The sequence below is a fragment of the Streptomyces sp. NBC_01116 genome, assembly GCF_041435495.1.
GTDB lineage: Bacteria > Actinomycetota > Actinomycetes > Streptomycetales > Streptomycetaceae > Streptomyces.
This window is the reverse complement of record NZ_CP108644.1, coordinates 4,298,970-4,356,123: the sequence shown is the minus strand read 5'-3', so window position 1 is coordinate 4,356,123 and position 57,154 is coordinate 4,298,970. Positions and strand designations below refer to the sequence as shown.

The following is a 57,154-nucleotide window of genomic DNA, read 5'->3' as shown; positions in this document are numbered from 1 at the left end:
ATCTGCGCCGCCGGTCCGCACGCCACCACCCTGCACTGGGTCCGCAACGACGGCGACGTCCGCGCCGGCGAGCTGCTGCTCCTGGACGCCGGCGTGGAGACCAACGACCTCTACACCGCCGACGTGACGCGCACCCTGCCGATCAACGGCACGTTCTCGCCGCTCCAGCGCAAGATCTACGACGCGGTGTACGAGGCCCAGGAGGCGGGCATCGCCGCCGTGAAGCCCGGCGCCACCTTCCGCGACTTCCACGACGCCTCGCAGCGCGTGCTCGCCGAGAAGCTCGTCGCGTGGGGCCTGCTCGGCGACCTGGACGTGGAGAAGGTCCTGGAGCTCGGCCTCCAGCGCCGCTGGACCCTCCACGGCACGGGCCACATGCTCGGCATGGACGTCCACGACTGCGCCGTCGCGCGCACCGAGGCCTACGTCGACGGCGTCCTGGAACCGGGCGTCTGCCTGACCGTGGAGCCGGGGCTGTACTTCCAGGCCGACGACCTGACCGTGCCGGAGGAGTACCGGGGCATCGGCGTCCGGATCGAGGACGACATCCTCGTCACCGAGGGCGGCAACCGGAACCTCTCCGACACGCTGCCCCGCCGGGCGGACGAGGTCGAGGCCTGGATGGCGCGGCTGAAGGGCTGACCCACCGCCGTACCTCTCGCGAGGGCGCGCCGCTCACTACGCCGTGAGCAGCGCGCCCTCGCGCCATTTCAGGACCTTGTCGAAGCGCACCACCGCGCCGTGGCCCGGCCGGTTGCCGAACTGGACGTGGTCCGAGAGCTGCTGGATGAGGTCCAGGCCCCGGCCGCTCTCGGCTTCGGTGTCCCGCGGGGGGAGTGCCTGCTGCGGGCTCTGCGACTGCTGTGGGTGCTGTGGGTGTTGTGACTGCTGTGGTTGCTGTGGTTGCTGTACTGCATGCGCGGCTGGGCGAAGCGCGCGGCGGGCGGGGAAGCCCGGCCCCGAGTCGCTGACCTCGATACGGCATTTCTCGCCGTCCAGATAAGCCGTGACCCGGTACTGCCCGGAGTCCGCGGCAGGGTGTCCGTACCCGGAATCCCCCGACTCCCCGAGAGCCTTCCGGTCGCCGCCGTGTTCGACGGCGTTCGCACAGGCCTCGCTGAGCGCGACCGACAGGTCGAAGGAGATGTCCGGATCCACCCCTGCGGTTTCCATGGTGCCGAGCAGAAAACGGCGCGCGAGCGGGACGCTCGCGGCTTCGCGCCGCAAATGGAGAGACCACCAGATGCTCATCTTTCAGCCTCCTGGCTGCGGCTCGACGTATCGATACGTATTGCCGCCCTCGGCACTTCGTAAGCACGGATCGGGTGCGGGAGCCCTCATTCGGCGGATGTGGATATTCGGCCGCCCGGTGTATGGACCCGCCCGACACCAGGTCACCGGGCGTCCGTCCGGTGACCTGAGGTGCTCGCCCCTGTTCCGTACATCCCCCGCGAACGGGCGCAACAAGCGCGGTTGCGGACGGAGTCTGATCTTCCGGACCTGCCGTACGGCACAGGGGTGTGCAGTGCGATGATGTTCCGGCCATGTCCACGCCTCTCGCACACGCAGGAGCCGGTCTGCGGCTCATGAGGGCCGCGGTGTTCACCGCGGTCTGCGTCGTGCTGTCCGCGGCCGGACACACGCTCGCCGCCGGAGCGCCCGTCCCCGCGTGGACACTGCTCGCCGGATTCCTCGGCGTCCTCGCCGTCGCCACGGTCCTCGCCGGACGGGAACGTTCCCTTCCGTCGATCGTGGGCGCGCTGGCCGGCGGGCAGATCCTCCTGCACGTGCTCTTCGCGTACGGCAGCCACGCCGACACCCCGGCCGCCGCCGCGCCCACCGGCGCCGACAACCCGGTCATCCGGTTCGCCGCCGGACTCGTCTGCGGTGCCGGGCCGGAGCAGCTGAACGCGACCGACGCCCACCGCATCGTCTCCTCCGCCGGCATCGACCCGTCGACGCTCGCGGGGGCCCACGGCCATCTCGCGGACGGCGGGGCCACAGCGGTCGCGAGCGCCGCGTCGGCCGGCCCGGACGGCGCCTCCGGCATCGCGCAGCTCTGCGCCGCGGTCTCCGCGCTGCTGCCGAGCCTGCCGATGTTCCTGGCCCACGTCCTCGTCGCGGTCGCCACCGGCTGGCTGCTGCGGCGCGGCGAGATCGCCCTGTTCGGACTGGCCCGGCTCTCCGCCCACAGCGCCCAGGCGCTGGCGGCCGGCGCCCGGCTGCGGGCCCTGCGGGCCGCGCTCGCCCTCGTCCGCGCGCTGCGGGCCGGGGCGCGCGAACAGCTCACGGCCGGACCGCGCGTTCCGCGCCCCTCCGACGAGGTGCCGGCACCGGCCGCCGGGGATCCGCTGCAGCACCTGGTGATCAGGCGCGGGCCTCCGGCCCCGTACGCCCTCGCAGCCTGACACGACGCCTCCGACGGCCCCGCGGATCCCGTCCGCGCACGTTCCCGTGCGCGCACACCCACGGAACCGGACCACGAGGTGTCGTGATGCCGCCGCGCACCCGCGCGACGGACCACCGTGTTCCGTTTCCCCAGTGGAGATTCCTGCCATGAAGCTTTCCCGTATCGCCCTCGCCGGCGGCGTCGCCGCGTCCACCGTCCTGCTGATCGCCGGCCCGGCCGCCGCCCACGTCAGCGTCCAGCCGGTCGGCGAAGCCGCCAAGGGCGGATACGCCACGCTCAACTTCAAGGTCCCCAACGAGCGCGACCAGGCCTCGACCGTGAAGCTCGAAGTCAACTTCCCGGCCGACCACCCGCTGTCGTCCGTCACCCCGCAGGCCGTCCCCGGCTGGAAGATCGACATCTCCAAGAGCAAGCTCGACAAGCCTCTTGAGGTGCACGGCAAGAAGATCACCGAGGCCGTCTCCAAGGTGACCTGGACCGCCGACGAGGGCGAGATCGCCCCCGGCTACTTCCAGCAGTTCCCGGTCTCCGTCGGCGCGCTCCCCGAGGACGCCGACCAGCTCGTCTTCAAGGCGATCCAGACGTACGACAACAAGGAAGTCGTCCGCTGGATCGAGGAGCCCACGGCCGGCGGCGAGGAGCCCGACAGCCCCGCCCCCGTCCTGAAGCTGACCGCCGCCGCCGAGGACGGCCACGGCGCCGCCGACGACACCAAGAAGACCGACGACCACAAGGCCGCCGACACCGAGGCATCGGCCAAGGAGAGCAGCACTGCCGCGTCCTCCTCCTCCAGCGACACCACCGCCCGCACGCTGGGCATCATCGGCATCGTCATCGGCATCGCCGGCATCGCGTTCGGCGTGCTCGCCGGGCGTCGCCGCTCGGCCTGACCGGCCGGTTCCCTCACCCGCACCACGTTCAGGACACCTCATCCCATGCGCAACAAAACAGCAGTGACGGCCGTGGCGTTCGCCGCCGCGGCCGCACTGGCCCTCTCCGCCTGCGGCACCGGTGACGACAAGGCGGGCTCATCGGCCGTCGCCGACGTCAGCGCCGCGCCGAAGGACAAGGCCGCGACCGTCCTCGACCAGCCGTTCACCAAGCCGAACCTCGTCCTCACCGACACCCACGGCAAGGAGTACGACCTCCGCGAGGCGACCAAGGGCAAGCCGACGCTCATCTACTTCGGCTACACCAACTGCCCCGACGTCTGCCCGCTGACCATGAGCAACATCTCGCTCGCCAAGCGGGAACTGCCCAAGGCCGACCAGGAGAAGCTCCAGGTCGTCTTCGTCACCACCGACCCCGAGCGCGACACCCCCGCCTCGCTCGGCAAGTGGCTCTCCGCCCAGGACCCCTCCTTCACCGGCCTCACCGGCGACTTCCCGACCATCCAGGCCGGGGCGCGGCAGATCGGCATCGGCATCGACGCGCCGAAGAAGGAGAAGGACGGGACCGTCGTCTCGATGCACGGCGCCCAGGTCATCGCCTTCTCCCCGAAGACGGACGAGGGCTATGTGCTCTACGGCGAGGACACCTCCGCCGAGGAGTACGCGAAGGACCTCCCCGAGCTGATCAAGGGGGAGACGCCGTGAACCGCCGCCGCACGGCTCTCGCCGGCGTCCTCGCCCTCACCGCGGGGGCGGCGCTGGCCGGGTGCTCGTCGGACGGCGCGCCCGATCTGAAGGTCGTCGGCGCCTATCTGCCGCAGCCCGTCAGCGACATGGCCGCCGGGTTCCTCGTCGTCCAGAACAGCGGCGATGCCGGGGACCGGCTCACCTCGGTGACCAGTCCGCTCTCCGACGACGTCACGATCCACGAGACGAAGAACCAGAAGATGCGCGAGGTCTCCTCGTTCGAGGTGCCCGCGAACGGCGAGCTCGACCTCGAACGCGGTGGCAACCACATCATGTTCATGAAGCTCAAGCAGAAGCTCAAACAGGGCGAGAAGGTCTCCGTCGAGCTGCACTTCGAGAAGGCCGGCCTCATCACGGTCGACCTGCCGGTGAAGGAAACCACCCACAACCCGAAGAAGCAGTGAGGGACTGACCCGATGTCTGCCACCGCCCCGTACGCCGGACCGTCCCCGATACGACGGCCCGTCGCCGCCGCCGCGCTCCTCGCCGCGCTGGTCAGCCTGGTCTTCGGGCTGCTGCTGGCCGGCGCGGGCCCGGCGTCCGCGCACGCCGCCCTCACCGGGAGCGATCCGCAGGACGGGGCGGTGGTGGACACCGCGCCCAAGGAGGTCACCCTCAGCTTCTCCGAGGCGATCGCCGTGGGCGACGACTCCATCCGCGTCCTCGACCCCAGCGGCAAACGCGCCGACACCGAGGCCGAACCGCGCGACCTCTCCGAGGGCGGCACCGTCCGCTACGGCGTCGCGCTCCACTCCGGTCTGCCGGACGGCACCTACACGGTGGCCTGGCAGGCGATCTCCGCCGACAGCCATCCGATCTCCGGGGCGTTCACGTTCTCCATCGGCGCCCCGTCCGAGACCACGGTGGCCCTGTCCTCCCAGGAGGCGGGCGGCGGCCCGGTCGGCGTCGTCTACGACATCGCGCGCTACGCCGCCTACGGCGGATTCGTGCTGCTCGTCGGCGGCAGCGCGTTCGTCCTGGTCTGCTGGCGGGGCGGCGCCTCGGCCCTGCCGATGCAGCGGCTCGTGGTCCGCGGCTGGCTCACCCTGACCGCGGCGACCCTGGTCATGCTGCTGCTGCGCAACCCGTACACCGGGAGCGGGAAGTTCGCCGACGCCTTCGACCTCGTCGGGCTCCAGTCCGTCCTGGACACCAAGCCCGGAGCCGCCCTCGTCTCCCGGCTGCTGCTGCTCGGGGCCGCCGCCCTGTTCATCGCCGTACTCTTCGGCACGTACGCCCGGCGCGAGGACGAGCAGGAGAAGAAGGACCTCACCTTCGGCCTCGCTGTCGGGGGCGGGGTGGTCGCGGCGGGCATCGCCGCCACCTGGGCGATGTCCGAGCACGCCTCGACGGGCATCCAGGCGTCCATCGCCATGCCGGTGGACGTGGCGCACCTGCTCGCCGTCGCCGCGTGGCTCGGCGGGCTCGCCTCGCTCCTGGTGGCGCTGTACCGGACGCCGGACATCGGGAGCGCCGCGGTCCGGCGCTTCTCCGCGGTCGCGTTCGGCAGTGTCGTGGTCCTGGCGGCGACCGGGATCTACCAGTCCTGGCGGCAGGTCGGCTCCTGGTCGGCGCTGACCGGGACGCGTTACGGGCAGCTGCTGATCCTCAAGGTGGCGCTGATCGCCGTCCTGCTCGCGGTCGCCTGGTTCTCCCGGCGCTGGACGGGACGGCTGACGGACAGCGCCGTCGCCCCGTCGGCGGAGGCATCCAAGACGTCCGAGGCGCCCGAGGCGCCCAAGACGTCGAAGACATCCACGGCTTCCGGGGCTTCCGGGGCTTCCGACGACGTCGCCCCCGAGCGCGCCGCGCAACTGGCCCGTCAGCGGGCCGTCCTGACCGCGACGAAGAAGAAGCGGATACGGGACGCCGATCCGGAGCGCTCCGGACTGCGACGCTCGGTCCTGGCCGAAGCCGCCGTCGCCGTCGTCCTGCTGGCCGTCACCACCATGCTGACGGCCACCGAACCGGGCCGGACGGAGGAGGAGGCTGCCGCGAGCGGCGCCACCGCGGCCACCGCCCCCGCCGCCGGCGGCCCGGTCAACCTGAGCATGCCGTTCGACACCGGCGGCGAGAACGGCAAGGGCACCGTCCGCATCGACATCGACCCCGGCCGCACCGGATCCAACGATCTGCATGTGTGGATCGACGGCAGCGACGGCGAGCCGATGGACGTTCCCGAGCTGAAGCTCGCCCTCACCCTGGAGTCGAAGGACATCGGCCCGCTGCCGGTCGTCCCCGACCGGCTGGCCGAGGGGCACTGGACGGCGAGCGGCGTACAGATCCCGATGGCCGGGGACTGGAAGGTCGACGTGACGGTACGGACCTCCGACATCGACCAGGTCACCATCGACAAGAACGCGAAGATCGGCTGAGCACGGTGAGCAAGACCAAGAAGCAGACCCCGGACGAGACCGCCGCCACCGGCTCCCCGGGCGCCGACAACGCCGGTGCTACCGGCGTATCGCGGCGGCGGCTGCTGGGCACGGCCGGTGCGGCGGGCGCCACGGGGCTGGTGCTGGGAGCCGGGGGCGGGGCCGCCGGGTACGCCGCCACCCGCCCCGAGGAGACGGCCGCGCTGACGACCGTCGGGGCGACCGAGGCGATGTTTCACGGGAAACATCAACCGGGGATCACCACTCCGCTTCAGGCCCGGGGCCATCTCGTCGCCTTCGACCTGGCGGCGGGAGCCGGGCGGAAGGAGGCGGCGGCCCTGCTGCGGCGCTGGTCCGCGGTGGCGAAGGAACTGATGGCGGGCCGCCCCGCCGCGGGCGGGCCGGACGGCCCCGGGCACGACACCGGGATCGCCCTGGACGCGGGACCGTCGTCCCTGACCGTCACCTTCGGCTTCGGCCGTACGTTCTTCGCGCGCACCGGTCTGACGGCTCGCCTGCCCGCCGCGCTCGACCCGCTGCCCGCGTTCTCCGCCGACGCCCTCGACGCAGAGCGTTCGAACGGCGACCTGTGGGTGCAGATCGGCGCGGACGACGCGCTGGTCGCCTTCCACGCGCTGCGGGCGCTCCAGAAGGAGGCCGCGGGCACGGCACGGGTGCGGTGGCAGATGAACGGCTTCAACCGCACCCCCGGCGCGACCGCCCGGCCGATGACCGCCCGCAATCTGATGGGCCAGATCGACGGGACCGGCAACCCGAAGCCGGCCGACGAGGACTTCGGCCGGCGCGTCTTCGTCCCCGCGTCCCCCGGCACGCCGCAGGAGTGGATGGAGGGCGGTTCGTACGCCGTCGTCCGCCGGATCAGGATGCTCCTGGACGACTGGGAGAAGCTCCCGGTGGAGCGCCAGGAGCGGGTCATCGGGCGGCGCAAGGCGGACGGGGCGCCCCTGAGCGGGGGAACCGAGACCACGGAGATGGACCTCGACAAGGCGGGCCCGGACGGCAGGCTCGTCATCCCCGACAACGCCCACGCCCGGATCTCCTCGCCCGAGAAGAACGGCGGGGCCGCCATGCTGCGCCGCCCGTTCTCGTACCACGACGGCATCGCGGAGGACGGCACTCCGGACGCGGGGCTCCTCTTCGTCTGCTGGCAGGCGGACCCGTTCCGCGGTTTCGTGCCGGTGCAGCGCAAGCTCGACCGGGGAGACGCGCTGTCGCCGTTCCTCCGGCACGAGGCGAGCGGGGTGTTCGCGGTCCCGGGCGGGGCGGCGGAGACCGAGTACGTGGGACAGCGGCTCCTGGAGTCGTAGAGGGTGCGCCCGCCGGACCCTTTCCCGCTCTCCCCCGCCCTTCCGACCGCATTCTGAGACAGCCCGGCGGGCCTCGCGGGGCGCATTAGGGTGACCGTATGTCAGCCACGCGCTACGCCTATCTCGGTCCCGAGGGCACCTTCACCGAGGTCGCCCTCCGCACGCTCCCGGAAGCCGCCACCCGGGAACTCGTCCCGATGGTGTCCGTGCCGGCCGCCCTGGACGCCGTGCGCAACGGCGAGGCGGCGGCGGCGCTCGTGCCGATCGAGAACTCCGTCGAGGGCGGCATCACCGCGACGCTGGACGAGCTGGCCGGCGGGGAACCGCTGATGATCTACCGCGAGGTGCTGCTCTCCATCACCTTCGCGCTGCTGGTAAGGCCCGGGACCAAGCTGTCGGACATCAAGACGGTCACCGCCCACCCGGCCGCCCAGCCGCAGGTGCGCAACTGGATGGCGACCCACCTCCCGGGTGCCCTGTGGGAGTCGGCGGCGTCCAACGCGGACGGGGCCAGGCTGGTCCAGGAGGGACGGTACGACGCCGCGTTCGCCGGGGAGTTCGCCGCCGCGACCTACGGCCTGGAGCCGCTGGTGACGGAGATCCACGACGCGGAGAACGCCCAGACCCGCTTCGTCCTGGTGGGCCGCCCCGCCCGGCCCTCCGCACCGACCGGCGCGGACAAGACCTCCGTGGTGATCTGGCTGGGCGACGACCATCCGGGCGCCCTGCTGGAGCTGCTCCAGGAGTTCGCGGTGCGCGGCGTCAACCTGATGCTGATCCAGTCCCGCCCGACCGGCGAGGGCATCGGCAACTACTGCTTCGCCGTGGACGCCGAGGGACACATCGCGGACCGGCGGGTCGGAGAGGCCCTGATGGGGCTCAAGCGGATCAGCCCGAAGGTGCGGTTCCTCGGCTCGTACCCGCGGGCGGGCGTCTCCCCGGACGAGGTGCGGCCGCTGCGGGCGGGCACGTCGGACACGGCGTTCATGGAAGCCTCCGACTGGCTGGCCCGTAGCCAGGACGGCCGGATCTGACGGAAGGCAGGAGCAGCTCCGGTGCGCAGGCCGCCCGGGGCTGCCTTCTTCGCGCGCTCCGCAACGATCCGATCTACAGATAGTCACGCACTCCGGAGAGTTATCCACAGGGAGGCTCTCGACCTGGGGACAAGTCGACACGCCAATGCGACATCGTCGACAAATCAACCCAGCAGCCCCGGAGCCGTCCACAGAGCCACGAGGCGCCACGAGCCGCCCATGCGCCGCCAATTCCCTTGATCAAACTCTATAGTGCGGCGAATTCCCACCCGATCGAGCACGCGGAACGGGTTTGAATGAGGATTCCGCAGGGCTTCGTCCGAGTTCCGGAACAACATCCTCCGGCATCCACAGAACTTCCACACAGCCTGTGGATAACTATTTCGACCCGAAGCCCCCTGTGGACAACGACAGCCCCCACACCCCTCAACTCCCGCCCCGCTCAAGGCGGGTACGTCAAGGCGGACCGCACCTTGTGCCCTGTTCAGGGGAGTTAACCACCGTTATTGACACCCCTCCCCACTCCGGCGCGACGCCGGCACCGACGCCCCAGGGGCCGGCGCGCCACCGATTTCCGCACCACCCAGGATTCCCCTTCAGGAATATCAATTCCGGCAATTCGGTCAAAGTGACACGCTCGGCAATATCGGTTCGAGTGCGAGAACCGCGCACCGGTAGCCTGGAGAGGTGATTGACCTTCGCCTGCTCCGTGAGGACCCCGACCGTGTTCGCGCCTCCCAGCGCGCCCGTGGAGAGGACGTCGACCTCGTCGACGCCCTGCTCTCCGCCGACGAGCTGCGCAGGTCGTCCGGCGTCCGCTTCGACGAACTCCGTGCCGAACAGAAGGCCCTCGGCAAGCTGATCCCCAAGGCCACCCCCGAGGAGCGCACCGAGCTGCTCAAGAAGGCCGAACAGCTCAAGGCCGGAGTCAAGGCGGCCGACGCCGCCCAGGACGAGGCCGACGCGGACGCCAAGCGGCTGCTGCTCCAGCTCGGCAACATCGTCCACGAGGACGTGCCGGTCGGCGGCGAGGAGGACTTCGTCGTCCTGGAGACCCACGGCACCATCCGGGACTTCGGCGCCGAGGGCTTCGAGCCCAAGGACCACCTGGAGATCGGCGAGGCGCTCGGCGCCATCGACATGGAGCGCGGGGCCAAGGTCTCCGGCTCGCGGTTCTACTACCTCACGGGCGTCGGCGCGCTCCTGGAGCTCGCCCTCGTCAACGCGGCGATCGCGCAGGCCACCGAGGCCGGCTTCGTCCCGATGCTCACTCCGGCGCTGGTCCGCCCCCGCGCCATGGAGGGCACCGGCTTCCTCGGCCAGGCCTCGGAGAACGTGTACCACCTGGAGAAGGACGACTACTACCTGGTCGGCACCTCCGAGGTCCCCCTCGCCGCGTACCACATGGACGAGATCATCGACGCCGACAAGCTGCCCCTGCGGTACGCCGGGTTCTCCCCGTGCTTCCGCCGCGAGGCCGGCACCTACGGCAAGGACACCCGCGGCATCTTCCGCGTCCACCAGTTCGACAAGGTGGAGATGTTCTCGTACGTCGACCCGGCGGACGCCGAGGCCGAGCACCGCAGGCTCCTGGACTGGGAGAAGCAGTGGCTCACCGCCCTCGAACTGCCCTTCCAGGTGATCGACGTCGCCACCGGCGACCTCGGCGCCTCCGCCTCGCGGAAGTTCGACTGCGAGGCGTGGATCCCGACCCAGGGCAAGTACCGCGAGCTCACCTCCGCGTCGAACTGTGACGGCTTCCAGGCCCGTCGCCTGTCGGTCCGGATGCGCGAGGGCAAGAAGGTCCAGCCGCTGGCCACGCTGAACGGCACCCTCTGCGCCGTACCGCGCACGATCGTGGCGATCCTGGAGAACCACCAGCTTCCCGACGGTTCGGTCCGGGTGCCCGAGGTGCTCCGTCCGTACCTGGGCGGGCGCGAGGTCCTGGAACCGGTCGCCAAGTGACCTTCCCCTACAAGCTCGTCGCGACCGACCTCGACGGCACACTGCTGCGCGGGGACGACACGGTCTCCGAGCGCACCCGCGAGGCTCTGGCCGCCGCCACGGCGACCGGCGCCGCGCACATCATCGTCACCGGACGTGCCGTCCCCTGGACCCGGCACATCCTGGACGACCTCGGTTACGAGGGGCTCGCGGTCTGCGGTCAGGGCGCGCAGGTCTACCACGCGGGCGAGCACAAGCTGCTGACCTCGCTGACCCTGGACCGGCAGCTCGCCGGTCTCGCGCTGTCCAAGATCGAGGCGGAGGTCGGGCCGCTGCACCTGGCGGCCAGCCGCGACGGTCTGGACGGCGAGGTGCTGGTGGGCCCGGGCTACCAGGTGCAGGAGGGGCCGCTTCCGTACCTCTTCGTGGACGACGCCACCGAGATGTGGACCGCCCCCCTCAACAAGGTCTACATACAGCATCCGGAGCTGGACGACGACGCGCTGGCCTTCGCCGCGCGGGCGGCGGTCGGCAGCCTGGTCGACGTGGTCATGGCCGGGGCCGGCGTGGTCGAGATCCTGCCGCTGGGCCTCAGCAAGGCCACCGGCCTCTCGCTGGCCGCCCGCCGGCTCGGCGTGAAGGCGGCCGACACGATCGCGTTCGGCGACATGCCGAACGACATCCCGATGTTCGGCTGGGCCCACCACGGCGTGGCCATGGCCAACGCCCACGACGACCTGAAGGCCGTCGCCCACGAGATCACGGCGTCCAACGAGGACGACGGCATCGCGGTGGTGCTGGAGGAACTGCTCCGCTCGGCGCCCGTGCGGTAGGGCGCCCACCTGCACCCACCGGACAGCGCGACAGCGGCCCGGCACCGTTTCCCACGGTGCCGGGCCGCCGGTCTCAGCGCTGCCCGCGCTGCCCGTTACGGCGACGCAGATCCTTCAGCTGCCGGGCGATGGAGTCCAGTCGCCCGTCCACGCGGACGACGTCCTGCTGCACATCCGTCAGCCGCAGGCTCATCGCCCCGATCACCTGGTGCGTCACCTCCACCTTGCGGTCCAGACTGTCGAGCCGCTCCGACATCCGCACCAGCACCGGCCCGAGCTCCTGCAGCGCGCTGCCGACGCCGGTGAGGCAGCTCTCGATCCGGGTGACCCGCTGATCGAGAAGGGCGTACCGGGTGCGCAGCGACTCCTCGGCGTCGAGGAGATACGTACGCACGCATCGGGCGATGTCGCTGTCGCGAAGAAGCATGGCGACATTGAGGACGGTGCGGCGGGTGTAGAGCCGCAGCTGCGTGGCCGCCTGTGGATAACTTCCCACCCCTTCGCGGGTCCATAGCGACATCATGTCGCTATGGAAGGACTGCAGGTCAGCGCCGCGCAGCACGCGGAGCCCGCTCTCGGCCAACTCCTCCTGGTGCCGATCGGTCAGCCTTTTGACGGCACCTGTGGATACTTCGAAGTAACGAGCCACATCCTCTGTGCGAACGTGAATTCCGTCCGGGAGCATGACCAGGCTCCTCACCTTGTCGAGGACGTCGACGCGCCCCATCTGCTCCACGCGCAGCGCGCGTGATTCGAGCAGGGCGACTTCCGTGGGCATGGGTGTGCCTTTCGTGCGAGGGAATGACGAGGACGGCCCACACCCCGGGCTTCAGGGGTGGAGGACGCTCACGGTTGCCACTCACTCGATGACCGGTCCGGTGGGCTGGGCCTCACCCGGTGCCGGCATTCCCCGATTTCACGATCGCTACGACGCCACGGATTCCAGTTGCCTCCACGCACCCTGCCCAACGACCCGATAAACGTACGGTTACGCGCACATCTGTCCGCTCATACGACGACCCCCGCCCAGGTCCGAACGGGCGGGGGTCGTCGAAGCGCACGAGGGCTCAGGCCAGAGCCCTCACTCCTCGCCCGCCAGCTTCAGCGTCCGCAGCTTCTGGCCCGCGTACCAGGTGGCGGCGGCCGTGACCGCGACCAGCAGGACCGTGGCGAGCGGCAGGCCGACGTCCGAGGTCACCGCGCCGTCGCCCGCGACCTTCTGGGCGACCGCCAGGGACCACTGCTGGACGCTGAGCGTCCGCGCGCCGGGCACCAGGCTGCCGAACAGGGCCTCCCAGACCAACGCGTAGACCAGGCCGAGGACGACCGCGTGCCGGCTGACCGTGCCGAGCAGCAGGAACAGGGCGCTGTACGCGATCGAGGCGACCAGCGCCGCGATCGTGTAGGCGACGGCGATCTGCTGGCCGTTGCCGTTGAGGATCAGGCCCGCCAGAAGCGTCGGCAGGGCGGAGAACACCATGGTCACCGCGATGGCCACGATCAGCTTGGTGAAGATGATCGTGGGCCGCTTCACGGGCTTGGCGAGCAGGTAGACGATCGAGCCGTCGTCGATCTCGGGGCCGATCGCCCCGGTGCCCGCGATCACGCCGATCAGCGGCACCATCGTGGCGATGGCGAACCCGCCGAGGACATCCGACGCGATCTGGTCATCGGCTCCGGCGAACATGCGCACGGCCGCGGCGATGACCAGCAGCAGAGCGGGCAGGACGAACAGGATGGCGGCCCGGCGCCGGCCGAGCAGGGCCCGGTAGGTGAGCCGGGCGACTGTGGGGTCGTACATGACGGTGCACAGCTCCTTTCAGGCCACTACTCAGGCCGCTACGAGGTAGGAAAAGACCGATTCGAGGGACTCGTCGGACGGCGAGACGGTGAGCAGCCGGATGCCCTGCTCACGGGCCACCCGCGGCAGCAGCTCGGTGAACCGCCCGAAGTCGACGGCCTGGACGCGCAGCGCCTTCTCGGTCACGTCGACCTCGATGCCCGCCGTGGACGGGTCGGCGATGAGCGCGGCCGCGAGGGCCCGGTCGTCGCTGGAGCGCACCAGGTAGCGGTGCGGCCGGTCCGTCATCAGCCGGCGGATCTTCCGGAAGTCGCCGGACGCGGCGTGCCGGCCCGCCACGATCACCTCGATGTGCGAGGCCAACTGCTCGACCTCTTCGAGGATGTGGGAGGAGAACAGGACCGTGCGGCCCTCGTCCCCCATCCGCCGCAGCAGCTCCATCAGCTGCATCCGCTGGCGCGGGTCCATCCCGTTGAACGGCTCGTCCAGCAGCAGCACCGAGGGCTCGTGGACCAGCGCGGACGCCATCTTCACGCGCTGGCGCATGCCCTTGCTGTACGTGGAGATCTTGCGGTCCTGCGCGTACTCCATCTGGACCGTGGCGAGCGCCTTCTGCGCCTCGGCCCCTCCCAGGCCCTGGAGTTCGGCGTTGGCGACGACGAATTCCTTGCCGGTGAGGAAGTCGTACATCCCCTCCCGCTCCGGGACGATGCCGATCTTCTTGTAGACGGCCTCGTTGCGCCAGATCGGTCGGCCGTCGAGCGTGACCTTCCCCGTCGAGGGGGCGAGGAATCCGCCCATCATGTTGATGAGGGTGGACTTTCCGGCGCCGTTCGGGCCGAGGAGTCCGGTGACGCCGGGCCCCACCGTCATGGAGACGTCGTTGACGGCGACCACGTTGCCGAACCAGCGCGAGGTGTGGTCGATCTCGATGGTGGTCACAGCCCGACCCTCCGGTAGCGGCGCATCAGAACGGCGTACGAGCCGGCGACGAGCGCGAGAACAACGAACAGGTAGACCACGCCGGTGCCGGTGCCCGGGCCCTCCCCTCCGGGGAAGGCGGAGGAGGCACCGAGGAACGCGGTCTGGACGCCGTCGATCAGCGTGATCGGCGAGAAGAGGCCGAGCCACTGCACGGCCCCTTCCGAACCGGTCTCCCAGGCGATGGCCTGGATCGTGGAGACGGCGCCGTAGGTGATGGTCAGGAGGGCGATCACCGCGGCGACGCCGAAGCCGCGCCGCGGGGTCAGGGCGGCCATCACGAGGCCGAGGCCGGCGAACAGCACGGACAGCAGCGCCACCGACACCAGTCCCTGGCCGAACCACTTGGTCTGATCGGCGAAGTCGAACTTCGCGAGCAGAGAGCCCACATAGAGGATGAGCAGCGGCGCGCCGGTGAGGATGAAGAGCGCGGCGGCGGTGGCGGCGAATTTCGCCATCACGTAGTCGGCGCGTTCGATCGGCCGCGAGAAGTACAGGGGGACGGTCTTGAAACGGAGGTCCCTGGATACCGCCTGCGGCGCCTGGGCGGCGATGAACAGGCCGATGACGGCCTGGAGGTAGATCGCGTACGAGGTGTACTTGACCACCAGCTTGCTGGCGTCCGGGGTGGCCATGGAGACCGCCACCAGGATCGCCGCGACCATCGCCATCACGCCGAACAGCAGCATGGGCAGCACCTTGGACTTGGCGGAACGCCCCAGTCCGAAGGAGCCCCGCAGCGTCTGCGAGAACAGGGAGCGGCGGGCGTAGGCCCGGCCGAGCCGCGGTCCGTCGTAGGAGCGGTAGCCGATGTTGTGGATCCGGGAGGCGTCGCGCCCGGCCGCGGTCCCGGTCTCAGTGCTCATCGCGACCGCTTCCCTTCTGCTGTACGGCCCCGGCGGTGGCGGCCGCGGCCGGGGCGGCGGTGCTGTGCGCCCCGCCCTGTTCGGTACGGAAGACCTCGGCGATGTGGTGGCGGCGCTGTTCCATGCGGACCAGGCCGAGCCCGAGCCCGGCGACGCTGTCGCGGACCAGGTCGTACGTGTTCTCGTCGGCCGCCTCGATCAGCAGGATGTGGCCCGCGCCCGGCAGCCCCTCCGTGTCGATCCCGTCGTGGCCGATGAGGGTGATCCCGGCGTCGGTGAGGACCTTGCGCAGCGCACCGGTGCCGTCGGGGTGGGCGTCGCTGTCGGTCACCTCGACCGCGAGGGTCGCGGTGGTCTGCGTGAAGTCGCTGGTGGAGCTGGAGCGCAGGAGCGTGCCGCCGTCGATGACGACGACGTGGTCGCAGGTGCGTTCCAGCTCGCCCAGGAGGTGCGAGGTCACCAGCACGGAGATGCCGAAGTCGGTGTGGATCCGGCGGATCAGGCCGAGCATCTCGTCACGGCCGACGGGGTCCAGGCCGTTGGTCGGCTCGTCGAGGAGGACCAGCTGGGGGTCGTGGACGAGTGCCTGGGCCAGCTTCACCCGCTGCTTCATGCCGGTCGAGTAGCCGCCGATGGGGCGGTAGCGCTCCTCGTAGAGGCCGACGTGGCGCAGGGTGTCGGCCGTGCGCTCGCGGGCCGCCGTGGGCGGCAGCCCCGACATGCGGGCCATGTGCACGACGAACTCGGTCGCCGAGACGTCGGGCGGCAGGCAGTCGTGCTCGGGCATGTACCCCACCCGTTCCCGGATGGCGGCGCCGCTGGTCGCGACGTCGAGCCCGAGCACTGCGGCCCGGCCTTCGGTGGCGGGGGAAAGACCCAGCAGGATCTTGATCAGTGTGGACTTGCCGGCTCCGTTGGAACCCACCAGACCGGTCACACCCGGTCCGATGTCCAACGTGAGCCGGTCAAGCGCGGTCACCCGGGGGAACCGCATGCTCAGGGCTTCGGTAGCGATTACGGCTGTCACGGAAACGACGTTAGTGGCGCGGACCACAGGGGTCGTCAGCCCTGACGGCTGGATCCGCGTCAGACTCCAGGCGTACGCGCCCGTAGGGGGACCCCGCGAAGGACGAGGCCCGGACTCCGGGCCGGGCGGGGCCGGGCGGGGCGGGCAGGGCCGGGCGGCCGAGGTTCACCAGGTGCCGGCGGCTGGGCTCCCACGTGCGAGGGCTGAGGTCCCCCCGCGCGGGGGGCGGAGTTTTCCACAGACGGGTGCCCGGAGCCCGTGCTTGTCCACAGGGCGTGCGGCCCTCTTGACGCAGCCGCCGGACATTGTCACATTCATCAGTGTCACGTTACGGACGCGTACCGCACACGGCAGGGAACGGACGGTGGCATGACCGGCATGACCTCGGCAGTGCAGCACGAAATCACCCCGGAGCTGCGGGGGTTCAGGGACGTCCAGCGCCTGGCCTATGCCTGCGCGGAGGCGGTCGCCGGTCAGCTGCGGTCAGGGGTGACCGAGCGCGAGGCGGCCCGGATGCAGCGCGACTGGCTGCGTGAACGCGGCGTGCGCGACTGGTTCCACCTCCCGTTCGCCTGGTTCGGGGACCGCACGGCGTTCGCCGGGTTCAAGGTGCCGCTGCAGTTCTTCCCGACCGACCGGAGACTGGAGCCGGGGATGCCGTTCATCCTCGACATGGCCCCGGTGCACAAGGGCTTCACCGCCGATGTCGGTTATGCGGGATGCCTCGGCCTCAATCCGCTGCACGACAAGCTGTTGGACGATTTGGAGGCCCACCGCGAGCTGATCCTGCGGGAGGTGCGCGAGCGCCGTTCGCTGCGCGAGATCTACGAGGACGTCGAACGCCTCATGACCGCGCAGGGATACGCGAACAGGCACCGGGCCTACCCCTTCGGCGTGATCGCCCACAAGATCGACCGCGTGGCCGAACGCCGTTGGTCACCGCAGGTGTTCGGATTCGGCATCCAGGCCCTCAAGGGGCTGCTGAGTGACGCCCTGCACGGCCACCGGGACGGCTGGTCGCCGCTGTGGAGCCCCTACCGCTTCTCCGACCACCCGCCGCAGCCGGGCCTCTGGGCGGTCGAACCCCACCTCGGATTCCGGGGTACCGGCGCGAAGTTCGAGGAGATCCTGGTGGTCACCGACTCCAAGGACCCCGAGCAGAGCGCTTTCTGGCTGGACGACGATCTGCCGCACGTGCGGCGCTGGGCCGAGGAGAAGGTGGCGGCGTGAATCTGTCTCAGGCGCGTGAGCGACGCGTGGTCACGGGAGGCGTCGAGCTGTGCGTCGCCGAGCTGGGCGACGCGGGCCGGCCGACCGTGGTGCTGGTCCACGGCTATCCGGACAGCAAGGAGGTCTGGTCGGACGTCGCCGTCCGGCTGGCCGAGCACTGGCACGTGGTGCTGTACGACGTGCGGGGCCACGGCAGGTCGACGGCCCCGAAGCCCCTGCGCGGCGGCTTCACCCTGGAGAAGCTGACCGACGACTTCCTGGCCGTGATCGACACGGTCAGTCCGGACCGACCGGTGCACGTGGTCGGTCACGACTGGGGGTCCGTCCAGGCCTGGGAGTTCGTCACGGTCGGCAGGACCGAGGGCCGGATCGCCTCCTTCACCTCGATGTCCGGGCCGTCCCTGGACCACTTCGGGCACTGGATCAAGCACCGGATGAGCCGCCCCACCCCGCGCCGGGTCGGCCAGCTGCTCGGCCAGGGCGCGAAGTCCTGGTACGTGTACATGCTCCACACCCCGGTCCTGCCCGAGCTCGCCTGGCGCGGCCCGCTCGGGAAGCGATGGCCCCGGATCCTGGAGCGGATGGAGAAGGTGCCCGCGGGCGACTACCCCACCGCCTCCCTGCCGAACGACGCGGCACACGGGGCCTGGCTCTACCGCGACAACGTCCGTGCCCGGCTGAGCAGGCCCCGAGCGGACGCCTACGCCCACGCACCCGTCCAGCTGATCACGCCGACCGGGGACTCCTTCCTCTCCGAGCGGCTCTACGACGGGCTGGAGGACTGGGTTCCCACGCTGGTGCGCCGCTCGCTCCCGGCCAAGCACTGGGTGCCCCGCACCCGGCCGGACCAGCTGGCCTCCTGGGTCAACGAGTTCGTGACCGCGAACGAGTCCGCCGGACGGGACGGCGCGCCCGTGCAGCAGGCGGTCGCGCAGGGCCCCTACGCGCAGCGGTTCGGCGGCCAGCTGGTCCTGGTGACGGGCGCGGCATCCGGGATCGGGCGGGCCACGGCCTTCGCGTTCGCCGAGGCGGGCGCCCGGGTCGTGGCCGTGGACCGGGACGCGGAAGGGGCGGCCCGGACCGCGGAGATGGCTCGGCTGATCGGGGCGCCCGCGGCCTGGGGCGAGGCGGTCGACGTCAGCGACGAGGACGCGATGGAGAAGCTCGCCGCCCGGATCGCCGCCGAGCACGGCATCGTCGACGTCCTGGTCAACAACGCGGGTATCGGGCTGTCCGGCTCCTTCCTGGACACCACGAGCGAGGAGTGGAAGAAGGTCCTCGACGTCAATCTGTGGGGCGTCATCCACGGCTGCCGGATCTTCGGCAAGCAGATGGCGGACCGGGGCCAGGGCGGTCACATCGTCAACACGGCTTCGGCCGCGGCCTTCCAGCCCTCCCGTGTGCTGCCCGCGTACAGCACGTCGAAGGCGGCCGTGCTCATGCTCAGCGAATGCCTGCGGGCCGAGCTGGCGGAGAAGTCGATCGGGGTGAGCGCGATATGCCCCGGCATCGTCAACACCAACATCACCGCCACCACACGTTTCGCGGGGGCCGACGCGGCGGAGGAGGAGCGGCTGCAGAAGCGGACGAGCCGTCTCTACGGGCGGCGCAACTACCCGCCTACGAAGGTCGCCGACGCGATCCTGCGGGCGGTCGTGCGCAACCAGGCGGTGGTGCCGGTGACCCCGGAGGCGCGCGGCGCGCGACTGCTGTCCCGGCTGAGCCCCGGGGCCCTGCGCTCCGTCGCCCGGCTGAAGCCTCCGCTGTGACCGGGGACGGGGCCCGGACCGCCGAGTACCGGATCGAGGACCTGGCCCACGCCAGCGGGGCCACGGTGCGCACGATCCGCGCCTATCAGGACCGGGGGCTGCTCCCGACGCCCGAGCGGCGCGGACGGGCCAATGTGTACCGGGAGACCCATCTGGCCCGGCTGCGACAGATCGCGGACCTGCTCGACCGGGGTTACACCCTGGCCAGCATCAAGGAGTTGCTGGAGGCGTGGGACGCGGGGCGGGGGCTGGGCGGGGTGCTCGGTCTGGTCGCCGAGGTACACGGTCCGTGGACGGACGAGGAGGCCGACCGGATCAGCCGCCGGGAGCTGGACGCGAGGTTCGGCGGCCGGCAGGACGACGAGGCCATCGCCGAGGCGGTGGAGCTCGGCGTGCTGGAGCGGGTGCCCGGCCGGGACGACGAGTTCCTCGTCCCCAGTCCGCAAGAGCTGGCGGTGGCCGTCGAGTTGTACGGGGCCGGGGTCCCGCTGCCCGCGATCTCCGGTCACCTGAGGGAGCTGCGCGGCCAGGTGGAGCACATAGCCTCCCGCTTCCTGGAGTTCACCACCGAGCACGTCTTCGCCCGCTATCTCGGCCATCGGCCGCCCACCGACTCCGACGCGGCCGAGGCAGCGACTCTCGTACGCCGTCTGCGGCCACTCGCACAGCAGACGGTGGACGCGGAACTGGCCCGCGCCATGCGGACGTTCGCCACACGCCATCTGCACCACCACCTCGGAGCCGAGAAGACGGCGATCGCCGAGGATGCGACCCGTCCCGTGCTGCTTCCCGCGCGGACAACACAGGCTGTGCGCGAGCTGGTTGGCCCGGATCGCGTGGCGGCCTTCGTGGCGGCGGCCACCGAACGGGAGATACAGGCACGCACCTTGGATGACCTCACAGCAACTCATGCCAAAGAGGGCGAAATTAACGAAAGCCCCTAAAGTGTAGGCGCGTTGTCCACAGAACCGCCAAATACTCTGTGGATAACTCAAGTTGGCTGTGGATCAAACCTGTTGGAGGAAGAAAGCCGAAGAACCATAGAAGAACGATGAACCGACGAGCCAAAGACACGAAGACACGACGAGCCGACGAGCCGAAATGCGGATGCACGGGCCAGGCCGCCACGGGCACTCTGGCGCCCATGGAAGGACGTCGCACCGTCAAGGTGTCCAAGTACCTCTCGAAGCATCTGCGGCACCAGCCGGAACGCATCGGTCTCACCCTCGACGAGAACGGCTGGGTGGTGGTCGAGGAGCTGCTGCGCGCAGCCGCCCGGCACGGATTCGCCTTCTCCCGCGCCGAGCTCGACCACGTCGTCGCCGCCAACGACAAGCGGCGCTTCACCATGGAGAGCGGCGTCGAGCGCGGCGCCCGGAGCGGCGTCCAGGGCGGCATCGAAGGCGACCGCATCCGCGCCAATCAGGGCCACACCGTCGCCGTCGACCTGGACCTGCCGCCGGCCGAACCGCCCGCGTACCTCTACCACGGCACGGTCGCCCGGGTGATGGACGCGATCCGGACCGAGGGCCTGCGCCCCATGGCCCGCCACCACGTCCACCTGTCCCCCGACCGGGAGACGGCCACCCGGGTCGGCGCCCGTCGCGGCCGCCCCCTCGTCCTCACCGTGGACGCGGGCGCGATGCACCGCGCCGGCCATGTCTTCCGGGTGAGCGCCAACGGCGTCTGGCTCGCCGACGCCGTACCGCCTCGGCTCCTGCGCCTGCGCGACTGAAAGACCCCGGTCGCTACGCCGCTACGCCAGCTGTGCGGGCGCCTCGGTCGCGATGCGCTCGAAGACCTTCGGGTCGACATCGAAGACCGAGTCCGGGATCGGGGCGTGGATGACGATCTCGGTGAAGCCCAGCTCCGCGTGGCGCCCCGCGAAGTCGACGAACGCGTCCACGGACTCCAGCGGGCCGTTGCGCTCCGGGGTGAAGGCCGTGAGCAGGATCCGGTCCAGCTCGGAGGCGTCCCGGCCGATCTCCGCGCAGGCCGCCGTGAGCCTCTCGCTCTGCCCCCGCAGCGCGGCCCGCGACTCCTCCGGGGTGCCGTTCTCGTACAGCTTGGGGTCGCCGGTGGTGACCCAGGCCTGCCCGTGGCGGGCGGCGAGCTTCAGTCCCCGCGGCCCGGTCGCGGCGACCGCGAAGGGCAGCCGGGGGCGCTGGACACAGCCCGGGATGTTGCGGGCCTCCTCCGCGGCGTAGTGCTTCCCGTGCTCGGTCACCGCGTCCTCGGTGAGCAGCCGGTCCAGGAGCGGGACGAACTCGGCGAAGCGGTCGGCGCGTTCGCGCGGGGTCCAGGCGTCCTGGCCCAGGGCGGTGGCGTCGAAGCCGCTGCCGCCGGCGCCGATGCCGAGGGTGACCCGGCCGCCCGAGATGTCGTCCAGGGAGATGAGCTCCTTGGCCAGCGTGACCGGGTGGCGGAAGTTCGGCGAGGTCACGAGGGTGCCCAGCCGGAGGCGTTCGGTGGCCGTCGCCGCGGCGGTGAGCGTGGGCAGCGCCCCGAACCACGGGCCGTCCCGGAAGGTCCGCCAGGACAGGTGGTCGTAGGTGTAGGCGGTGTGGAAGCCCAGCCCCTCCGCGCGCTGCCAGTGCTCACGCCCGCCCTCGTGCCAGCGGTGGACGGGAAGGATCACGGTGCTCAGGCGAGGGCTCATGCCCCTGAGCCTACGACCGTGCGCACGGGTGACGGCCACCTCATGGCTTCGGCATATGCCAGAGGACTTTTCTCCAGATCAGCGTCCTACCCACTCAGATGTGCGCCCCTCCGCACGCCCGTGCACCTTTATGGGCGAGAATGGGCCGGTGACCTCAGTGACCGATACGCCTCTTCCCGCCGTGACCCGGCTGATCGCCACCGACCTCGACGGCACCCTTCTGCGTGACGACAAGACGCTGTCCGCCCGCACGGTCGCGGCCCTCGCGGCGGCCGAGGAGGCCGGGATCGAGGTCTTCTTCGTCACCGGCAGGCCGGCCCGCTGGATGGACGTCGTACGGGACCACGTCCAGAGCCACGGTACGGCGATCTGCGCCAACGGCGCCGTGGTCACCGACCTCCGGACGGACGGCGGGCTGCTCTCCGTACGGCCGCTGGAGCGCGCGGCAGCCCTGCACGTCGTACGCACCCTGCGCGAGGCGGCCCCCGGCACCTCCTTCGCCGTCGAGATGACCACCGGCATCAACTACGAACCGGCCTACCCCCCCTTCCACCTGGATCCGGGAGCCACCGTGGCGGTTGCCGAGAAGCTGCTGCACGAGGACGCCCCGGGCACCGGCGCGCCCGTGCTCAAGGTGCTGGCCCACCACACCGAGCTGGCGCCCGACGCCTTCCTCACGCTGGCCCGTACGGCGGCCGGTGACCGGGCCGCCTTCACCCGCTCCAGTCCCTCCGCGCTCCTGGAGGTCAGCGGGCTCGGCGTCTCCAAGGCCACCACGCTCGCCGCCTGCTGTGCCGAGCGCGGCATCTCGTCCGCCGAGGTGGTCGCCTTCGGTGACATGCCCAACGACATCGAGATGCTCAGCTGGGCCGGCGCCTCGTTCGCGATGGGCAACGCCCACCCGGACGCGGTGGCCGCCGCCTCGGGCCGGACCGCGACCAACGAGGAGGACGGGGTCGCGGTCGTCATCGAGCGCATCCTCGCCGCCCGCGCAGAGAACCGCTGAAACCTTTCAGCACATCAGCGGACCGGCACACCAGCACATCAGCGGACCGGCGCGCCGACGCACCGGCCCGCGGCCCCGGCCTCGCAGCAACACCGGCCGGCGGGCCCGGCGCGCGGCTCACCGGCCGGCGGGCGCCCCGCCCCGACCGTCCGGCAGGGCCACCCTCGGGCCGCCCTCACAGCGGCGCCTCCCACACCACCGTCGTACCGCCGCCGTCCTCCCCGATCCCCGGTTCGATCCGGCTCGATCCGCCCAGGGACTCCGCCCGGCGGGCCAGGTTGCGCAGTCCGCTGCGGCGGCCGCCCTCCGGGATGCCCACCCCGTCGTCGGCGACCGAGAGCCGCACCGCCGCCCGCCCGTCCGGCAGCGTCACCGTCGCGTCGACGACCACGTCGATCAGCGACGCCCCCGCGTGCCGGAACGCGTTGGAAAGGGCCTCGCGCAGCGCGGCGACCAGGTTCTTGCCGGTCAGCTCGCCGACGAGCGAGTCCACCGGGCCCAGGAAGCGGTGCGAGGGCTTGAAGCCGAGCGGGACGGCCGCCATGTTGATCTCCCGCAGCACGCGGGTGCGCAGCCCCGAGGGGGCCTCGGCCGGTTCCTGCTGGAGCGCGAAGATGGCCGTGCGGATCTCCTGGATCGTCACGTCCAGCTCGTCGACCGCCCGGCCGACACCGGTCCGCACCTCGGGCACCACCGATCCGCGCTGGGCGCTCTCCAGCATCATCCCGGTGGCGAACAGCCGCTGGATGACCAGGTCGTGGAGGTCGCGGGCGATCCGGTCGCGGTCCTCGTACACCGCGAGACGCTCCCGGTCACGCTGCGCCTCGGCCATCATCAGCGCGAGCGCCGCCTGGGAGGCGAACTGGGTGGCGAGCGTCCGCTCGGTCTCCGTGAACGGGCGCGCGCCCCGGGACCTGGGGGTGGCCAGCGCGCCGAGCACCCGGCCGCCGCTGTGGAGCGGCAGCATCATGCTGGGGCCGAACCGGTCGGCCAGCCTGGTGACCATCCGGCTGTCGGTGGCCGAGTCGTCGATGAACACCGCCTCGCCCGCCAGGAGTTTCGCCGCCACCGCGCTCCGGGGCGGGATGATCACGCCGAGCGAGGACGCGGGATCGTCGGACGAGACGGCGACGATCTCCAGCCCGCCCTCCTCGGCGGGCAGCAGCACGATCCCGGCGGCGGAGTCGGCGAGCCGACGGGCCTGCTCGGCCACCACCGACAGCGCCTCGTCGGCGTCCCCGCCCGACAGGAGGGCCGTGGTGACCGCGACCGAACCGTCGATCCAGTGCTCCCGCTGCCGCGCCGCCTCGTACAGCCGGGCGTTGCCGATGGCGATCCCGGCCTCCGTGGCGAGCACCCGGACCATGTGGAGGTCGTAGTCGCTGAATTCGGCGCCGTCCTGCTTCTCGGCCAGGTAGAGGTTGCCGAAGACGTCCCCCTGGACCCGGATGGGCACCCCCAGGAAGGTCCGCATCGGGGGGTGCCCCGGCGGAAAGCCCGCGGACCGCGGATCGGTGGTCAGGTCGGCCAGCCGGACCGGGACGGGGTCGTGGATCAGCGCCCCGAGCAGACCCCGGTGACCGTCGGGGCGTCGCCCGATCGCCTCGGCCACCTCCTGCGGAACGCCGTAGGTGACGAAGTCCGACAGGCCCTCGCCCAGCTCGTCGACGACGCCGATGGCGGCGTACCGGGCGTGGGCGAGCTCGGCCGCCGTCTCGCAGATCCGGTCCAGGGTGGAGTGCAGCTCCAGCCCCGCGCCGACGGAACGCATCGCCTCCAGGAGCTGCGGCACCCGCGCGGTCAGCTCGGTGGACAGACCCTGGAGGCTGCGGGTGGCCCGGGTGGCGGCGTCGAGGGAGTCCTGCGGGTCGGGCTCTGACATGGCCCGAGCCTAGTTAGTACCGATAGAGGGCGAAAGTCGAGAATGTGCTCGCCGGGTGAAGCGGGCACCGTTCGTCCGGGGCCCGGGGTCCTGCGTACGGTCCGGGGTCCGGTCCTGCGTACGGTCCGGGGCCCGGTCCTGCGTACGGTCCGGGGCCCGGTCCTGCGTACGGTCCGAGGCCCGGGGTCCTGCGTACGGTCCGGGGTCCGGTCCTGCGTACGGTCCGGGGTCCGGTCCTGCGTACGGTCCGGGGCCCGGTCCGGGCCGTCGCCGCTACCGGACTCCCGCCCCGACCGTCTCCCGTTCGCGCTCCAGCATGCGGCGCAGCGGCCCGTCCTCGGCGGCGAGTTCGGCGTACGGTCCGCGCTGCACGACCCGGCCCGCGTCCAGCACCAGCACCTCGTCGACGGTGTCGAGGCCGGTCAGCCGGTGGGTGATCAGTACGGTCGCGCGGCCCCGGGTCGCGTCCAGCAGATCGGCGGTGAGGGCGTCGGCGGTCGGCAGGTCGAGGTGTTCGGCCGGCTCGTCCAGGACCAGTACGGGAAAGCCCGCGAGCAGCGCGCGGGCCAGGGCGAGGCGCTGGCGCTGGCCCCCGGAGAGCCGCGCGCCGTGCTCGCCCACCGGGGTGTCGAGCTCCTCCGGCAGGGCCAGCACCCAGTCCAGGAGCCGGGCCCGGGAGAGCGCGTCGCGCAGTTCGGCGTCGGTCGCCCCGGGGCGGGCCAGGCGCAGGTTCTCGCGGATCGTGCTGTCGAAGACGTGCGCGTCCTGGGCGCACAGTCCGACCGAGCGCCGGACCGTGTCCGAATCCAGCGCGGACGCCTCGACGCCGCCCAGCCGGTACGTCCCCGACGAGGCGTCCAGGAAGCGCAGCAGGACCTGGGCGAGCGTCGTCTTGCCCGAGCCGGAGGGACCCACGACCGCGATGCGCCGCCCTGGCGTCAGCGTCAGGTCGAGCGAGGCCAGCGCGTCGTGCCGGGCCCCGGGGTAGCGGGCGCTCAGCCCGCGCACCTCCAGCGGGAACGGGGACGCGGGCTCCTCGGCGGGGGCCTCCGGCTCCCGTACGGGCACGGGGGCGTCCAGCACCTCGAACACCCGCTCCGCGCTCCGCGCGACACGCTGGCGGTACTGCACGGCGAGCGGCAGCCCGGTGACGGCCTCGAAGGCGGCCAGCGGGGTCAGCACCACCACGGCGAGGGCGACACCGGACAGTCGGCCGTCCTGCACGGCGGGGACGGCGACGGTCGCAGCGGCCACCACGGTGAGCCCGCAGACCAGGGCGGACAGCCCACCGCCCAGTGCCGTCGCGGCGGCGGCGCGCGAGGCGATCCGGGTCAGCAGGGTGTCGGCCGCGCGCAGCCGCGTCTGCCGGGCGGGCAGCGCGCCCGCGACGGTCAGTTCGGCGGTGGCGCCCAGGAGGTCGGTGACCCGGGTGGCCAGGGCGGCACGGGCGGGTGCGAGCTGACGCTCCGTACGGCGGGCGCAGGCGCCGCTGACGAGCGGGACGCCGACCCCGGCGACCAGCAGGCCCACGGCCAGGATGACGCCCGCCTCCGGGAGCAGCCAGCCGGTGAACCCGGCGGCCGCGGCCCCCACCACGACGGCCGTGCCGACCGGCAGCAGCCAGCGCAGCCAGTAGTCCTGGAGCGCGTCCACATCGGCGACGAGCCGGGACAGCAGGTCGCCGCGCCGCGTGGTGCGCAGGCCCCCGGGGGCGATGCGTTCGAGGCCCCGGTAGACGGCGACGCGCAGTTCGGCGAGGAGCTTCAGGACGGCGTCGTGCGAGACGAGCCGCTCGGCGTAGCGGAAGACCGCCCGGCCGATGCCGAAGGCGCGGGTCGCGGTGACCGCCATCATCAAGTACATGACCGGCGGCTCTTCGGAGGCGCGGGAGATCAGCCAGCCGGAGACCGCCATGAGGCCCACGGCAGAACCCACCGCCAGGCTGCCGAGCAGCAGGGCCAGGGTCAGCCGCCCCCGCTGCGCCCCGGCCGCCTCGCGGACCCGGGCGAGCACCCGTCCGGGGCGGGCACCGGTCCTCACCTGCCCGCCGTCGGCCGCGCGCAGCTCCTCCGCCCGGCGGGCGTCCAGGAGTTCGCCCCCGGCGAGCGGCTGCGGGACGGCCGGTCCGGCGGCTACGGCACGCGTGCCGCTCCCGTTCTCGGCCGGCTCCCGCACGTCGGTAAGCGGCTCCAGGGTCACCACGCGGTCGGCGACCGCCAGCAGGGCCGGGCGGTGGACGACCAGCAGCACGGTCCGCCCGGCGGCGAGCCTCCGGACGGCGTCGACGATGCCCGCCTCGCTCTCGCCGTCCAGGCTCGCGGTCGGCTCGTCCAGCAGCAGGAGCGGCCGGTCGGCGAGGAACGCCCGGGCGAGGGCGAGGCGCTGGCGCTGGCCCGCGGAGAGTCCGGCGCCGTCCTCGCCCAGGGCCGTCCGCACCCCGTCGGGCAGCGCCGCGACGAAGTCGTACGCGCCCGCGTCCCGCAGCGCCGCGAGGACCGCCTCGTCGTCGGCGTCGGGGCGGGCGAGGCGCACGTTCTCGGCGATCGTGTCCGCGAAGAGGTGGGGGCGCTGGGGGACCCAGGTGATGCGGCTCCGCCAGCGTTCGAGGTCCAGGTCCATGAGGTCCCGGCCGCCGACCCGGACGTGCCCCTCGTCGGGTACGGCGAATCCGAGGAGCACGTTCAGCAGGGTGGACTTGCCGACGCCGCTCGGGCCGACCAGGGCGACGGTCTCCCCCGGCTCCACGGTGAGCGACGCGGCGTCCAACGAGGGTTCGGTGCGGCCCTCGTGGCGCACGGTCACGTCCGCCAGCTCCAGCCGCAGGGTGTCCGGCACGTCCTCGGTGCCCGGGGCCCGGGGTTCGGTCTCCAGGACCGTGAAGATCTCCTCTGCGGCCGACAGGCCCTCGGCCGCCGCGTGGTACTGCGCTCCGACCTGGCGGATCGGCAGATAGGCCTCCGGGGCCAGGATCAGGACCACCAGGCCGGTGTAGAGGTCGAGTTCGCCGTGGACGAGCCGCATGCCGATCGTGACGGCGACGAGGGCGACCGACAGGGTCGCCAGCAGCTCCAGGGCGAACGAGGACAGGAAGGCGATCCGCAGGGTGCGCAGGGTGGCCCGGCGGTAGTCGGAGGTGATCGTGCGGATCGATTCGGCCTGGGCCTTGGCCCGTCCGAAGACCTTCAGGGTCGGCAGCCCGGCGACGACGTCCAGGAAGTGTCCGGAGAGCCGGGACAGCAGCTGCCACTGGCGGTCCATCCGGGACTGGGTGGCCCAGCCGATCAGGATCATGAAGAGCGGGATGAGCGGCAGCGTGACGACGATGATCGCCGCCGACACCCAGTCCTCGGTGACGATCCGGGCGAGCACCGCCACGGGCACCACGACGGCGAGTCCGAGCTGCGGGAGATAGCGGGCGAAGTAGTCGTCGAGCGCGTCGATGCCCCGGGTCGCCAGCGCGACGAGCGAACCGGTGCGCTGCCCGCTCAGCCAGTCGGGGCCCAGCCGCGCGGCCCGCTCCAGGAGCCGGCCGCGCAGTTCGGACTTGACGGCCGCGCTGGCGCGGTGGGCCGCCAGTTCGGTGAGCCAGGCGACGAGGGCCCGGCCGAGGGCGACCGCGGCGAGGAGAAGGAGGGGGGTGCGCAGCGCGGTGACCGTGAGTCCGCCCTCGAAACCGCCCACCACGATCTCGGCGATGAGCATCGCCTGGGCGATCACCAGCAGGGCGCCGACCAAGCCGAGGGCCACCACCGCCGCCAGGAAGAGGCGGGTGGCGCGTGCGTGGTGGAGCAGACGCGGATCGATCGGTTTCACGTGAAACATCCCCCCGGCGGGGTCGGTGAACTCTGCGGGATGGTGCGCTGCCGCGGGCCTCGCCGGGCCCGCGGCAGCGCACCGGACTCAGTGCGCGTCGGCGATGTGCTGGGTGCCGATGCGCTTGCGGAAGACCCAGTAGGTCCAGCCCTGGTAGAGCAGCACGACGGGCGTGGCGATACCCGCGCACCAGGTCATGATCTTGAGCGTGTACGGGCTGGACGAGGCGTTGGTGACCGTGAGGTTCCAGGCGTCGTTCAGCGAGGACGGCATGACGTTCGGGAAGAGCGTCAGGAAGAGCATCGCGACCGCCGCCGCGATCGTCACGCCCGAGAACGCGAACGACCAGCCCTCGCGGCCCTTGGCGATGGCCCCGATCGCGGCCAGGAGCGCCACCACCGCCACGATCATGGCCCCCAGGCTCCAGGCGTCCCCGTTGTCCGCCTGCGTCCAGACCAGGAAGACCAGCGCCAGCACCGCGGTGACCGGCCCCAGCTTCAGCGCCAGGGCGCGGGCCCGGACGCGGATGTCGCCCGCCGTCTTGAGGCCGGCGAACACCGCCCCGTGGAAGGTGAAGAGGGTGAGCGTGACGAGGCCGCCGAGGATCGCGTACGGGTTGAGGAGGTCGAAGAAGTTGCCGACGTACTCCATGTCCGCGTCGATCTTCACGCCGCGCACGATGTTCCCGAACGCCACGCCCCACAGCACCGCGGGGATCAGGGAGGTCCAGAAGATCGCGGTCTCCCAGTTCGTCTGCCACCGCTCCTCGGGCCGCTTGGCGCGGTACTCGAAGGCGACGCCACGCACGATCAGGCAGAACAGGATGATCAGCAGCGGCAGGTAGAAGCCGGAGAACAGGGTGGCGTACCACTCGGGGAAGGCGGCGAAGGTCGCGCCGCCCGCGCTGAGCAGCCAGACCTCGTTGCCGTCCCAGACGGGCCCGATCGTGTTGATCAGGACCCGGCGCTCCTTGCGGTCGCGGGCCAGCAGCTTGGTGAGGACCCCGATGCCGAAGTCGAATCCCTCCAGGAAGAAGTAGCCGGTCCAGAGGACGGCGATGAGCACGAACCAGACGTCGTGGAGTTCCATCTCTCAGCTCCTGCTGCTCAGTACGAGAAGGCCATGGGCCGGTCGGCGTCTTCTTCGTCGTGGCCGCCGATCTTGGTCGGCGGGTTGAGGTCGTCCTCGGTGAGTTCCGGCGGCCCGGCCTTGATGTACTTCACGAGCAGCTTCACCTCGATCACGGCGAGCACCGCGTACAGCAGGGTGAAGACGATCATCGAGGTGATGACCTCGCCCTGCGAGACACCGGGGGAGACCCCCGCACGGGTCTGGAGCACCCCGTAGACGACCCACGGCTGGCGGCCCATCTCGGTGAAGATCCAGCCCCAGGAGTTGGCGATCAGCGGGAAGAGCAGCGTCCAGAGCGCGACGACCCAGTAGAGCTTGGTGAGCCTCGGGCTCAGCGCCTTGTTCTTGAAGAGGACGAGATGGGGTACCTCGTCCTCACCGGTCCGCAGCGCCGGTGGCAGCAGGAACTTCTTCCGGGTCAGCCAGAGCCCCAGGAGGCCGAGGCCGAAGGAGGCCATACCGAAGCCGATCATCCACCGGAAGCTCCAGAACGCGACCGGGATGTTGGGGCGGTAGTCGCCGGGCCCGTACTTCTCCTGCGCCTCCTTGTTGATGTCGTTGATGCCGGGGACGTACGAGTTCGGGTCGTTGTTGGCGAGGAAGGACAGCACCCCGGGCAGCGAGATCTCCACGGAGTTGTGGCCCTCGCTGACGTCCCCGTACGCGAATATCGAGAAGGGCGCCCTCTCCTGGCCGTCCCACAGCGCCTCGGCGGCGGCCATCTTCATCGGCTGCTGCCGGAACATGACCTTGGCGAGGCTGTCGCCGCTGACGGCGGTGAGCATGCCGGCGACCACGACGGTGATCAGCCCCAGGCGCAGCGAGGTCCGCATCACCGGGATGTGCCTCTTGCGCGCCAGGTGGAACGCGGCGATCCCGACCATGAAGGCCCCGCCGACCAGGAACGCGGCCGTGATGGTGTGGAAGAACTGGGTGACCGCGGTGTCCTGGGTGAGCACCCGCCAGAAGTCGGTGAGCTCGGCGCGGCCGCGCTCCTCGTTGATCCGGTAGCCGACCGGGTGCTGCATCCAGGAGTTCGCCGCCAGGATGAAGTAGGCGGAGAGGACCGTGCCGATCGAGACCATCCAGATGCAGGCGAGGTGGATCTTCTTAGGCAGCTTGTCCCAGCCGAAGATCCACAGCCCGATGAAGGTGGACTCGAAGAAGAAGGCGATCAGCGCCTCGAAGGCGAGCGGAGCACCGAAGATGTCGCCGACGAAGCGCGAGTAGTCGGACCAGTTCATACCGAACTGGAACTCCTGGACGATGCCCGTGACGACGCCCATGGCGATGTTGATCAGGAACAGCTTGCCCCAGAACTTGGTCGCCCTGAGGTACTTCTCGTTCTCCGTCCGCACCCAGGCGGTCTGCAGGCCGGCGGTGAGCGCGGCGAGCGAGATCGTCAGGGGGACGAAGAGGAAGTGGTAGACGGTGGTGATGCCGAATTGCCATCGCGCCAGGGTCTCCGGCGCCAGAGCGAGGTCCACGTCGTCAGTCTCCTTACATCGCCGTGGTCATACCGGCACTATGCCCCTTTGATCCGACCGATTTCGGGAGGAACCAGGGCACGCTTGTGAACGCGTTCACATTCACAAGCAATTATGGCGCACACACTTTCGGGCCCTTCGCCGGGGGTACCCCTTTTCGGCCCCGCCCCCGAAAACCGGCCTCACGTCACGTACGCGAAGGGCCCCGGACCTCGCGATCGAGGTCCGGGGCCCACCCGGTCGTACAGGCGCGTGCGAGGCCTACAGCTCCGCGCGGAACGCCTCCGCCGCCTTCAGGAAGAGGTCGTTGCCCTCGCTCTCGCCGATCGAGACCCGGACGCCCTCACCCTTGAAGGGCCGCACGACCACCCCGGCCCGCTCGCAGGCCCCGGCGAAGTCGAGGGTCCGCTCGCCGAGCCGCAGCCAGACGAAGTTCGCGTGCGACTCCGGCACCGTCCAGCCCTGGCGCACCAGCTCCGCGCTCACCCGGGTGCGCTCGGCGACCAGCGAGCCCACCCGGCCCAGCAGCTCGTCCTCCGCGCGGAGCGAGGCCACCGCCGCGTCCTGCGCCAGCTGGCTCACCCCGAAGGGGACCGCGGTCTTGCGCAGCGCCGCGGCCACCGGCTCGTGGGCCACCGCGAAGCCGACCCGCAGGCCGGCCAGACCGTACGCCTTGGAGAAGGTCCGCAGCACCGCCACATTGGGCCGGTCCCGGTAGATCTCGATGCCGTCCGGCACCTCGGCGTCGCGGATGAACTCCTTGTACGCCTCGTCGAGCACCACCAGGACATCGTTCGGCACCCGGTCGAGGAACCGTTCCAGCTCGGCCCGGCGCACCACCGTGCCGGTGGGGTTGTTGGGGTTGCAGACGAAGATCAGCCGGGTCCGGTCGGTGATCGCCTCCGCCATCGCGTCGAGGTCGTGCACCTCGCCCCCGGTCAGCGGCACCTTCACCGAGGTCGCGCCGCTGACCTGCGTGATGATCGGGTACGCCTCGAAGGACCGCCAGGCGTAGATGACCTCGTCACCGGGTCCGGAAGTGGCCTGGAGCAGCTGCTGGGCCACCCCCACCGACCCGGTCCCGGTGGCGAGATGCGCGAGGGGCACACCGAAACGGTCGGCCAGCTCGTTCATCAGGCCGGTGCACGCCATGTCCGGGTAGCGGTTGAAGTTCCCGGCGGCGGCGAGCGCCGACTCCAGAACCCCCGGCAGCGGCGGATAGGGATTCTCGTTGGAGGACAGCTTGTACGCGACCGGTCCGCCGGCCGCCGCCGGCTTCCCCGGCACGTAGGCGGGAACGCCGTCCAGCTCGGCGCGCAGCTTGGGGCTCGTCTCGCTCACCGCAGGTCCTCCTCGACCGTCCGTTCACAGCAATACTGCACACCTTATGAGGATTGGGCCCCGCTGCGAATGGCCCGAGCGGGAAATCGACCGCAGTGCCCGGGAATGGGGCCTCGCACGGGGCCGGCCCGGGGCCTCTCCCGGGGGGAGCGTTTCCCGTTCCGGCGCACGCCGGTGGCTCGCGCCGTGGCGCGCGTCCCCCGAAGTGGTGAGTTGAGACCTCTTCGAGACATCGCACATACAGCAGGCTGCCGCTCCCCAGCACCTGAAACACGCATGCAATGGCGCTCAACTTCCTTTCATTATAAGGTTTCTGATGGTTCGTGACCTTGCAGAAACGTGCCTGTCAACGTGGGCATATGCGACCGGACCGACCACCCCTCGGAGCCCTACTATCGGCTCGCCATGACAGCAGCAGGGAAGCACCAGGTGAGCCGGACGGAGACCCCCCGGCGCAGCGGCCGGCCAGGACGGGCGGGGATCCGTGATGTGGCCGCCGCGGCCGGAGTCTCGATCACGACCGTCTCCGACGCGCTCAACGGCAAGGGCAGGCTCCCGGACGCCACCCGTCGCCATGTCCGCGAGGTCGCCGAGCGCCTGGGCTACCGCCCTTCCGCCGCGGCCCGAACCCTCCGTACGGGCAAGTCCGGCCTGATCGGCCTGACCGTGACCACGTACGGGAATGAACCTTTCACCTTCACCGAATTCGCGTACTTCGCGGAGATGGCGAGAGCCGCGACCTCCGCGGCGCTCGCCCGCGGCTACGCCCTCGTCATCCTTCCCGCCACCTCGCGGCACGACGTCTGGTCGAACGTCGCGCTCGACGGGACCGTCGTCATCGACCCCTCCGACCAGGACCCGGTCGTCACCGAACTCGTCCGCCAGGGGCTCCCCGTCGTCTCGGACGGCCGCCCTGCCGGAACGCTCCCCGTCACCGCCTGGGTCGACAACGACCACCGGGCCGCCGTGCTCGACCTCCTCGACCATCTCGCCGCCGCCGGGGCCCGCCGAATCGGCCTGCTGACCGGCAACACCACCGACACCTACACCCGGCTGTCCACCACCGCCTACCTCCACTGGTGCGAGCGGGTCGGCCAGGATCCCGTCTACGAGTCCTACCCGGCCCACGACCCGTGCGCGGGTGCGGTCGCCGCCGACCGGCTGCTCGCCCGCCCGGACCGCCCCGACGCGGTCTACGGTCTCTTCGACCCCAATGGGACCGATCTCCTCGCGGCGGCACGCCGGTACGGGCTGCGGGTCCCCGAGGACCTGCTGCTGGTCTGCTGCAGCGAGTCCACCGTGTACGCGGCCACCGAGCCGCCCATCACGACGCTCTCGTTGAAGCCCCGCCGCATCGGCACGGCCGTCGTCCAACTCCTCATCGACGCCATCGAAGGGATCGGGCACGACGGGCCGGTGGAGCAGGTCATACCCACGGAACTCATCGTGCGGACCTCCTCGCAACGACGCCCACCCCGCACCACGGTCAGCGCGCCGCGCTCCCCCAGCGGGGATTGATCATCTCTTTTCGGACCAATCGACCGATGAACCGTGCGTGCGCCCGGATTCACCACCCCTGGTGCGTCACACAGATCGATCCGCATTCCTATGATGGGCGCACGACACCGCGGACCACCTCTACCAGGCAGGGACCGTCAGGTGTACGGCGGCGCGACGGTGGTGGAGGGGTCGATGACTCAGGGGGCCGGTCAGGAACCCGTGGTGCGGACGGCGACGTTGCGTGACTTCCGGGTTCCGCCGTACGCGCAGACACCCGTGCCACCGCAAGCGCAGGCGGCACCTCCTTCCCCGGTGCCGCCACGCGCGCCGGAACCGAACCCTCCGGTGCCGGGCGCTTCCCCGCCCCCGGCCCCCGGCGCCTCCGTGCCGCCGCGCGCTCCCGCGCCACCCCGGCCGCCGCACCCCGGCAACGCCGTCGTGGGCGACGAGCAGCCGGACGGCTACACCCCGACCGAGCGGGACCTCCCGGTCATCCGCCGCGGCGACACGGTGCGGGTGCAGACCGTTCCGGAGCCGCGCCCCGTGGCCGAGGACAGCCGCGGCCCGCTCTTCGTCGTCGGCGATGTCCACGGCTACCTGGACGAGCTGATCGCCGCCCTCGGCGCTCAGGGCCTCATCGACGCCGACGGGAACTGGGCCGCGGGCAACGCCCGGCTGTGGTTCCTCGGCGACTTCACCGACCGCGGGCCGGACGGCATCGGGGTCATCGACCTCGTCATGCGGCTCTCCGCCGAGGCGGCGGCGGCCGGCGGCTACTGCAAGGCCCTGATGGGCAACCACGAGCTGCTGCTGATCGGCGCCAAGCGGTTCGCCGACACCCCCGTCAACTCCGGGGCGGGCACCGCCACCTTCCAGGCCGCCTGGCTGCTCAACGGCGGACAGAAGACCGACATGGAGCGCCTCCAGGACGTCCATCTCCAGTGGATGTCCCGGCTCGACGCGGTCGTCGAGGAGGACGGGCATCTGCTGATGCACTCCGACACGACGGCCTACCTCGACTACGGGTCCACCATCGAGGACGTCAATGACACGATCACGGCCATTCTCACGCGCAATGACGCCGACGAGTGCTGGGACCTCTTCCGCAAGCTCACCAAGCGGTTCGCGTTCCGGGACGAGGGCGGCGCCCAAGCGGTGCGCGAGCTGCTGACGACGTACGGCGGACAGCGCGTCGTCCATGGTCACAGCCCCATTCCGTACCTCCTGGGCGAGGTCGGCACGGAGGAGGGCGAGGACAGCTCGGGGCCGGTGATCAACGGTCCGCACGTGTACGCGGACGACCTCGCCATCGCCATGGACGGCGGAGTGACCATGGCCGGAAAGCTGTTGGTGGTTCAACTCCCGCTGCATGACTGACCGTCGACGGGGAAGACGCTTCAGGTTCCGCCTGCGCCGACCCCGCCGATCAGCGGGCCCGTCACCGGGCCCAATTCTGGAAACACCCTGTCACCCCGTGCCGTGAGCGCTCTACCATCGGCGTATCAGTGGCAGGCTCTCCTCCGTTTCCGCCCGATCGCCCGGTCCACGCGGGCAACCGGGCACCGACGGAGCATCGGGGGATGCAGATGACAAGCGCTCCGCACCTGCTGGCCGAGGACGGACCCGAGTACGAGCGGATCCTGGGCGACGCACTGCGCCACGCTCATGAACGCCCGGACCTGGAGGGCGTCGGGGACCGGCTCAACACCGAACAGCTGCGCACCATGGCGCTCAGCGCCACGGCGCTGATCACCGCCGCCGCGGCCACCGAGTACGAGCACTACGTGAAGGCCCGCGGCGAGCTGCGCCGCGCGGCGACCGCGGAAGGGATCGACGGCGACCCGGCCGCGGACGGGGCCCGGAGCACCTCGGCCGGATCGGGCGCCGGCATCGGCGCGGTCATCACGGTCCTGACCCCGCTGCTGGCCGGCTCCGCGGCCGTCATCTTCCTGCTCGTCGGCTACCTGGTGAAGGCGGTCGGCCCGTCGGTGGCCTTCGGCGGCTCGATGGTCGCGGCCGGGTGGTTCTTCGCCGCGGTCGCCGCCGCGGCGATCCTGGTGGCGGCGATCGGGCTGCTGGTGACCGCGCTCCGCAACGGCGCGACGTCCCTCGCCGCCGAGGACGAGGAGCAGGAGCTTCCCGAGGACGTCGCACGGGCCAGGGAAGCGTGGCGCCACGCCCTGCTGGAGCGCGGCATCCTCCCGTTCCTCCGGGACGCCCTGGCCGACCCCACCGCGGGGCCCGCCGCGCGGACCCCGCACCGTTCGCCCAACCGCATCCCGAAGGTCGGGTACAGCAGGCCGGACTTCTCCGGCCCGGACGACGGCCCGGCGGCCGGCCCCCGGCCGACCTTCACCAGCCCCGACTTCACGGGCCCGGACTTCGGCGGGCCGGAGCACCGGCCGGACTGACGGCCGGGCCGAGGTCCGGACCGAGGCCCGGGTACGGCGAAGGCCGGGGCGGCTGTGTGCCGCGCCCGGCCTCAGGCTGCTCCGACCGGCGTCGGAGCTTTTCGGTCAGACTGCCGGAGCCAGCTTCGGGTTGGGGCCGTGCTGGTTCGCCTCGTGCTTGCCCTCGGAGGCGAGGAAGACGATCAGGACGATGAAGCCGACCAGCGGCACGATGCCGATCAGCAGCCACCAGCCCGAGCGGCCGGTGTCGTGCAGGCGGCGCACGGCGACCGCGAGGCTCGGGACGAGGATCGCGACGGCGTAGATGTAGGACAGGAAGTCCACGCCGATCAGGCTGCCGATGATCGTGAGCACCAGGCTGATGACGAAGCTGATGAGCGCGAACATCCAGTACTCCTTGCGGCGCGCGCGTCCGCTGAAGCCTGCGTAGTTCTTGAGTACTGCCAGGTACCAGTCCATGGTGATTCCCTCCCCGGCCCCCTGTTCCGAGGGGGCGCCAATTTCAAGCCAAGCAAGCCGGAAAGTAAGCCACAGATAAGGAGCGGGTCAAGCGCAGATGAGCCGCGGGCCAAACGTACATACAGCTGCCGCACGACTGTGTCCATACTGTCGCTTAACAAGGCAGCCAACCATGTCAAACCCGTGTGAAACGGCTGTAGTTGCCCCGTAAGCCATAGAACGCCCACAGGCTTCTGGCCGGATCGGACCTCGGTCCCGCAGGTTCGCGCCTGCGGCCGGTCCCGTGGCCAGGAGAGCCTCGCCCGTCGCGTAGACCTCGATCAGCAGAGGCCGGAGTGCCCGGCCGCGCCCGGTCAGGGTGTAGCGGGTACGCACCGGGAATCAGCGCAGGCACTCCACCGACAGCAGTCCACGCGCGCGCAGTTCCCGGAGCCGCTGGCTGAGAACCTTCGCCGACAGTTCCGGCAGCCGTTCCCTCAGCTCGGAGAAGCCTAGCGGTCCGCCCATCAGTTCGCGCGGCACGCACCTTCGACCCCGATTGCGTCGACCGGCTCTCCAGGCCCGGAGGACCACCGCACCGACAGGTCGACAGCGTCAGCCTGTTCACCGAGGGCGGTCGGCAGATCGAGGGGAAGGCCCCCTTCGGCGTCGACACGACGATCCCCGGCTCTCCGTCCGACTGGGTCGCCCGGATGATCCCGCCGGGCGAGAGCATGACGGAGTGGAGCATCCACAGGGTGACGGACGACGGCGACAAGCCGTTCGCGGCGGGCTCCGCGGCGGCGGGCCGGCCAGGACCGGAGACCTGACGGACCCCCTCCGCGGAGGCGGCCGGGTCGGCCGGTCGGCGCCTCGTGGGCGCCGGCCGACCTCATCCTCCGATGGTCAGTCGGCGATGGGCAGGTAGACCCGGTTGCCCGCGGCCGCGAACTCCTTCGACTTCTCGGCCATGCCCTCCTCGATCTCCTCCTGCGAACCACCGTGCTGACGCCTGATGTCCTGGGAGATCTTCATCGAGCAGAACTTCGGCCCGCACATCGAGCAGAAGTGCGCCGTCTTCGCCGGCTCGGCGGGCAGCGTCTCGTCATGGAACTCCCGCGCCGTGTCCGGGTCGAGGGCCAGATTGAACTGGTCCTCCCAGCGGAACTCGAACCGCGCGTCGGAGAGGGCGTCGTCCCACTCCTGCGCACCCGGGTGCCCCTTGGCCAGGTCGGCCGCGTGGGCGGCGATCTTGTAGGTGATGACACCCGTCTTCACATCGTCCCGGTTAGGCAGCCCCAGGTGCTCCTTGGGCGTGACGTAGCAGAGCATCGCCGTGCCCCACCAGGCGATCATCGCGGCGCCGATGCCCGAGGTGATGTGGTCGTAGGCGGGCGCGACGTCCGTGGTCAGCGGGCCGAGCGTGTAGAACGGCGCCTCCTCGCAGATCTCCTGCTGGAGGTCGATGTTCTCCTTGATCTTGTGCATCGGGACGTGCCCGGGGCCCTCGATCATCGTCTGGACGCCGAACCGCTTGGCGATCGTGTTCAGCTCGCCCAGCGTGCGCAGCTCGGCGAACTGCGCCTCGTCGTTGGCGTCCGCGATCGAACCGGGACGCAGTCCGTCACCCAGGGAGTAGGTGACGTCGTACGTCGCGAGGATCTCGCAGAGCTCCTCGAAGCGCTCGTAGAGGAACGACTCCTTGTGGTGGGCGAGACACCAGGCCGCCATGATCGAGCCGCCGCGCGAGACGATGCCGGTCTTACGACGGGCCGTCAGCGGGACGTACGGCAGGCGCACACCGGCGTGCACCGTCATGTAGTCCACGCCCTGCTCGGCCTGTTCGATGACGGTGTCCTTGTAGATCTCCCAGGTCAGCTCCTCGGCCCGGCCGTCGACCTTCTCCAGGGCCTGGTAGAGCGGCACGGTGCCGATCGGCACGGGGGAGTTGCGCAGCACCCATTCACGGGTGGTGTGGATGTTGCGGCCGGTGGACAGGTCCATGACCGTGTCGGCGCCCCACTTCGTCGCCCAGGTCATCTTGTCCACCTCCTCCTCGATCGAGGAGGTGACGGCCGAGTTGCCGATGTTGGCGTTGACCTTCACCAGGAACCGCTTGCCGATGATCATCGGCTCGATCTCGGGGTGGTTGACGTTGGCCGGCAGCACCGCCCGGCCCTGCGCGATCTCCTCGCGGACGACCTCTGCCTCCACGTTCTCCCGGATCGCCACGTACTCCATCTCCGGGGTGATCTCGCCCCGTCGGGCGTACGCGAGCTGGGTGACGGGACGTCCGTCGCGGCTGCGGCGCGGCTGGCGCGGGCGGCCGGGGAAGACGGCGTCGAGGTTGCGCAGCCCGCCGCGCGGCGAGGTGTGCTTGAGCCCGTCGTCCTCGGGGCGGGCCGGCCGGCCCGCGTACTCCTCGGTGTCGCCGCGGGCGATGATCCAGTTCTCCCGCAGGGGCGCGAGGCCCCTGCGGACATCGGTGTCGATGGAGGGATCGGTGTACGGACCCGACGTGTCGTACAGCGTCACGTCCTTGCCGTTGGTGAGGTGCACCTGTCGAACCGGCACCCGGAGGTCCGGGCGCGAGCCCTGGACGTACCCCTTGTGCCAGCCGATGGACTTCCCGGCCTCGTCGTTCGGCGTCCCGGCGCCCGGCGTCGTGCCGTTCGGCGTTCCGTCGTTCTGTTTCGAGGCAGGCGTGCGTGCGTCCGCTGTGGTCATGAGACCTACTCCCTACGCCGGCATTACCCGGTAACAGGTTCGGCGGTCGGCGCAGCGTTTCCCGTACGGACGTACGGCGATCAGCGCCCTCTCAGCCCGGTGCTCCGAGCTCCCGCGTGTGCAAAGGTGCCTCCACGCTAGCGTCCTTTCCGGCGAGCTGACCAGAGGGCCCTCCTGTTCTTGCGATGATCGCCCCGTGACCTCCCCCCAAAGCGACCCCGCACCCCAGCCGCCGCCCCAGGGCCACAGCCACGGCCATACGCACAGCCACGGGCCCGCCGCCCCGGTCTCCAAGCACCTGCGCAAGGTCATCGCCGCCGTGGTGATCCCGTTCGCCACGGCGGTCGTCGTCGGCCTGATCGCGTTCTGGCCCGGCGGCGTCCCCGACCACGAGCGCACCGGCGTCGGATTCGACCGGCAGACCCAGGACGGCAAGGTCGTCCAGGTCGTCCAGGTCGACTGCGCCGACGTCAACGCCGCGCAGGTGCCCCCGACCGGCGACACCTCCACCCCCTCGGGCCGGGAGGCCGTCAACGAGCAGGAGGGGGAGTGCGCGAAGGCCACCATCGAGGTGACCAGCGGCGACGACAAGGGCCGAAAGTTCGTCGAGGTGGTCCAGCCGGACGCGCCCCGGCAGCTGAAGGAGGGTCAGGGCGTCGTCGTGGCGTACGCCCCCGACGCGCCGCGCGACCTCCAGTACTCCGTGACCGACGTGAACCGGAAGATCCCGATGGCGCTGCTGGCCGGGATCTTCGCGCTGGCGGTGGTCCTGGTGGGCCGGTTGCGCGGGGTGATGGCGCTGGTGGCGCTGGTCGTGTCGTTCGCCGTGCTGACCCTGTTCATCCTGCCGGCGATCCTGCAGGGCTCGAACCCGCTGGTCGTGGCGGTGATCGGAGCCAGCGCGATCATGCTGGCGGCCCTCTATCTCTGCCACGGGGTGACGGCACGTACATCGGTCGCGGTCGTCGGCACGCTGATCTCACTGCTGCTGATCGGGCTGCTGGGCTCCCTGTTCATCGGCTGGGCGAACCTCAGCGGCAACACCGACGACAACACCGGACTCATCCACGGCCTCTACCCGGACATCGATATGAGCGGTCTGCTGCTCGCCGGCATCATCATCGGTTCGCTCGGGGTGCTCGACGATGTGACGGTCACCCAGACCTCCGCAGTCTGGGAACTGCACCAGGCGGACCCGGAGATGGGTTGGAAGGGGCTGTACCGGGCAGGTATCCGGATCGGAAGGGACCACATCGCCTCGGTGGTCAACACCCTGGTGCTGGCGTACGCGGGCGCGGCGCTGCCGCTGCTGCTGCTCTTCTCCATCGCCCAGAGCAGTGTGGGGACGGTGGCCAACAGCGAGCTGGTCGCCGAGGAGATCGTCCGCACGCTGGTCGGATCGATCGGCCTGGTCGCCTCGGTGCCGGTGACCACGGTGCTCGCGGCACTGGTCGTCTCCGCGGACCGTCCGGGGTCCGGCGGCGCACAGACGGCTACGGCCGCACCCGCGCGGACGGGTCGGGGCCGTCGTCGTAAGACGGGGTGACGGGGCATCGGGGGGCACGCGCGGTCAGCCCGCGTTCTGCTCCTCGGCGAGGATGCGGCCGAGCGCATCCTCCAGGTTCCCGTCGAAGTCACCCAGCGTGTGCTCCTGGCCGAGCGGCACGAGCTTGTCCGTCCGGTCGAGAAACGCCACCAGCGGCGCCGTCCCCGCCCGGAACAGCGCACGGTCCGCGCCGACCTGGAGCCGGATGTGCACATCGCCGAGGCCCTCGGGCTCGGTCGGGCCGATGTGCACATCTCCGTCGCCGCTCGGGCTGTTGAGCCCGTCCAGCAGCAGTTCACGGCCGAACGCCCAGGTCACAGGGGCATCGCCAGGAAGGTGGAACGTCATCCGGATGGCATACGGATCGCCGACCTCGTACCGGAGCTCCACCGGAATACGGAACGAGAGCTCCTCGGAGACGAGGAAGCTCATCATGACCTCTGCTTGAACCGACTCGCGCATCGTTCAACCCCGCAGTAGATGAATCTGGCCAGGAATGATCCCCCATGGCCCTATTGACGCCATCGTGGTGCACGCGATAGCAGATCACAAGGAGTGATTTTTCAGATACTGATAGAGAACACGAACGAACGCAAGAGGCTGGCGACTTCGCCACGTAGCTGTTCGACTGCGGGCAGCAACCGATCTTCCCGGTCCAGGGGTACGGAAATGGCCATCGCCGCAATGGTGGCACCGGCTGTGACGGGAATCGCGGCGCACACGGTCCCCAGTGCGTACTCCTGGCGTTCGATGACCGGTTCACCTCGTCGGAGGGTGCGCAGCCGTTCCAGAAGAGTGGCGCGATCTCGCACTGAGTAACGGGTGAGGGGGCGCACGGGGTGCCGGTCGAGGTGGTCCTCGCGGGCTCTCTCGTCGAGTTGGGCCAGCAGACACTGGCCGATGGCGTGCGCGTGGGCGGTCTCCCGGAACGAGGCCCACTCCTCCACCGCCGGGGTGTCGGGAGCGTCCGCGACCGCGATGAGATCGATCTCGCCGTCGCAGTAGACGGCGCAGTAGACCGGGGCTCCGATGACGTCCCGCCAGTGACCGAGGGAGTCGGCGACGGACGTGGGGCGCGGGCGGCTTCTGACCCCGGGGGCGGCGGTCAGGTTCTCGGCGGCCGCGCCGAAGAGGAAGACACCGTTCTCACGGCGGAGATAGCCCTCATGGGTGAGGGTGCGCAGCAAGTGGTACGCGGTCGGGAGCGGAAGCCCCGCCTCACGTGCCAACTGCTTGGCGGGCGCCCCGTCCCGATGGGTGCCCACAGCCTCCAGCAGCCTCAACGCCCGCTGAACCGAACCGATCAACGTCGGCACAGCGCTGCTAGATGCCGTGGTCAAGGGCCACCCCCAGGCATGGTGACGGGCCGTCGGCCCTCCCGTGGGGGCCGCCCCCACGGGCCTGCCGCGATCCCGAGGGCCGGAGATCCGGCCCGTGACCGGCGAGGACCGGTCCGGGCGCCGACGATCGAAGGCCAACAACCGGACTGTCGTACCCAGGATCGATCAGGCGATCGATATGGTGACGGAAGGTCACATTCCGGATGGCGGCAGTGGTTTGTCACTGTATCGGCCGCCTACGGCAGACGGGTGGTTTCCTCCGGGACTTAGCTCTGCTGGGCTAATCCTTCCCCGTCCGAGCCGACCGCGGCTCGTCGCGCGGCCCCGGGCCGGACCGAACGGGCCGGCCCGCGCCGACCCGCGTTCCGCGTCCTACCAGTCACCACGCGAGGACGACGACATGAACTTGCGGACGACGAAGATCAGCCCGCCGACCACGACGACGAAGACCAGCACCTTGAAGAGCAGGCCGATCACGAAGCCGACGACGCTGGCGATCAGCCCGCCGAACACGAAGATCGCAATGACGGGCACCGCGATCCACTTCACCCACCAGGGCATTCCCGCGAATATCTCCCGCACGGCCATCGCCTCTACCTCGTCTCTCTGGGTCCTTGCCTCGATGCTAAAGGCGCGAAGGCCCCCCGCGGGGGCCGGGCAGCCCTTGAAGACCCCTGATCGAGCCCCTAGGGATCCCCGGGACGGCCGCACCCGCATCACCCGGGACGAAGGCTCAGCCCTCGGGCGGCGAGAAGACGACCATCACCCTCAGGTCCTCGGTGATGTGGTGGAACTTGTGGTCCACGCCGGCGGGCACGTAGACGACGCTCCCCCTGCCGACCTGCGTCGTCTCCATCCCCACCGTGATCGACGCACGCCCGCTGACGACGAAGTAGACCTCGTCCTGCCGGTGCGGCTGCTGCGGATCGAGCTCTCCCGCGTCCAGGGCGTACAGGCCGACCGACATATTGCGTTCCCGCACGAACTGCAGGTAGGCACCGTCGTTGGCGGCCCGCTCCGCCTCCAGCTCGTCCAGTCTGAATGCCTTCATGGCCCGTCCCGCCCCTTGTACCCACGCTGTCGGCTGTGCCCGCGCTGCCGGTGTCTGCCACCGATCATGTCTGCCACGATCAGACACATGAAGAATTTCGTAGTCAAGACGATCGCCAACGCTGGTGCACTGGCCGTTGCCATCTGGCTCATCGGCAACATCACGCTGGAGGGCGGCAGCACCGGCCGCAAGGCCCTCACCCTGATCCTGGTCGCGCTGATCTTCGGCCTGGTGAACTTCCTGGTGAAGCCGGTGGTCCAGCTGCTGACGTTCCCCTTGTTCATCCTGACGCTGGGGCTGATCACCCTGGTGGTCAACGCCCTGATGCTGATGCTGACCTCCTGGCTGGCCGGCGTGTTCGATCTCAGCTTCCACGTCGAGGGGTTCTGGACGGCGGTGCTCGGCGGACTGATCATCTCGGTCGTGTCCTGGGCGCTCAATGTCGTCCTGCCCGACGAGGACTGATTCCGGTATTCGGGATTCCGGACCTCCCGGGAAGGCTGCTCCAAGGTCCTCTGGAAGAGTGCAGGGGACACCCGGTCCACCACCGGGGAGAGCAGCGAAGGAGCTGGCATGAGCACCATGGGCGACGGAACGCGCGCGGTACGCGCCGGGCTCCCCGAACCGGAGCAGTTCGGCCCCACCCTGCCCGGCCCGGTCTTCGCCGCGCACTACCACCTCTCCGGCGAACCGGTGGGTCCCTACACCTACGGCCGGGAGACCAACCCCACCTGGACCCACCTGGAGCGGGCCATCGGCGAGCTGGAGGCTCCCGGTGAGGAGGTGGGCACGACCGTGTTCGCCTCGGGCATGGCGGCGATCACGGCGGTGCTGCTCTCCCAGGTCCGCTCGGGCGACGCCGTGGTCCTCCCCGACGACGGCTACCAGGCCCTGCCGCTCGTACGGGAGCAACTGGAGGCGTACGGGGTCGAGGTCCGGACCGCGCCGACCGGTGGCGACGCCCAGCTGGCCCTGCTGACCGGGGCGAAGCTGCTCTGGATCGAGAGCCCGTCCAACCCGGGGCTGGACGTCTGCGACATCCGGCGGCTGGCCGAGGCCGCGCACACGGCGGGCGCGCTGGTCGCCGTCGACAACACCCTGGCCACCCCGATCGGCCAGCGCCCGCTGGAGCTGGGCGCCGATTTCTCGGTCGCCAGCGACACCAAGGGCATGACCGGGCACGGCGACATCCTGCTCGGCCATGTGACCTGCCGCGATCCCCGGCTGACGGCGGACGTACGGCGCTGGCGCAAGGTCGTCGGGGCGATTTCGGGGCCCATGGAGGCCTGGCTCGCGCACCGTTCGCTGGCCACCCTCCACCTGCGCATCGACCGGCAGTGCGCCACCGCCCTCGCTCTAGCCGAGGCGCTGACGAAGCGCGCGGAGGTCACCGGGCTGCGGTACCCGGGGCTGCCCACCGACCCGTCCCACGTCGTCGCGGGACGCCAGATGCGGCGCTTCGGCTCCGTGGTGTCCTTCGAGCTGGCCGACCGGGAGACCGCGGAGCGCTTCCTGTCCGCACTGCGCCTGGTCGACGACGCGACGAGCTTCGGCGGCGTCCGGTCCACCGCGGAGCGCCGGGGACGCTGGGGCGGCGACGCCGTGGCGGAGGGCTTCATCCGCTTCTCGGTCGGCGCGGAGGACCCCGATGACCTGCTCGCCGACGTCGAACAGGCGCTGGACACGGCGGTCCGGTAGGCCGGGGGAGTTTCAGACGGTCCTCCACGGGCCACTCTCTTGCCATGACCGAACGTCCTGTGGTCAAGCGCACCGCACGCGCCGTCCTGCTCGACGGCGACGATCTCATCCTGATCAAGCGCACGAAGCCGGGAGTCGATCCGTACTGGCTCACGCCCGGCGGCGGGGTCGAGCCGGAGGACGCCACCGTCGTCGAAGCGCTGCACCGTGAGGTCGACGAGGAGCTGGGCGCCAAGGTCGTCGATGTGGTCCCGTGCTTCGTCGACACCGTGGAGCACATCGCGGACGGCGGCGTGACGGGAGTGAAGGTCCAGCACTTCTTCGTCTGCCGACTGGTGTCGATGGACGTCTCCCGGCGGCACGGCCCGGAGATCGACCAGCCCACCGGGGAGTACGAGATCGTCCGGGTGCCGTTCAGCCGCGTCGGGATCGCGGCCGTACATCTCGTTCCGCTGTCCCTGCGGCACTACCTCGACGGCAACATCGAAGGCGTACGGGCGATGCACGCCCCCGACCTGGGCTGACATTCCCCGCGGCGGATGAGCGCTCCACCGGTAACCCGTGAACACTCCCGCTGCCGGACGCCCCGTGGAGTGCCTCTCGGCATCGTGTTTCACGTGAAACCACTCAAGCGTCCCGTACGCCGGGGAATCCTCCTTCTCCCTGCCCCCACGGCATCAACGCTGCGACCGCCGAAGGAGCGGTGGACATCGACCTCGTGATCGCGCCGTCGGTGGCCACGGCCGCCACCTGTCTCTTCATCACCGCGACCTCGCTGCTCAAGCCCTGGGGGCTCACCCGGCGCGGCAGGCGGCTGCGGATCTCGGCCAGTTCCGCGAAATCGGTGGACGCGCGATCACCGCGTCAGACAGCCTGACCCCATGCACAGCCCATCACCCCACTCCCTCGTCGAGCTGCCGATCCGGCACCTGAACCGGGGAGACCTGGTCCCCTGTGCCGACCTCTGCGAGGACCGCGGCTGGCCGCGCGACGAACACCGATGGGGGCTGCTCCTCTCGGCCGGCACCGGGTACGGGATCGACGCCCCGGACGGCAAGGGCCTGGCGGCGACCTGCCTGACCATGCCGTACGGATCCGACCTCACCGCGGTCGGCATGCTGCTCGTCGCCGAACGCTACGCACGTCGGGGGCTCGCCCGTCGGCTCATGCGGCACGTCATGGAGACGGTGGGGGACACCCCGCTCGCCCTGTACGCCACCGAGCAGGGACAGCCGCTCTACGAGGACCTCGGCTTCTCCCCCGTGGGCCGGGCCGAACGCGTCGGCGGTCGTTTCGGAGCGGGCGGACCCGACGGCTCCGGCGGCTTCCCCTCTCCCTCTCCTGCGCTCGTGGCCGCTCGCTCGTCCGTGACCACACGCCCGGCCGCGGCGGACGACCTACAGGCGTTGGTCAGGCTCGACCTCCCCGTGTTCGGCGCCGACCGCACGCATATCCTCGCGCGGCTGCCCGCGTTCTCCGACCGGCTCCAGGTCGCCGAGGAGCACGGCGAGCTGGTGGGCTACGCGGCGCTCTGGCCGAGCGGGCCGACCGGGGTGGTCGGGCCGCTGATCGCCCGGGACACCGCCGTCGCCCAGGCCCTGATCGCGGCCCTGGGCGCCACGACGGACCGGCCCCTGCGGGTCGATGTCGAGGACCGGCACAAGGAACTGCTCGGCTGGCTGGCGGAGAGCGGGCTGGAGCCCCTCTCCCGCACCACCGTGATGACGTACGGCATCCCGGACCTGCCCGGCGACGCCGCCCGCAGGTTCGCCCCGCTCACCCTCGCGACGGGCTGACGCGAAGCAGCCGCACCGCCACGACGGCGGTGCGGCTGCTTCGCGGTGCGTAGTTCGCGGTGCGTAGCCCTGCGCAGCGGACGTTCAGCGCCGGCCCGCCGCCAGGGCGGCCGTCTCGGGGCTGCTCCCGGCGACGATCCGGCCCCTGCCGGTCTCCCGGCGCTCCAGCAGGCTGGAGAGCACCGCCAGGACCAGGGCCGACGCGGCGAGTGCGGCTCCGACCCAGTTGGGGGCGGTGTAGCCGAGGCCCGCCGCGATCACGAGACCGCCGAGCCAGGCGGCGAGGGCGTTGCCGAGGTTGAAGGCCCCGATGTTGACCGCGGAGGCCAGCGTCGGCGCGCCCGCCGCCTGGTCGAGGACCCGCTTCTGCAGCGGAGGCACGGTAGCGAAGCCCAGGGCGCCGATCAGGACGATGGTGACGGCCGCGGCGACCTTGTTGTGGGCGGTCACGGTGAACAGGCCGAGAACGACGGCGAGCGCGCCGAGCGAGACGTACAGCATGGGCATCAGGTGGCGGTCGGCGAACTTGCCGCCGATCAGGTTGCCCCCCACCATGCCGAGGCCGAAGAGGACGAGCAGCCAGGTGACGGACGAGGCCGAGTAGCCGGCTGTCCCGGTCATCATCGGGGTGATGTAGGTGATCGCGGCGAAGACTCCGCCGAAGCCCAGGACGGTCATGGCCATCGCCAGCAGGACCTGGACGTTGCGGAACGCGGCCAGTTCGTGGCGGATGCGCACGTCTTCCGGCCGGGGCCGGTCCGGTACGAGCTTCGCGACGCCGAGCAGTCCCACGACGCCCAGAACGGCGACGAGAAGGAACGTGGTCCGCCAGCCAGCGGTCTGTCCGATGAACGTGCCGAGCGGAACACCGACGACGTTGGCGACGGTGAGCCCGGTGAACATCATGGCGATGGCTCCGGCCTTCTTCTGCGGGGCGACGAGATCGGCAGCGACCACCGAGCCGATACCGAAGAAGGCGCCGTGCGCGAGGGAGGCGATCACCCGTCCGGCGAGCATGACGCCGAAGACGGGGGCGAGCGCGGACACCACGTTGCCCACGATGAACAGCCCCATGAGGAGCATCAGCATGCGCTTGCGCGTGACGCGGGTGCCGAGCAGCGTCATCAGCGGGGCGCCGAGGACCACACCGAGCGCGTAGCCGGTCACCAGGAACCCGGCGGTCGGGATCGAGACCTGGAAGTCGCCGGCGACCTCGGGGAGCAACCCCATGATCACGAACTCTGTCGTTCCGATCCCGAATGCCCCGATGGCGAGCGCGAGGAGCGCGAGCGGCATGGGTTTCACCTTCCCTGAAGATTGCGTCTGCGCCTTACGAGCGTCCACATTAATTGCAGACGCGGGCTAAATGCAAGCGCGGGCTATTGCAGACGTCCCCTATCCTGGAGTCACGCGGCTCCCATACGGAGGAGAGACATGACAGCGACCGACCCCGCCCTGACCGCCATCGCCCAGAGCTGGTGCTCGCTCTCCCTGCTCCACGGGAAGATCGAAACCCGGATCGAACGGGCACTCCAGGCCGGCCACGGGCTCAGCGCGCGCGAGTACTCCCTGCTCGACGTGTTGAGCCGGCAGCACAACGGCACCGGCGGACATCTCCAGATGAAGCAGGTCGCCGACGCCGTCGTCCTCAGCCAGAGCGCCACCACCCGGCTCGTCACCCGACTTGAGGACCGCGGGCTGCTGACCCGCTACCTGTGCGACACCGACCGCCGGGGCATCTACACCGACGTCACCGATGCCGGGCTCACGCTGCTGGAGGCCGCCCGGCCGACGAACGACAACGCGCTGCGGGCGGCTCTGGACGAAGCCGCGGAGAACCCTGAGCTCGCTCCTCTGGTCAGGGCCGTCGAAGAGCTGAAGGTCCCGGCCTGACGGACTCCGATCGGGCGAGATGCCCCCTGGGGCCGACCTAGGATGCCGATCATGAGTGATCTCGCCATACGATCCGCCGTCCCCGACGACCTGCCCGCCGTGGTCGCGATGCTCGCCGACGACCCTCTGGGTGCACAGCGCGAGTCACCGGACGACCTCACCCCCTACCGCGAGGCGTTCAAGCGGCTGGCGGACGACCCGAACCAGCACGTGGTCGTCGCCGTGCGCGGGGACCGGGTCGTCGGCACGCTACAGCTGACCATCGTCCCGGGACTGTCCCGCCGCGGTGCGACCCGCTCGATCATCGAGGGCGTCCGCATCCATGGCGACGAACGCGGCAGCGGCCTCGGCACCCGGCTCATCCAGTGGGCGGTGGACGAATCCCGCCGCCAGAACTGCCAGTTGGTGCAGCTGACCTCGGATGTCACCCGCGAGGACGCGCACCGGTTCTACGAGCGCCTCGGCTTCACGGCCAGCCATGTGGGCTTCAAGCTGGCGCTCTGAGACGCGCGGACGGGTGGGTGTTTCACGTGAAACACCCACCCGTCACCGGCCGACGCTCAGCCGCCGAGCCCGCGCCAGCCCTCCGCGTCCACACCGCCGGGCACGGCCGCGCCCGCCTCGTACGGCTCCCGGGTGAAGACGAACGAACCGAGGTCGAGGTGGTCCACCGAGCCGTCGTCCCTGCGTACGACGCGCAGCGTCTCCCCCGCGTAGTAGTCGTTCTGGCCCGTCCAGGTGCCGTCCGGACGGTATGTGAAGGCCGCGCCGCGCCCCTTGCCGCCCAGCGGGGTGAGCTGTAGGCCCCGGTCCTCCGTCAGCCTCACCGTGACCGGGTGGGTGCCCCAGTGCCAGACGCCGGTCAGCGCGAGCAGCTCGTCGTCCACCTCGGGCAGCGGACGCCAGGGCTCCGGGATCCGCGGCTCGGCCTCGGCCACGATGCCTACGAGTTCGGCGGCGACCATCGCGGCGGGCAGCCCCGAGGTGACATTGGCGAGAACGACCGCGGCCACGTCGTCCTCCTCGCTGACCCAGAGGCCGGCGACGAACCCGGGAAGCGATCCCGAATGCCCGAAGAGCACGCGCTCTTCGCCACCGACGATCTGGAGCCCGAGACCGTAACCGCTGCCGCCCGTCTCGACCGGAGCTGCGGGCATCCGCATCTCCCGGACGGAGGCGGACGACAGGACCCGCTCGTCGCCCTCGGTCAAGAAGGCGGCGAAGCGCAGCAGGTCGTCCGCGGTCGACCAGAGCTGACCGGCGGGCGCCATGATCCCGAGGTCCTCGGCGGGCTCACTCAGCATGACGTCGGCCCAGGGGTGGACGGCCCATCCGCCCGCGTGCGGCGCCACGGGCCCGCTGGTCGTGCGGCTCATACCCAGCGGCTCCAGGATCTCGCGCCGCAGCGCCTCCTCCCAGGGGAGACCCCGTACCGCTTCCACCAACGAACCGAGCAAGGTGTAACCGGGGTTGGAGTAGTGATGGCGACGACCGGGCGCATGCCTCTGCGGCCGGTCGCCCAGCACGTCGGCGAGCTCGGGCCGCAGAGTGCCGGGCGTCCGCTCCCACCAGGGCGCGGGGGCTTCGGCGCCCAGTCCCGCGCTGTGGCCGAGCAACTGAAAGACGGTCACCCCGCCCGCCCCGGTGCCGGGGAGGTGCTTCTCCAGAGGATCGTCCAGGTCGATCAGCCCCTCGTCCCGCAGCCGTAGCACCAGAACGGCTGTGAACGTCTTGGTGATCGACCCGATCCGGTACTGCGTATCGGCGTCGGGAGCATGCCCCTCGACGCACGTACGCGCCCCGCTCCAGGCCGTACGCCCCTGCCGCCGCACCGCGGCCACCAGGGACGGCGCGCGGCCGTCCCGCTGCGCGACGGCGATGCGGTGCGACAGGGCGCGTCGGGTACTGGGAAGCAGGTCTTCGCCGATAGAAGTCATGGTCCAACCCCTACCCGACGGGACACCGCATGACGAACCCTTTTCCGCGACTCAGCCCTTGCGGCGGTACGTCCGCACCAGCGCGCCGTTCTCGAAGGTCCGTACTCCCTCAAGGCTGATCGAGGCTGTCGTCACCCGGATCGTCCCCGCCCCCTGGGCGCCTCCGCCCGGCATGTTCACAACGAGCGGAGGAACTCCCTGACGGCCCCGGCGAACTCCCCCGGAACGGTCCCGTGGACGGTGTGCCCCGCCGGAAGCTCGACGAGCCGGGTACGAGGACGTCGTGCCGCCATCGCTCTCGCGTGCTCCGCGCGCAGAACGCGGCTCCGCCAGTATGAGCGCCTCACGGCGCGAGGTTAGGAGGCCGGTTCAGGTACCGACGTAGCTGCCCGGCCTTACCTCTCCGGCGAGGCGGGCTCGACGAAGTGCACTACGGAAAAGGCCACTTGCGCGCGTCCGTCGGCGCTGAAAGCGTGGGTGCCGTCAACGTCGGCTCGGCGAACTCGCCCAGCAACGCGGCGAACTCCCACAGCAAGGAAGACCCACCATTCCCACCAAGACCGTGCAGATCCCCACGACGGACGGCTCGGCGGACGCCTTCGCCGCCTTCCCCGAAGACGGCGAGCGGCATCCAGGGGTGCTGATGTACGCGGACGCCTTCGGCATCCGGCCCGTGCTGCGGGAGATGGCCCGCGAACTGGCCGGACACGGGTACTACGTGCTCGTCCCCAACTTCTTCTACCGGAACGGGCCGACCCCGCTCATCGGCCTTCCCGAGCACATCGGAGAAGAGGACCGGGCCGCGCTCGTCGGCCGGCTGATGCCCTTGATCGAGGCGCACACAGCCGAACACGTCCTGCGGGACGCCGACTCCTACCTCGGCTTCCTCACGGCCCAGCCCGAGGTGAGCGCCGGACCGGTCGCGGTGACCGGCTACTGCATCGGCGGCCTCCTGGCCACCCGCACCGCCGCGGCCCACCCCGGGCAGGTGGCCGCCCTCGCCGCGTTCCACGCCCCCGTCGCCGCCGACGGGCCCGACAGCCTGCGCCGCCTCACCGCCGGGATCCACTTCGGCCACGCGGCGACGGACATCACCCCCGAGGCACTCGGCGAGCTCAACCGGTCCCTGGACGCCGCGGGGGTCGACTACACCTCCGAGGTCTACCCCGGCACGGTCCACGGCTTCACCATGTCCGACACCGACGCCTTCGACCCGGCCGCGCTGCGGCACCACTGGGACCGCCTGCTCCCCCTCCTCGCCCGCACCCTGGCGAAGGGCTGAGCATCCGGAAGACGTTCGACGGATGCCCGGTGACCGGGCATCCGTCAGGTCTGGGCCATGTCCACGAAGCGGGAGTAGTGGCCCTGGAACGCCACGGTGATGGTGGCCGTCGGACCGTTACGGTGCTTGCCGACGATGATGTCCGCCTCGCCCGCGCGCGGCGACTCCTTCTCGTACGCGTCCTCGCGGTGGAGCAGGATGACCATGTCGGCGTCCTGCTCGATGGAACCGGATTCACGCAGGTCGGACACCATCGGCTTCTTGTCCGTACGCTGCTCGGGACCACGGTTCAGCTGCGAGAGCGCGATCACCGGGACCTCCAGCTCCTTGGCCAGCAGCTTCAGGTTTCGCGACATGTCCGAGACCTCCTGCTGACGGCTCTCGGACCGCTTCGATCCACCGGCCTGCATCAGCTGCAGATAGTCGATGATCACGAGCTTGATGTCGTTGCGCTGCTTGAGCCGTCGGCACTTCGCGCGGATCTCCATCATCGACAGGTTGGGGGAGTCGTCGATGTAGAGCGGAGCGGCCGAGACCTCGGGCATCCGGCGTGCGAGCCGCGTCCAGTCCTCGTCCGTCATGGTGCCGGACCGCATGTGGTGCAGGGCCACCCGCGCCTCGGCCGACAGCAGACGCATCGCGATCTCGTTGCGCCCCATTTCGAGGGAGAAGATGACGCTGGGCAGGTTGTTCTTGATCGACGCGGCGCGCGCGAAGTCCAGCGCCAGCGTGGACTTACCCATGGCGGGGCGGGCCGCGATGACGATCATCTGGCCGGGGTGCATGCCGTTCGTCAGGGCGTCGAGGTCCGTGAAGCCCGTCGGCACACCGGTCATCTCGCCGCTGCGCGACCCGATGGCCTCGATCTCGTCGAGCGCGCCCTCCATGATGTCGCCGAGGGGTAGATAGTCCTCGCTGGTGCGCTGCTCGGTGACCGCGTAGATCTCGGCCTGCGCGGAGTTGACGATCTCGTCGACGTCCCCGTCCGCCGCGTATCCCATCTGCGTGATCTTCGTGCCCGCCTCGACGAGCCGTCGGAGCACCGCCCGCTCGTGGACGATCTCCGCGTAGTACGAGGCGTTGGCCGCGGTGGGCACGGACTGCACGAGGGTGTGCAGATACGGTGCTCCGCCGACCTTGGTGATCTCTCCGCGCTTGACCAGCTCGGCGGCGACCGTGATCGGGTCGGCCGGCTCGCCCTTGGCGTAAAGGTCGAGGATCGCCGTGTAGACGGTCTCGTGGGCGGGACGGTAGAAGTCGTGCCCCTTGATGATCTCCACGACGTCCGCGATGGCGTCCTTGGACAGCAGCATGCCGCCGAGGACCGACTGCTCGGCGTCCAGATCCTGGGGCGGCACCCGCTCGAACCCGGGGGAGCCGCCCTCCCACGCCTCGTCCGAGCCGCGGTCATGGCGGTCCTCACGCCCCTTGCGGTCCCCGCGACGCTGACGGGAGACGGGCAGACGGTCCCCGGGACCGGTCTCGGTCCAGGGGTCGTCCAAAGGCTCGGGAATGCTCACCGGGCCGCCTCCTCCCGTCCGCATCGCGGACCTAGCCGTGCCACTCTTTCTTACGGCACGGCACCGACAAACAGGTCGCCCGACTCCACTTCCGGCGCATCTGGTTCGGTGGATTCCGGTGCCGGAACGGAGTGCGGGCGCCGCACCACGGTAGGCCCCTCCGCACCGTCAGCCAATCTGGTTATCCACAGGGCATGTGGACGACGGACCAGATGCTGTGGAGAACCCTGCCGAACCTGTGCACGGACCAGGGGACAGCACTGTGGACAAACTCATAGCGACAGCGGCGTAACTATCCTGACCTGCGCATTCTCCATCCACCGACTGTGGGGGAGAAAAACTTTCGCCCTCATTTCAAGATCACTGCAGACGGCGTGGACAGGACGGCCCCACCGGGGCGAAAGTAAGGACCCCAGAGCGATTGCATCTCTTACCTGTGGAAGATTAGATTGACCCTCATGACCAAGGCCCCCGCGACCACGAAGAACGGCCGCCGACGGCACGACCGCGAGATCATCGCCCTTGCCGTCCCGGCATTCGGCGCACTCGTCGCCGAGCCCCTGTTCGTGATGGTCGACAGCGCCGTCGTCGGCCACCTCGGCACCCCGCAACTGGCTGGTCTCGGCATCGCCGCAGCCCTCCTGATGACGGCCGTGAGCATCTTCGTCTTCCTCGCTTACGCGACCACGGCGGCCGTCGCCCGCCGCGTGGGGGCGGGCGATCTCCCCGCCGCCATCCGCCAGGGCATGGACGGCATCTGGCTCGCCCTTCTGCTCGGAGCAGCCGTCGTCGCACTCGCGGTCCCGGCAGCCCCCTGGCTGGTCGACGTCTTCGGCGCGTCCGATACCGCGGCTCCTTACGCCATCACCTACCTGAGGATCTCCATCCTCGGCATCCCGGCCATGCTCGTCGTGCTCGCCGCCACCGGCGTCCTGCGCGGCCTCCAGGACACCCGCACCCCGCTGTACGTCGCCATCGGCGGCTTCACGGTGAACGCCGCCCTCAATGTGGCCCTCGTCTACGGTGCCGGCCTCGGCATCGCCGGATCCGCGTGGGGAACGGTGATCGCCCAGGTCGGCATGGCCGCCGTCTATCTCGTCGTGGTGATCCGCGGAGCCCGGAGGCACGGCGCCTCCCTGCGTCCCGACGCGGCCGGCATCAGGGCCAGCGCACGGGCCGGCGTACCACTGCTGATCCGGACTCTGTCACTGCGCGCCGTTCTGATGATCGCCACCGCTGTCGCCGCCCGGCTCGGGGACGTCGACATCGCCGCGCATCAGATCATCCTCTCCCTCTGGAGTCTGACCGCCTTCGCGCTCGACGCCATCGCCATCGCCGGGCAGGCGATCATCGGCCGCTATCTGGGGGCGAACGACGAGAAGGGCGCGCGCGAGGCCTGCCGCCGCATGGTCGAGTGGGGTATCGGTTGCGGCATCGTGCTCGGCGTCCTGATCGTGCTCGCCCGGCCCCTGTTCATCCCGCTCTTCACCAGCGACCCCGCGGTGAAGGACACCCTGCTCCCCGCGCTCCTGGTCGTGGCGGTCTCCCAGCCGATCGCAGGTGTGGTCTTCGTCCTGGACGGCGTCCTGATGGGAGCCGGTGACGGACGCTATCTCGCCTGGGCGATGCTGGTGACGCTCGCCGTCTTCGCGCCCGTCGCACTCCTGGTGCCCTCCCTCGGCGGCGGACTCACCGCGCTCTGGTGGGCGATGACGTTGATGATGGCCGTCCGCCTGGTCACGCTCTGGCTGCGTACCCGGTCGGGCCGGTGGATCGTCACCGGAGCCACACGCTGATCCATCCGCACGGTTCGCGGCTTGTTTCACGTGAAACAGGCGGTCCGTTCACGTGGAACAAGCCGCCGTTTCACGTGAAACAGGTCGCTCGTTTCACGTGAAACACCGCACGTCACTGGAGACAGTCCGTAAGAGACAGGAGTTCCACGAGACAGGAAGGGCCGCACCCAACGGGTGCGGCCCTTCACTGACTCAGCTGAGCTCTGCCCTTAGGCAGCAACGACCTCGACGCCGAGCTTCGCTGCGACCTCGGGGTGCAGACGGACGGACACCTGGTGTCCGCCGAGCGTCTTGATCGGCGAGCCGAGCTCGACGCGACGCTTGTCGACGTCGGGACCACCGGCAGCCTTGATCGCCGCAGCGACGTCGGCCGGGGTGACCGAGCCGAAGAGACGGCCGGCGTCGCCGGAGCGAACAGCCAGACGGACCTTCACGCCCTCGAGCTTGGCCTTGATCTCGTTGGCCTGCTCGATCGTCGCGATCTCGTGGATCTTGCGGGCGCGGCGGATCTGCGCCACGTCCTTCTCGCCGCCCTTGGTCCAGCGAATGGCGAAGCCACGCGGAACCAGGTAGTTACGGGCGTACCCGTCCTTGACGTCGACGACGTCGCCGGCGGTGCCGAGGCCGGAGACCTCGTGGGTGAGGATGATCTTCATGCTGTTGTCACCCTTCCCTTATCGCGCGGTGGACGTGTAGGGCAGCAGCGCCATCTCACGGCTGTTCTTGACAGCCGTGGCGACGTCACGCTGGTGCTGCGTGCAGTTGCCGGTGACGCGGCGGGCACGGATCTTGCCGCGGTCGGAAATGAACTTCCGCAGCATGTTCGTGTCCTTGTAGTCCACGTACTGGGTCTTGTCCTTGCAGAACGCGCAGACCTTCTTCTTAGGCTTGCGCACAGGCGGCTTCGCCATGGTGTTTCTCCTGTGTGATCAAGAAGTGGGGGTACGAGCAGCCCTAGAAGGGAGGCTCGTCCGAGTAGCCGCCGCCAGAGGCACCGCCGGAACCGCCGGAGCTTCCGCCCCAGCCGCCTCCGCCGCCACCCTGCTGTCCCCCGCCGCCCTGGCCGCCTGCCGGCGCGCCGGTCGCCCACGGGTCGTCGGCGGGTGCACCGCCGCCGCCCTGCTGGCCACCGCCACCGGGACCGCCGCCCCAGTTGCCGCCGCCCTGCTGGCCGCCGCCGTATCCACCCTGGCCGCCCTGACCACCGCGACCGGTGGTCTTGGTGACCTTCGCCGTGGCGTTCTTGAGGCTGGGGCCGACTTCCTCGACGTCCAGCTCGTAGACCGTGCGCTTGACGCCCTCACGGTCCTCGTAGGACCGCTGCTTCAACCGGCCCTGCACGACGACGCGCATGCCTCGCTGAAGCGACTCCGCGACGTTCTCCGCCGCCTGACGCCAGACCGAGCAGGTGAGGAACAGGCCTTCGCCGTCCTTCCACTCATTGGTCTGCCGGTCGAAGATGCGGGGAGTGGACGCGACACGGAACTTCGCGACCGCCGCACCGGACGGGGTGAAGCGCAGCTCGGGGTCGTCGACGAGATTGCCGACGACCGTGATGACGGTCTCGCCTGCCATGGGTGAACCTCTCGGCGGGGATTGCTTCTGGCTGCTTGCTGCTACTCGGACCCGAAAACCGCTGAGCTAGATGCTCAGTGGATCTCGGGA

Annotated in this window: 55 protein-coding genes and 1 riboswitch (2 of these 56 only partly in view); of the genes, 28 read left to right on the top strand and 27 right to left on the bottom strand. The window is 70.6% G+C overall.

Annotated elements, in window-relative coordinates:
• On the top strand, positions 1–642 hold the 3' portion of the coding sequence (locus tag OG245_RS18970) for an aminopeptidase P family protein (RefSeq protein WP_371624687.1). Its footprint begins 837 nt before the window's first position; the window shows 642 of its 1,479 coding nt (coding positions 838–1,479); its start codon lies off the left edge, out of view; it ends in the stop codon at positions 640–642.
• Positions 643–678: 36 nt separating this feature from the next.
• Here the strand turns inward: OG245_RS18970 and OG245_RS18965 are convergent, their stop codons facing one another.
• Entirely contained in the window at positions 679–1,251 is a 573-nt protein-coding gene (locus OG245_RS18965) for an ATP-binding protein (RefSeq protein ID WP_371624686.1), read from the bottom strand.
• Between the two features lie 293 nt (positions 1,252–1,544).
• Here OG245_RS18965 and OG245_RS18960 point away from each other — a divergent pair, with 293 nt between their 5' ends.
• From OG245_RS18960 to OG245_RS18920, 9 genes are all read left to right on the top strand, one after another.
• A complete protein-coding gene (locus OG245_RS18960) occupies positions 1,545–2,408 on the top strand; it encodes a hypothetical protein (RefSeq protein WP_371624685.1) in 864 nt (287 codons plus the stop codon).
• Between the two features lie 148 nt (positions 2,409–2,556).
• On the top strand, positions 2,557–3,300 hold the full coding sequence (locus OG245_RS18955) for a YcnI family protein (RefSeq protein WP_371624684.1): 744 nt from the start codon (positions 2,557–2,559) through the stop codon (positions 3,298–3,300).
• Positions 3,301–3,345: 45 nt separating this feature from the next.
• Positions 3,346–4,005, top strand: coding sequence for an SCO family protein (locus OG245_RS18950; protein ID WP_371624683.1), 660 nt, complete (start codon positions 3,346–3,348; stop codon positions 4,003–4,005).
• Positions 4,002–4,451: a copper chaperone PCu(A)C gene (locus tag OG245_RS18945; protein ID WP_371624682.1), complete on the top strand. Its 450-nt coding sequence runs from the start codon at positions 4,002–4,004 to the stop codon at positions 4,449–4,451. The genes OG245_RS18950 and OG245_RS18945 overlap by 4 nt, the downstream gene beginning before the upstream one ends.
• Before the next feature lie 12 nt (positions 4,452–4,463).
• Entirely contained in the window at positions 4,464–6,422 is a 1,959-nt protein-coding gene (locus tag OG245_RS18940; protein WP_371624681.1) for a copper resistance CopC/CopD family protein, read from the top strand.
• 5 nt (positions 6,423–6,427) lie between these two features.
• Positions 6,428–7,750: an iron uptake transporter deferrochelatase/peroxidase subunit gene (efeB, locus tag OG245_RS18935; RefSeq protein ID WP_371624680.1), complete on the top strand. Its 1,323-nt coding sequence runs from the start codon at positions 6,428–6,430 to the stop codon at positions 7,748–7,750.
• A gap of 98 nt (positions 7,751–7,848) precedes the next feature.
• Positions 7,849–8,784: a prephenate dehydratase gene (pheA, locus tag OG245_RS18930; RefSeq protein ID WP_371624679.1), complete on the top strand. Its 936-nt coding sequence runs from the start codon at positions 7,849–7,851 to the stop codon at positions 8,782–8,784.
• Between the two features lie 687 nt (positions 8,785–9,471).
• The gene (gene serS / locus OG245_RS18925; RefSeq protein WP_371624678.1) at positions 9,472–10,749 is read left to right on the top strand and encodes a serine--tRNA ligase; all 1,278 of its coding nucleotides are present in this window, start codon (positions 9,472–9,474) and stop codon (positions 10,747–10,749) included.
• A complete protein-coding gene (locus OG245_RS18920; RefSeq protein ID WP_371624677.1) occupies positions 10,746–11,561 on the top strand; it encodes an HAD family hydrolase in 816 nt (271 codons plus the stop codon). Before serS ends, OG245_RS18920 begins: the two co-directional genes overlap by 4 nt.
• Positions 11,562–11,634: 73 nt before the next feature.
• Here the strand turns inward: OG245_RS18920 and OG245_RS18915 are convergent, their stop codons facing one another.
• The 5 genes from OG245_RS18915 to OG245_RS18895 form a co-directional block, all read right to left on the bottom strand.
• Positions 11,635–12,339, bottom strand: a complete 705-nt coding sequence (locus tag OG245_RS18915; protein ID WP_371624676.1) for a hypothetical protein — start codon at positions 12,337–12,339, stop codon at positions 11,635–11,637.
• A gap of 303 nt (positions 12,340–12,642) precedes the next feature.
• Complete coding sequence (locus OG245_RS18910) at positions 12,643–13,362, bottom strand: ABC transporter permease (RefSeq protein WP_371624675.1); 720 nt, start codon at positions 13,360–13,362, stop codon at positions 12,643–12,645.
• 30 nt (positions 13,363–13,392) lie between these two features.
• Positions 13,393–14,304, bottom strand: coding sequence for an ABC transporter ATP-binding protein (locus OG245_RS18905; protein WP_371624674.1), 912 nt, complete (start codon positions 14,302–14,304; stop codon positions 13,393–13,395).
• Positions 14,301–15,209, bottom strand: coding sequence for an ABC transporter permease (locus OG245_RS18900; RefSeq protein ID WP_371624673.1), 909 nt, complete (start codon positions 15,207–15,209; stop codon positions 14,301–14,303). Before OG245_RS18900 ends, OG245_RS18905 begins: the two co-directional genes overlap by 4 nt.
• Positions 15,199–16,203, bottom strand: a complete 1,005-nt coding sequence (locus tag OG245_RS18895; protein WP_371627919.1) for an ABC transporter ATP-binding protein — start codon at positions 16,201–16,203, stop codon at positions 15,199–15,201. Before OG245_RS18895 ends, OG245_RS18900 begins: the two co-directional genes overlap by 11 nt.
• A gap of 402 nt (positions 16,204–16,605) precedes the next feature.
• On the opposite strand from OG245_RS18895, the gene OG245_RS18890 reads away from it, so the two are divergent.
• From OG245_RS18890 to OG245_RS18875, 4 genes are all read left to right on the top strand, one after another.
• Positions 16,606–17,466, top strand: a complete 861-nt coding sequence (locus OG245_RS18890) for a M24 family metallopeptidase (protein ID WP_371624672.1) — start codon at positions 16,606–16,608, stop codon at positions 17,464–17,466.
• Positions 17,463–19,235 carry an SDR family oxidoreductase gene (locus OG245_RS18885; protein WP_371624671.1) on the top strand — a complete coding sequence of 591 codons (1,773 nt, stop codon included), beginning with the start codon at positions 17,463–17,465 and terminating at the stop codon, positions 19,233–19,235. Before OG245_RS18890 ends, OG245_RS18885 begins: the two co-directional genes overlap by 4 nt.
• Positions 19,232–20,179: a MerR family transcriptional regulator gene (locus OG245_RS18880; protein WP_371624670.1), complete on the top strand. Its 948-nt coding sequence runs from the start codon at positions 19,232–19,234 to the stop codon at positions 20,177–20,179. Before OG245_RS18885 ends, OG245_RS18880 begins: the two co-directional genes overlap by 4 nt.
• 200 nt (positions 20,180–20,379) lie before the next feature.
• Positions 20,380–20,970, top strand: a complete 591-nt coding sequence (locus OG245_RS18875) for an RNA 2'-phosphotransferase (RefSeq protein WP_371624669.1) — start codon at positions 20,380–20,382, stop codon at positions 20,968–20,970.
• Between the two features lie 21 nt (positions 20,971–20,991).
• Here OG245_RS18875 and OG245_RS18870 read toward each other — a convergent pair whose 3' ends face one another.
• Positions 20,992–21,894, bottom strand: a complete 903-nt coding sequence (locus OG245_RS18870) for an LLM class flavin-dependent oxidoreductase (RefSeq protein WP_371624668.1) — start codon at positions 21,892–21,894, stop codon at positions 20,992–20,994.
• A gap of 130 nt (positions 21,895–22,024) precedes the next feature.
• On the opposite strand from OG245_RS18870, the gene OG245_RS18865 reads away from it, so the two are divergent.
• Positions 22,025–22,900 carry a Cof-type HAD-IIB family hydrolase gene (locus OG245_RS18865; protein WP_371624667.1) on the top strand — a complete coding sequence of 292 codons (876 nt, stop codon included), beginning with the start codon at positions 22,025–22,027 and terminating at the stop codon, positions 22,898–22,900.
• A gap of 175 nt (positions 22,901–23,075) precedes the next feature.
• On the opposite strand, the gene OG245_RS18860 is transcribed toward OG245_RS18865, so the two are convergent.
• The 5 genes from OG245_RS18860 to hisC form a co-directional block, all read right to left on the bottom strand.
• Positions 23,076–24,782 (bottom strand): GAF domain-containing sensor histidine kinase, encoded by a 1,707-nt coding sequence (locus OG245_RS18860; RefSeq protein ID WP_371624666.1) that lies wholly within the window; start codon positions 24,780–24,782, stop codon positions 23,076–23,078.
• 273 nt (positions 24,783–25,055) lie between these two features.
• Positions 25,056–28,595: a thiol reductant ABC exporter subunit CydD gene (gene cydD, locus OG245_RS18855; protein WP_371624665.1), complete on the bottom strand. Its 3,540-nt coding sequence runs from the start codon at positions 28,593–28,595 to the stop codon at positions 25,056–25,058.
• Positions 28,596–28,682: 87 nt separating this feature from the next.
• Entirely contained in the window at positions 28,683–29,684 is a 1,002-nt protein-coding gene (gene cydB / locus OG245_RS18850) for a cytochrome d ubiquinol oxidase subunit II (protein WP_371624664.1), read from the bottom strand.
• A gap of 17 nt (positions 29,685–29,701) precedes the next feature.
• Positions 29,702–31,213 (bottom strand): cytochrome ubiquinol oxidase subunit I, encoded by a 1,512-nt coding sequence (locus OG245_RS18845; RefSeq protein WP_371624663.1) that lies wholly within the window; start codon positions 31,211–31,213, stop codon positions 29,702–29,704.
• Positions 31,214–31,474: 261 nt separating this feature from the next.
• Complete coding sequence (hisC, locus tag OG245_RS18840; RefSeq protein ID WP_371624662.1) at positions 31,475–32,554, bottom strand: histidinol-phosphate transaminase; 1,080 nt, start codon at positions 32,552–32,554, stop codon at positions 31,475–31,477.
• A 405-nt stretch (positions 32,555–32,959) separates the two neighbouring features.
• Here hisC and OG245_RS18835 point away from each other — a divergent pair, with 405 nt between their 5' ends.
• From OG245_RS18835 to OG245_RS18825, 3 genes are all read left to right on the top strand, one after another.
• Positions 32,960–34,072: a LacI family DNA-binding transcriptional regulator gene (locus OG245_RS18835; protein ID WP_371624661.1), complete on the top strand. Its 1,113-nt coding sequence runs from the start codon at positions 32,960–32,962 to the stop codon at positions 34,070–34,072.
• A gap of 159 nt (positions 34,073–34,231) precedes the next feature.
• Complete coding sequence (locus tag OG245_RS18830) at positions 34,232–35,431, top strand: metallophosphoesterase (RefSeq protein WP_371627918.1); 1,200 nt, start codon at positions 34,232–34,234, stop codon at positions 35,429–35,431.
• Positions 35,432–35,634: 203 nt separating this feature from the next.
• Complete coding sequence (locus tag OG245_RS18825) at positions 35,635–36,465, top strand: hypothetical protein (RefSeq protein WP_371624660.1); 831 nt, start codon at positions 35,635–35,637, stop codon at positions 36,463–36,465.
• Between the two features lie 105 nt (positions 36,466–36,570).
• On the opposite strand, the gene OG245_RS18820 is transcribed toward OG245_RS18825, so the two are convergent.
• The 3 genes from OG245_RS18820 to thiC form a co-directional block, all read right to left on the bottom strand.
• Entirely contained in the window at positions 36,571–36,924 is a 354-nt protein-coding gene (locus OG245_RS18820; protein ID WP_371624659.1) for a DUF805 domain-containing protein, read from the bottom strand.
• A 381-nt stretch (positions 36,925–37,305) separates the two neighbouring features.
• Positions 37,306–37,446, bottom strand: coding sequence for a winged helix-turn-helix transcriptional regulator (locus OG245_RS18815; RefSeq protein ID WP_371624658.1), 141 nt, complete (start codon positions 37,444–37,446; stop codon positions 37,306–37,308).
• Between the two features lie 363 nt (positions 37,447–37,809).
• Positions 37,810–39,630: a phosphomethylpyrimidine synthase ThiC gene (gene thiC / locus OG245_RS18810; RefSeq protein ID WP_371624657.1), complete on the bottom strand. Its 1,821-nt coding sequence runs from the start codon at positions 39,628–39,630 to the stop codon at positions 37,810–37,812.
• A riboswitch (TPP riboswitch) is annotated at positions 39,623–39,756 on the bottom strand. Its footprint overlaps the gene before it by 8 nt.
• Positions 39,757–39,826: 70 nt before the next feature.
• On the opposite strand from thiC, the gene OG245_RS18805 reads away from it, so the two are divergent.
• The gene (locus tag OG245_RS18805) at positions 39,827–41,176 is read left to right on the top strand and encodes a YibE/F family protein (protein ID WP_371624656.1); all 1,350 of its coding nucleotides are present in this window, start codon (positions 39,827–39,829) and stop codon (positions 41,174–41,176) included.
• Positions 41,177–41,200: 24 nt separating this feature from the next.
• Here OG245_RS18805 and OG245_RS18800 read toward each other — a convergent pair whose 3' ends face one another.
• The 4 genes from OG245_RS18800 to OG245_RS18785 form a co-directional block, all read right to left on the bottom strand.
• Entirely contained in the window at positions 41,201–41,638 is a 438-nt protein-coding gene (locus OG245_RS18800; RefSeq protein ID WP_024263706.1) for an SsgA family sporulation/cell division regulator, read from the bottom strand.
• A 101-nt stretch (positions 41,639–41,739) separates the two neighbouring features.
• Positions 41,740–42,516, bottom strand: coding sequence for an IclR family transcriptional regulator (locus OG245_RS18795; RefSeq protein ID WP_371624655.1), 777 nt, complete (start codon positions 42,514–42,516; stop codon positions 41,740–41,742).
• 372 nt (positions 42,517–42,888) lie between these two features.
• Positions 42,889–43,098, bottom strand: coding sequence for a DUF5326 family protein (locus OG245_RS18790; protein WP_032783966.1), 210 nt, complete (start codon positions 43,096–43,098; stop codon positions 42,889–42,891).
• Positions 43,099–43,249: 151 nt separating this feature from the next.
• The gene (locus OG245_RS18785; protein ID WP_371624654.1) at positions 43,250–43,567 is read right to left on the bottom strand and encodes a cupin domain-containing protein; all 318 of its coding nucleotides are present in this window, start codon (positions 43,565–43,567) and stop codon (positions 43,250–43,252) included.
• 87 nt (positions 43,568–43,654) lie between these two features.
• Between OG245_RS18785 and OG245_RS18780 the strand changes: the two genes are divergently transcribed.
• The 5 genes from OG245_RS18780 to OG245_RS18760 all read left to right on the top strand — a co-directional run bounded on the left by OG245_RS18780 (position 43,655) and on the right by OG245_RS18760 (position 47,061).
• Complete coding sequence (locus OG245_RS18780) at positions 43,655–44,032, top strand: phage holin family protein (protein ID WP_217221854.1); 378 nt, start codon at positions 43,655–43,657, stop codon at positions 44,030–44,032.
• Positions 44,033–44,140: 108 nt separating this feature from the next.
• On the top strand, positions 44,141–45,265 hold the full coding sequence (locus OG245_RS18775) for a cystathionine gamma-lyase (protein WP_371624653.1): 1,125 nt from the start codon (positions 44,141–44,143) through the stop codon (positions 45,263–45,265).
• Between the two features lie 44 nt (positions 45,266–45,309).
• Entirely contained in the window at positions 45,310–45,789 is a 480-nt protein-coding gene (locus OG245_RS18770) for an NUDIX domain-containing protein (RefSeq protein ID WP_371624652.1), read from the top strand.
• A 179-nt stretch (positions 45,790–45,968) separates the two neighbouring features.
• Positions 45,969–46,142 (top strand): hypothetical protein, encoded by a 174-nt coding sequence (locus tag OG245_RS18765; protein ID WP_371624651.1) that lies wholly within the window; start codon positions 45,969–45,971, stop codon positions 46,140–46,142.
• 4 nt (positions 46,143–46,146) lie between these two features.
• Positions 46,147–47,061 (top strand): GNAT family N-acetyltransferase, encoded by a 915-nt coding sequence (locus tag OG245_RS18760; protein WP_371624650.1) that lies wholly within the window; start codon positions 46,147–46,149, stop codon positions 47,059–47,061.
• 84 nt (positions 47,062–47,145) lie between these two features.
• Here OG245_RS18760 and OG245_RS18755 read toward each other — a convergent pair whose 3' ends face one another.
• Positions 47,146–48,357, bottom strand: coding sequence for an MFS transporter (locus OG245_RS18755; protein ID WP_371624649.1), 1,212 nt, complete (start codon positions 48,355–48,357; stop codon positions 47,146–47,148).
• A gap of 138 nt (positions 48,358–48,495) precedes the next feature.
• Here OG245_RS18755 and OG245_RS18750 point away from each other — a divergent pair, with 138 nt between their 5' ends.
• Together OG245_RS18750 and OG245_RS18745 are read left to right on the top strand one after the other, a co-directional pair.
• Positions 48,496–48,954, top strand: a complete 459-nt coding sequence (locus tag OG245_RS18750; RefSeq protein WP_371624648.1) for a MarR family winged helix-turn-helix transcriptional regulator — start codon at positions 48,496–48,498, stop codon at positions 48,952–48,954.
• Positions 48,955–49,005: 51 nt separating this feature from the next.
• Positions 49,006–49,458, top strand: a complete 453-nt coding sequence (locus OG245_RS18745) for an N-acetyltransferase family protein (protein WP_371624647.1) — start codon at positions 49,006–49,008, stop codon at positions 49,456–49,458.
• A gap of 56 nt (positions 49,459–49,514) precedes the next feature.
• On the opposite strand, the gene OG245_RS18740 is transcribed toward OG245_RS18745, so the two are convergent.
• Entirely contained in the window at positions 49,515–50,891 is a 1,377-nt protein-coding gene (locus OG245_RS18740) for a serine hydrolase domain-containing protein (RefSeq protein WP_371624646.1), read from the bottom strand.
• Positions 50,892–50,942: 51 nt separating this feature from the next.
• Positions 50,943–51,071, bottom strand: a complete 129-nt coding sequence (locus tag OG245_RS18735; protein WP_371624645.1) for a hypothetical protein — start codon at positions 51,069–51,071, stop codon at positions 50,943–50,945.
• Positions 51,072–51,453: 382 nt separating this feature from the next.
• Between OG245_RS18735 and OG245_RS18730 the strand changes: the two genes are divergently transcribed.
• Entirely contained in the window at positions 51,454–52,173 is a 720-nt protein-coding gene (locus OG245_RS18730) for a dienelactone hydrolase family protein (RefSeq protein ID WP_371624644.1), read from the top strand.
• A gap of 44 nt (positions 52,174–52,217) precedes the next feature.
• Here the strand turns inward: OG245_RS18730 and dnaB are convergent, their stop codons facing one another.
• Entirely contained in the window at positions 52,218–53,693 is a 1,476-nt protein-coding gene (gene dnaB / locus OG245_RS18725; RefSeq protein WP_026290418.1) for a replicative DNA helicase, read from the bottom strand.
• Positions 53,694–54,151: 458 nt separating this feature from the next.
• On the opposite strand from dnaB, the gene OG245_RS18720 reads away from it, so the two are divergent.
• Positions 54,152–55,489 carry an MATE family efflux transporter gene (locus OG245_RS18720; RefSeq protein ID WP_371624643.1) on the top strand — a complete coding sequence of 446 codons (1,338 nt, stop codon included), beginning with the start codon at positions 54,152–54,154 and terminating at the stop codon, positions 55,487–55,489.
• A 209-nt stretch (positions 55,490–55,698) separates the two neighbouring features.
• Here the strand turns inward: OG245_RS18720 and rplI are convergent, their stop codons facing one another.
• From rplI to rpsF, 4 genes are all read right to left on the bottom strand, one after another.
• Positions 55,699–56,145, bottom strand: coding sequence for a 50S ribosomal protein L9 (gene rplI, locus OG245_RS18715; RefSeq protein WP_003967856.1), 447 nt, complete (start codon positions 56,143–56,145; stop codon positions 55,699–55,701).
• 18 nt (positions 56,146–56,163) lie between these two features.
• Complete coding sequence (gene rpsR, locus OG245_RS18710; protein WP_003967857.1) at positions 56,164–56,400, bottom strand: 30S ribosomal protein S18; 237 nt, start codon at positions 56,398–56,400, stop codon at positions 56,164–56,166.
• 43 nt (positions 56,401–56,443) lie between these two features.
• Positions 56,444–57,064 carry a single-stranded DNA-binding protein gene (locus OG245_RS18705; protein WP_329356879.1) on the bottom strand — a complete coding sequence of 207 codons (621 nt, stop codon included), beginning with the start codon at positions 57,062–57,064 and terminating at the stop codon, positions 56,444–56,446.
• Positions 57,065–57,138: 74 nt separating this feature from the next.
• Positions 57,139–57,154 carry the end of a 30S ribosomal protein S6 gene (gene rpsF / locus OG245_RS18700; RefSeq protein WP_018957345.1) on the bottom strand. It continues 275 nt past the right edge of the window, so the window shows 16 of its 291 coding nt (coding positions 276–291); its start codon lies off the right edge, out of view; the stop codon is at positions 57,139–57,141.

Bases quoted from the DNA above. Each gene is read 5' to 3' on its own strand.
- OG245_RS18965 (WP_371624686.1), bottom strand. From the start codon at position 1,251: ATGAGCATCTGGTGGTCTCTCCATTTGCGGCGCGAAGCCGCGAGCGTC.
- OG245_RS18960 (WP_371624685.1), top strand. From the start codon at position 1,545: ATGTCCACGCCTCTCGCACACGCAGGAGCCGGTCTGCGGCTCATGAGG.
- OG245_RS18955 (WP_371624684.1), top strand. From the start codon at position 2,557: ATGAAGCTTTCCCGTATCGCCCTCGCCGGCGGCGTCGCCGCGTCCACC.
- OG245_RS18950 (WP_371624683.1), top strand. From the start codon at position 3,346: ATGCGCAACAAAACAGCAGTGACGGCCGTGGCGTTCGCCGCCGCGGCC.
- OG245_RS18940 (WP_371624681.1), top strand. From the start codon at position 4,464: ATGTCTGCCACCGCCCCGTACGCCGGACCGTCCCCGATACGACGGCCC.
- pheA (WP_371624679.1), top strand. From the start codon at position 7,849: ATGTCAGCCACGCGCTACGCCTATCTCGGTCCCGAGGGCACCTTCACC.
- OG245_RS18915 (WP_371624676.1), bottom strand. From the start codon at position 12,339: ATGCCCACGGAAGTCGCCCTGCTCGAATCACGCGCGCTGCGCGTGGAG.
- OG245_RS18910 (WP_371624675.1), bottom strand. From the start codon at position 13,362: ATGTACGACCCCACAGTCGCCCGGCTCACCTACCGGGCCCTGCTCGGC.
- OG245_RS18900 (WP_371624673.1), bottom strand. From the start codon at position 15,209: ATGAGCACTGAGACCGGGACCGCGGCCGGGCGCGACGCCTCCCGGATC.
- OG245_RS18895 (WP_371627919.1), bottom strand. From the start codon at position 16,203: ATGCGGTTCCCCCGGGTGACCGCGCTTGACCGGCTCACGTTGGACATC.
- OG245_RS18890 (WP_371624672.1), top strand. From the start codon at position 16,606: ATGACCGGCATGACCTCGGCAGTGCAGCACGAAATCACCCCGGAGCTG.
- OG245_RS18875 (WP_371624669.1), top strand. From the start codon at position 20,380: ATGGAAGGACGTCGCACCGTCAAGGTGTCCAAGTACCTCTCGAAGCAT.
- OG245_RS18870 (WP_371624668.1), bottom strand. From the start codon at position 21,894: ATGAGCCCTCGCCTGAGCACCGTGATCCTTCCCGTCCACCGCTGGCAC.
- OG245_RS18865 (WP_371624667.1), top strand. From the start codon at position 22,025: ATGGGCGAGAATGGGCCGGTGACCTCAGTGACCGATACGCCTCTTCCC.
- OG245_RS18860 (WP_371624666.1), bottom strand. From the start codon at position 24,782: ATGTCAGAGCCCGACCCGCAGGACTCCCTCGACGCCGCCACCCGGGCC.
- cydB (WP_371624664.1), bottom strand. From the start codon at position 29,684: ATGGAACTCCACGACGTCTGGTTCGTGCTCATCGCCGTCCTCTGGACC.
- OG245_RS18835 (WP_371624661.1), top strand. From the start codon at position 32,960: ATGACAGCAGCAGGGAAGCACCAGGTGAGCCGGACGGAGACCCCCCGG.
- OG245_RS18825 (WP_371624660.1), top strand. From the start codon at position 35,635: ATGCAGATGACAAGCGCTCCGCACCTGCTGGCCGAGGACGGACCCGAG.
- OG245_RS18820 (WP_371624659.1), bottom strand. From the start codon at position 36,924: ATGGACTGGTACCTGGCAGTACTCAAGAACTACGCAGGCTTCAGCGGA.
- thiC (WP_371624657.1), bottom strand. From the start codon at position 39,630: ATGACCACAGCGGACGCACGCACGCCTGCCTCGAAACAGAACGACGGA.
- OG245_RS18800 (WP_024263706.1), bottom strand. From the start codon at position 41,638: ATGCGCGAGTCGGTTCAAGCAGAGGTCATGATGAGCTTCCTCGTCTCC.
- OG245_RS18785 (WP_371624654.1), bottom strand. From the start codon at position 43,567: ATGAAGGCATTCAGACTGGACGAGCTGGAGGCGGAGCGGGCCGCCAAC.
- OG245_RS18780 (WP_217221854.1), top strand. From the start codon at position 43,655: ATGAAGAATTTCGTAGTCAAGACGATCGCCAACGCTGGTGCACTGGCC.
- OG245_RS18775 (WP_371624653.1), top strand. From the start codon at position 44,141: ATGAGCACCATGGGCGACGGAACGCGCGCGGTACGCGCCGGGCTCCCC.
- OG245_RS18770 (WP_371624652.1), top strand. From the start codon at position 45,310: ATGACCGAACGTCCTGTGGTCAAGCGCACCGCACGCGCCGTCCTGCTC.
- OG245_RS18760 (WP_371624650.1), top strand. From the start codon at position 46,147: ATGCACAGCCCATCACCCCACTCCCTCGTCGAGCTGCCGATCCGGCAC.
- OG245_RS18755 (WP_371624649.1), bottom strand. From the start codon at position 48,357: ATGCCGCTCGCGCTCCTCGCGCTCGCCATCGGGGCATTCGGGATCGGA.
- OG245_RS18750 (WP_371624648.1), top strand. From the start codon at position 48,496: ATGACAGCGACCGACCCCGCCCTGACCGCCATCGCCCAGAGCTGGTGC.
- OG245_RS18745 (WP_371624647.1), top strand. From the start codon at position 49,006: ATGAGTGATCTCGCCATACGATCCGCCGTCCCCGACGACCTGCCCGCC.
- OG245_RS18740 (WP_371624646.1), bottom strand. From the start codon at position 50,891: ATGACTTCTATCGGCGAAGACCTGCTTCCCAGTACCCGACGCGCCCTG.
- OG245_RS18720 (WP_371624643.1), top strand. From the start codon at position 54,152: ATGACCAAGGCCCCCGCGACCACGAAGAACGGCCGCCGACGGCACGAC.
- rplI (WP_003967856.1), bottom strand. From the start codon at position 56,145: ATGAAGATCATCCTCACCCACGAGGTCTCCGGCCTCGGCACCGCCGGC.
- rpsR (WP_003967857.1), bottom strand. From the start codon at position 56,400: ATGGCGAAGCCGCCTGTGCGCAAGCCTAAGAAGAAGGTCTGCGCGTTC.
- OG245_RS18705 (WP_329356879.1), bottom strand. From the start codon at position 57,064: ATGGCAGGCGAGACCGTCATCACGGTCGTCGGCAATCTCGTCGACGAC.